Consider the following 47,979-nt stretch of genomic DNA (forward strand, 5'->3'; position numbering starts at 1 on the left):
GATCATGGTGTAATGTTTGGAGTGATTGATTTTTACCGTGCGGCAAAAGCAGTGGGGATTAAGCCAATTCTGGGATGTGAAGTTTATGTGGCACCAGGTTCACGCTTTGACAAAGAAGCCGCAGGAAGCGGGGAAGAACGATATTATCATCTGGTCTTGCTGGCGGAGAATGACTTAGGATATCATAATCTGATGAAGATTGTATCGAGGGGATTTACAGAAGGATATTATTACAAACCCCGTGTAGACCTGGAAGTACTGAAAGAATTTCATGAGGGAATCATTGCTCTGAGTGCATGCCTTGCGGGGGAAGTTCAGAGAAATATTCTGCGTGGAATGTACAGCGAGGGTAAAGAAGCAGCACTTCGGTATCAGAAGATATTTGGGGAGGGAAACTTCTTCCTGGAATTACAAGACCACGGTATGCAAGAACAGAAGATGGTGAATCAGTCGTTGCTTCGAATGTCGCAGGAGACGGGAATTGAACTGGTGGCGACTAACGATATTCATTATACCTATGCAGAAGATGAGAAGCCACATGATATGCTGCTTTGTATCCAGACTGGAAAGAAACTTTCGGATGAAAACCGTATGCGCTATGAGGGAGGACAGTATTATATCAAATCCGAAGAAGAGATGCGCACATTATTCCCTTATGCACTTCAGGCTTTGGAAAATACACAGAAGATTGCAGACCGTTGTAATGTAGAGATTGAGTTTGGGGTGACAAAACTTCCAAAATATGATGTTCCAGAGGAATACACCTCTTGGGAGTATTTGCAGCATTTGTGCTGTCAGGGACTCAAGAAGCGATATCCATCTGGTGATGAATCTTTAAAGAATCGGTTGGAATATGAATTGTCTGTCATTAAGTCCATGGGCTATGTGGATTATTTCCTGATTGTGTGGGATTTTATCAAGTATGCCAAGGATCATGGTATTATGGTGGGGCCGGGACGTGGTTCGGCAGCCGGAAGTATTGTGGCATATTGCCTGGAGATTACCAGCATTGATCCGATTAAGTATCAGTTGCTGTTTGAACGTTTTCTGAATCCGGAACGTGTATCCATGCCTGATATAGACGTGGATTTCTGTTTCGAACGGCGCCAGGAAGTGATTGATTATGTGGTGGAAAAATACGGTTCAGACCGGGTGGTTCAGATTGTTACGTTCGGTACGATGGCAGCGAAGGGAGTCATTCGTGATGTGGGACGCGTCATGGATCTGCCTTATGCGTTCGTGGATTCTATCGCCAAGATGATACCAAAAGAACTGAATATAACATTGGATCGTGCATTGAGCATGAATCCGGAGTTGAAGAAGTTGTATCAGGAAGATGATCGGGTCCATGAATTGATTGACATGTCCAAGAGACTGGAAGGTCTTCCAAGACATACATCTATGCATGCGGCAGGAGTCGTAATCAGTCAGAAATCTGTAGATGAGTATGTACCATTGTCACTTGGATCTGACGGATCTGTAGTTGCGCAGTTTACAATGACGACATTGGAGGAACTGGGCCTTTTAAAGATGGATTTTCTGGGGCTTCGTACTCTTACGGTAATTCAGGATGCGGCGCGTCTGGCAAGTGAAAGCGCAGGAGAAAGGATAGATATTAATCAGATTGATTATGATGATAAACGTGTCCTGGAGTCGATTGGAACAGGAAAGACTGACGGAATCTTCCAGTTAGAAAGTGGCGGAATGAAGAGTTTCATGAAGGAGCTGAAGCCGCAGAATCTGGAGGATATTATTGCCGGAATCTCTTTATACCGACCGGGACCGATGGATTTTATTCCACAATATATCAAAGGAAAGAACCATCCAGAAACGATTACGTATGACTGTCCGCAGCTGGAGCCGATCCTTGCACCGACCTATGGATGTATTGTGTATCAGGAACAGGTTATGCAGATTGTACGAGATCTGGCCGGTTATACATTGGGACGAAGTGATCTCTTGCGCCGTGCGATGTCTAAGAAAAAGGGCGAAGTAATGGAGCGTGAGCGGAAGAACTTTGTGTACGGCAATCCGGAAGAAGGGGTGCCGGGCTGTATCGCCAACGGAATTGATGAGGAGACGGCCAATAAGATTTATGATGAGATGATTGATTTCGCAAAATATGCATTTAACAAATCTCATGCAGCTGCGTATGCGGTGGTATCTTATCAGACAGCCTGGTTAAAATATTATTATCCGGTAGAGTTTATGGCAGCGCTTATGACCTCTGTCATTGATAATCCGGGAAAAGTATCAGAGTATATCTACACATGCCGACAGCTTGGCATTGAGATTCTTCCTCCGGATATAAATAAAGGCGAAGGAAGTTTCTCTGTAGATAATGGAAATATCCGCTATGGACTTGCTGCAATCAAAAGTATTGGCAGACCGGTCATAGATGCAATAATTGCTGAGAGGAACGCCAGAGGTGAATTCAAGAATCTGAAAGATTTTATTGAACGATTATCAGGAAAAGAAGTAAATAAACGAACCATAGAAAGTTTCATCAAATCAGGGGCTTTTGATAGTTTGGGTGGAACCCGCAAGCAGTTCATGGTTATCTATGTGAAGATCCTGGATCAGGTGAATCAGGAGCGTAAATACTCTATGACAGGACAATTGTCTTTGTTCGATATGGTTGATGATGACCAGAAAGCTGAATTCGACATTCCGCTTCCTCCTGTAGGTGAGTATGAGAAGGAGACAAAACTTGCGTTTGAAAAAGAGGTACTGGGCATCTATCTCAGTGGTCACCCAATGGAAGAATACGAAGAAAAGTGGAAGAAGAATATTTCCAGAACAACCTTAGATTTTCAATTGGATGAAGAGACTGGAAGAACGAAGGTTCACGATGGCGCCAGAGAGATCGTGGGTGGAATCATAACCTCGAAGACTATCAAATATACGAAGAATAATCAGACGATGGCATTTATTACGCTGGAAGACTTGGCAGGTTCTGTGGAAGTTGTAATCTTCCCAAAAGTCTATGAGAAGAATCAGCAATATTTGAACGAAGAGGGCAAAGTCTTTGTAAAAGGAAGAGTGTCAGAAGAAGATGAGGCGGCAAGTAAGCTGATCTGTGAGTCGATTGTTCCATTTGAACAGACAAAACGAGAATTGTGGTTGCAATATGCGGATAAAGAGGCGTATTTATCAAAAGAGAAGGAACTTTTGGAATTGTTGAAAGACTCCGATGGATCCGATTCTGTGGTCATATATTGTAAAAAAGAGAAGGCAATCAAACGTCTTCCGGCAAACAGAAATGTAAGTGCAGACAAAGTTTTATTGAGCAAATTGACGAATTATTTGGGAGAATCTTGTGTAAAAGTAATCGAAAAACCCATTGAAAACCTTTGATAATTAATGTACAATGTTGCACGAGAGAGATAGATTTCCATAGGGATTAAATTAAGAATACGATGGAGGGATAATTCATGGCAGACAAAGTAATACGTACGATAGGTGTATTGACAAGTGGCGGTGACGCACCTGGAATGAATGCAGCAATCCGTGCGGTAGTTAGAACAGCATTAGGAAAAGGCCTGAAGGTCAGAGGTATCAGAAAAGGATATCAGGGACTTTTGGATGAAGAGATTATTGATCTGTCCGCCAGAGACGTGTCTGATACAATCCAGCGCGGAGGAACAATTCTTCAGACGGCGCGTTGTGAAGAGATGCGTACAGAAGAAGGACAACAGAAAGCTGCAGCAATTTGTAAGAAATATGGAATTGACGGATTAGTAGTCATCGGTGGAGATGGTTCCTTTGCCGGAGCTCAGAAGTTAGCAAACCTTGGAATTAATACAATTGGAATTCCGGGAACTATTGATTTGGATATCGCATGTACAGAATATACAATCGGATTTGATACAGCAGTAAATACAGCAATGGAAGCAATCGATAAAGTTCGTGATACATCAACTTCTCATGAAAGATGCTCTATCATCGAGGTTATGGGAAGAGATGCCGGATATCTTGCTTTGTGGTGTGGTATTGCCAATGGTGCAGAGCGTATTCTGATGCCAGAAGAGCACGACTACAACGAAGAAGCAATCGTAGCAGACATTCAGGAATGCAGAAAACGTGGTAAGAAGAATTACATCATCATCAACGCAGAAGGCGTCGGTGACTCACTGAACATGGCGAAGAGAATCGAAGAAGCAACCGGAATGGAGACCAGAGCAACCATTATCGGACACATGCAGCGTGGTGGAAGCCCGACATGTAAAGACCGTGTATATGCATCCATCATGGGAGCAATGGCAGTGGATCTTCTGATCGCAGGAAAGAGCAATCGTGTAGTAGGCTACAGACACGGAGAATACGTTGATTTCGATATCAACGAAGCATTGAAGATGCAAAAAGGAATTCCAGATTACCAGTACGAAATCGCAAAAGAACTCGCATTGTAAGATTGAAAGATAGAGAAAAAAGAGGCAAAAATGCCTCTTTTTTTTCATTTGGGTACAGGGCATTTTTTAATTGGGGACGTAGTAAAGTTAAAAAAGTCTACGTCCTCTACTTGAAATCGTGAGGGGCAAACGGTACAATGGGTAGTACGAATGTATGATAAAGGAGATTATTATCGTGGAGATGAATTCTAAAAATACAGCCCCTGTTGGTGTCTTTGACTCTGGTGTGGGCGGTTTGACGGTTGCCAGAGAGATTATGCGCCAGCTTCCGAATGAGAATCTTGTGTATTTTGGGGATACGGCCAGAGTGCCTTATGGAAGCAAGTCTAAGAATAATATTATCCGATTTTCGCGGCAGATTATCCGTTTTCTTCAGACGAAGAACGTGAAGGCGATTGTAATTGCCTGTAACACAGCCAGTGCGCTGGCACTTGAGACTGTGGAGAAGGAGATAGATATTCCGATTATTGGAGTGATCGTGCCGGGTGCGAGAGCAGCTGTGCAGGAGACGAAGAATGGAATGATTGGTGTGGCAGGAACGGAAGCGACGATTCGAAGTGAGACTTATACGAAGGTCATTAAGAGCATGAATCCGGATGCGGTCGTTATTGGAAAGCCTTGTCCGTTATTTGTACCGTTAGTGGAAGAAGGCTTTGCGAAGCACAAGATCACAGAGGAAGTAATCGATATCTATCTGTCGGATATGAAGAAGACGGATATTGATACCATGATTTTGGGATGTACGCATTATCCTTTGTTGAGATCCAGAATTATTGAGTATTTTGGGGAGAAGGTACATATTGTAAATCCGGCTTATGAGACAGCGATGGATCTGAAATCCATATTGGAAAAGAAAGGAATTGCAAATCAATCGGGAAAACCGGCAGTCTATGATTTTTATGTCAGTGATGCGGCTGAGAAGTTTACGCAATTTGCGAATACGATCCTTCCATATGATGTCGCTGCGACAAAGCAGATTAATATAGAAGAATATTAGGTGATGGTATGACGAAAGAAGTATTATTGACTATATCTGGTCTGCATTATGAGACGACTGGATTAGTGGATGAGGATGAAAATGAGAACGAACCAATTGAAGTCATCACGCCGGCAACATATTATCTGAAGAATGGGAAGCATTATGTTGTCTATGATGAAGTGGTAGAAGGAATGCCGGGGTCTATCAAGAATAAGATTCGCGTTGATGAAGAGGGCAAGCTTGAGATTATGAAAAGTGGCATTTCAAATACACATATGGTTTTTGAAAAAGATAAGATTAACATGACTCAGTATAATACTCCGTATGGGGAATTAATGGTTGGAACACATACAAAAGAGATGAAGGTGGATGTGACCGAGGAGAATATCGATATCCATGTAAATTATGCGTTGGATATCAATAGTGAGATGGTCGCTGACTGTAATATAGCGATTAATATAAAAGCATTGGACCGTTAGGATCCAATGCTTTTATTTGTTGTTGCGCTTGTCTTTATTTGCCACGTAATCTTGCGAAGAAACCTTTCTTCTTCTGTGGTGTCTCTAATGGTCCTCTTAAGCCCTTGACTGCGGTAATGTAGATGCCGCTTACAGTAGCTTTTACTTCCTTTTTCACAGGAATCAGAGGATAGATCTGTGCATCGCACATTAAGGTCATAATCTTCGGACCAACTTTTGCTTTTACAACCGGCACTTTGGAACGGCGAAGATATTTTGGTGTGTTCTCCAGAACGATGGCTGGGAGTCCTGCATCTTTCATCCGCATCTTGCCTTTATCGATAATAAGCATAGATACAGTCTGCGCTACAGCATCCAACTGTTCCTGCTGTTCAGCCTGTCTCTTTTCTGCCTTTTTTCCTAAGAAATACAACACAACACATGCAACAATTAAAACGATTAAAATAACAAGCAATACGATGGTAAACGTACTCACGGCGAACCTCCTAAAATCTATTTTTCACGAACTACATTGTAACATTCTTTGAGCACAAGTGCAAGAGATTTGAGGTTTTAGGGTTACTTTTCCGGTGAGAAAAGGTATAATAATTATAAGTAAGAGAGTGTTGGGGAGGATTATCATGCTTCAGATAGCAGGAGATGGAATCGGAATTGCATATGAATGGATTCTGGATCATTTTTTCTTGATAAATATCGTGTTTTCACTGCTGATCATATTTTTTCAGCGCCGCAATCCCACGACTGTGTGGGCATGGCTTCTGCTGTTGTATTTTATCCCCATTCTGGGGTTTGTACTATATCTGATCCTGGGTCAGAATTTCCATAAAAACCGAATGTTTAAGATGAAGGAAATCGAAGGAGAGATTAAGTATGCCGTTCGCAGACAGGAGGAATCCATCTATAGGAAGAAATTGCGGTTGCGCGATCCTGAGCTGGAAAGATTCAAAGGATTGATCTTATATAATCTGAATGAAGTAGAGTCTGTGTTGACAGATAATAATGATATTCGCATATATACGGATGGAAAGGAGAAGTTTCAGGCGTTGCTTGCAGAGATGGAGCATGCCAGAAATTATATCCATGTGCAATATTACATTATCCGCAATGATGAACTGTGGCAGGAGATTGAAAAGGTATTGATACGAAAAGCAAGACAGGGAGTGGAAGTGCGGGTCTTGTTCGACAGTATGGGATGCAGAGGAATGCATAATTCCGACTGGGTTCGCTTAGAGAAAGCAGGCATTGAAGTGGCAGAATTCTTCCCGGCAGTTCTGGGGAAATTACAACTTCGCGTAAACTATCGAAATCACAGAAAGATTGTAGTTATCGATGGGAGAATTGGATTTGTCGGAGGCTTTAATATCGGACGGGAATATCTTGGAAAGGATAAAAAGTTTGGCTATTGGAGAGATACACATATTTGCATTGAAGGATCGGCGGTTACTTCGTTGGCGGTACGATTTGTGTTAGATTGGAATTATGCGGCCAAGGAGAATCTATTCTTAGAAGATCGACTCTTTGAGATTCCCAATTATGTGCGTAACGGACGTGATCCGGTACAGATTATTTCCAGTGGCCCGGATTCCAGCAGTCAGGAAATTCGTAATAATTATCTCCGTCTGATTCATATGGCGAAGAAGAGTATCTATATACAGACTCCATACTTTATCCCGGATGATAATATACGGGATGCATTGATGATAGCTGCGAAGTCTGGTATTGACGTACGGATCATGATTCCGTGCAAGCCAGATCATCCGTTTGTATATTGGGCGACCTATTCTTATCTAGGGGAAATGATTGAGGCTGGTGCAAGGTGTTATACTTATGATCATGGATTCCTTCATGCGAAATGTATGTGTGTAGATGGGCTTGTGACCTGCATGGGGACGGCCAATATGGATATTCGCAGCTTTAGTCTGAATTTTGAAGTCAATGCTGTGATCTACAGTGCGCGGACAACCGAGAAGTTAGTTGAGGCATTTGAGAATGACATTACAAAGAGTACTCTGGTGACTCGCAAGAAGTATGAACAGAGAAATTATATCGTACGAATCAAAGAACAATTTTGCAGATTGTTATCTCCTGTTTTATGATATAAGATCAGAAAAGAATGAAATAAATGTGAAAAACCTTTGAAAGTCTAGCCAAATGTGCTATAACATAATAGTGCGTAATTTTGTTGATAAGAATAATATAGAGCATGAGGTGTAGTATGAAAAAGAAAATTATAATGTTATTAACAGGTGTATTTGCTGCTTCTATGATATTGACTGGTTGTGAAGGAAGCAAAGGACTGGAGACGGATGCATTGACGATTTCCAAATATAAAGGTGTAGAAGTTGATGAGGTAGAAAAAGCTAAGGAGATTACCGATGAAGATGTGGAAAATACGATTAATTCTACTTTGCAAACCAATGCAACAACGAATGAGATCACAGACCGTCCGGTACAAGAAGGAGATACAGCAACGATTGACTTTGTAGGAAAAATAGATGGAGTAGAATTTGAAGGTGGCTCTTCTACCGATTATCCGCTTACGATCGGATCAGGAACATTTATCGATGGATTTGAAGATAGTGTGATTGGACATAATGTTGGAGATACTTATGACTGGGAAGGACAATTCCCAGATGATTATGGCAATACAGATTATGCCGGAAAGCCGGTCGTATTTACCATTACAGTCAAAGGAATCAGTGAACAGGTCGTTCCTGAGCTGGACGATGAATTTGTAAAATCTGTATCTGAGGAATCAAAGACTGTTAAGGAATATAAGGAAGAAGTCAGAAAACAGTTAGAAGAAGATGCCAAGACCAACTATGAAGACAGTCTCAGTCAGGAAGTATGGCAGGCAGTTCTGGATAATTCCGAAGTAAAGAAGTATCCAGAAGAAGATGTACAGGAGATATCGGATTCCTTGATTGAACAATACAAGTCAGCAGCAGAATACTATGGACAGGATTATGAGACTTTCATTGAGGAACAGATGCAGACCACAGTGGAAGATTTTGAAAGCCAGGTTGAGGAGGCTGCAAAATCAAGTGTTAAGCAGACGATGGTGACAGAGGCAATCGCAGACAAAGAGAAGATTAAGCTGACAGATGATGTTTATGAGGAACAATTAAAACAGATGGCTGAAGATTACGGCTATGAAGATGTAGATGCGTTAAAAGAAGCAGCGTCAGAAGAGGACTTGAAAGAAATCGCATTGAATAATCTGGTCAAAGAATGGCTGGTAGAACATTGTGTTCAGGTCGCTTCTGAATAGGGAAGAGCAGTAGGGATGATAAGGCTTATTCGGATGTCGGGGAAAAGACATTTTGAATAAGCCTCTTTTGTTGAAAATACGATAGTTGATGGAGAAAATGAGATGGGTAAGACAGTTGAGAAGGGAAGAGATGAGTTCCGCACAAAAATGGGATTTGTTATTGCGTGTATTGGTTCTGCGGTAGGAATGGCTAATATCTGGATGTTTCCATACAGAACCGGTAAGTTTGGCGGAGCAGCATTTTTAATTCCGTATTTTATATTTGTGGTGCTGCTTGGATTTTCCGGTGTTATCGGCGAGATGGCATTCGGACGGAGCATGAAGACAGGACCGCTTGGTTCTTTTGGAAAAGCGATGGAGATGCGGTTCGGAGAAAAAGGGCGACCAGTCGGCAGAGCAATTGGGATGATTCCGGTGATAGGTTCTCTTGGAATTGCAATCGGCTATTCTGTGGTTGTCGGATGGGTCATGAAGTATCTGTGGAGTTCTCTGACAGGGAATCTTACAAAAGTAGAGGATATGGGAAGCTTTTTTGGAAAGATTGCGGTACCATTCGGAAATATCAGCTGGCATATGCTGGGGTTAGCTGTGACGTTTGTTATCATGGCATTTGGTATCACCAAGGGAATCGAGAAGGTCAATAAGGTCATGATGCCAGTCTTTTTCCTGTTCTTTCTGATTCTGATGGTACGTGTTGCTATTCTTCCGGGAGCAATGGAAGGTTACAAGTATCTCTTTGTACCGAAGTGGGAAGAATTACTGGATATCAATACCTGGGTGTATGCATTGGGACAGGCATTTTTCTCATTGTCACTGGCAGGTTCTGGAACCATTGTGTATGGAAGTTATCTGAAGAAAGACATTGATATTGTGAGCTGTGCGAAGAATGTTGCGTTCTTTGATACCTGTGCGGCACTGCTGGCAGGAGTCGTAGTGATTCCGGCAGTATTCGCGTTCGGTCTTGATGTGGCAAGCGGTCCGCCGCTGATGTTTATCACATTGCCGGCAGTATTCCAACAGCTTCCGTTTGGCGGTTTATTTGCAATTATCTTTTTTGCTGCGGTGTTATCGGCAGCGATCACGTCCCTTATGAATCTGTTCGAGACGCCGGTCGAGGCGCTTCAAGAACAGTTCGGACTGTCAAGAAAAATGGCAGTGGCAGTGATTGCCGTGATCGGGGCAGCCGTCAGTATCTTCATCGAGAGCGGCGATTCCGTAGGCGCATGGATGGATGTCATCTCCATCTATATCATTCCTCTTGGAGCATTGCTGGCAGGAATCATGTTCTTCTGGGTATGTCCGAAAGGATATGCAAGAAGTCAGGCTGAGACGGGACGGACGAAGCCGTTGGGCCAATGGTTCGAGCCGCTGACAAAATATGTGTTCGTAGGCATCACACTGGTTGTGTATGTCCTTGGAATCTTCTTCGGTGGAATCGGTTAAAAATGTGGGGAGATCTCTTTCCATTCTCCCGGCTTAAGATCCGGGTCTAAGGAAATAGAATCAATGGCTGTACGTTTTAATTCTATAACACAGCAACCCACGATCTTTAACATTCGGCGTATCTGGCGCTTTCGGCCCTCTGTGATCACGATGGTTCCCTGGACAACAGGATGATCCATCCGGTTATGACGGGTTTTCTCCTGAATCTCAGGGTGAAGCGTTGGAAGAATATCGGCAAGAATTGTCGTATGTGTAACAGAAATCTTGGCAGGAGCAGTTGGAATGTCAGAGCCTTTCAAAAGGACCCCATATTCCAGCTGCTTTTGCTTCTCTTCTGTTAGGGCCCCAAGGGCGGTAAATTCATAAGTCTTTTCTTTGTGACGGGCAGGATGAGTCATTTCCTGATTCCACTGCCCGTCATCTGTAATCAAAAGCAGCCCTTCTGTCTCGCGGTCCAGCCTGCCGACGGGAGAGAGGGCATCATTGTGTAATTCCTGAAAATAATCCATCACAGTGGGGTAGCGGTCATCGCGTCTTGCAGTGACACAGCCGAAGGGTTTGTTAAACATATAGTAATGATACATCGTGATTCCTCCTGGTACATTTATCATATTTATCCCTGTTAGAAAAGTCAAGATATCCTCCGCAGTTGTTTTCAGATAGCGGAGGACACCTTTTTCTTTTGTATTGACACTTAATGGTGAAAATAGTAAAAAATTACAGTGGTACTGAAATTGTTTTATAAGTATAAAACATAGAGTGAGGAATATGACGAAAATATGGAATACATAAGCAAAAAAATCAGGAAAATACGCAGAAAAAATATTACATTAAAAGAATTGAGTGAGAAGACAGAATTATCAGTCAGTTTCTCGCCTCAATTCGAACGTGGAATTTCATCCATTACCCTGGTATCCCTGAAGAAGATTGCAGAGGCGCTGAACATCACAATGAAGGAATTGTTCGAAGACGAATCGGATGTACAGGGACAATTCGTTCATAAGAAAGACAGTGGTTCAGGATTATTGGGGCTTAAGAAGAAGTATGCAAGTTATGAGAGGTTAAGCGGTAAGTTCGAAGGACGTAAGTTAGAGAGTCTTTTGCTTCGGATGGAGCTGCTGCGTGAGGATTTTGAAGCGTGTACGCATGAAGGAGAGGAACAGAAAGGGTGCAAAGACTGCACTGATTACGACAAAGGGATTCCGCTGGAACGTGACCCGGAACTGGTAGCATGGGATGTAAAGAACGAATATATATCTGTTCGCCAGGACGGAGTTGCCATGAGTGATTTCTCCGGTGCATGCTGCCCGACAGATGGAAAGGTGTCCATGGGCTATGCAATATTTCCACCAGGAACCGTGGTACCGCCTGCGTCTCATACCGGCGATGAATATTCTTACATCATCTCCGGAAAAGTAAAATGTGAGTGCAATGGCAAGAGCAATGAATTATGTGCCGGAGAAGCATCATTTATTCCGGCCGGAGAAGTCCATAGCAGCATGAACGACTCGGACGAAGACGCTACACTGGTATGGATGCTGATTGAAAAAGAATAGAGAAAAGAAAATCTGGCGGCGGGGTAATACCTGCCGCCATTTTTATAAGTTTCAGTCTTTTCAAATGCGGAAATAGGTTGTATTATCGAACTTAGAAAAGAGATTGTAATGAACCGTTGGTTTTATGATTAAAGGAGGAGACACTATGTTAGAAGTGGGAACCAAGGCACCGGCATTTTCACTGCCGGATCAGAATGGACAAGTGCATTCGCTTGAGGAGTACAGAGGTAAAAAGGTAATCTTATATTTTTATCCGAGGGATAATACTCCGGGGTGTACGAAACAGGCATGTGGTTATTCACAGCTGTATCCACAGTTTCAGGAAAAAGGGGCAGTTGTCATCGGAATCAGTAAGGATACGGTAGCTTCGCATAAGAGATTTGAAGAAAAGCAGGGCCTGACTTTTACGATATTGTCAGACCCGGAATTGAAAGTAATTCAGGCTTATGATGTGTGGAAGGAAAAGAAGAATTATGGAAAAGTGTCGATGGGCGTTGTGCGGACAACGTACCTGATTGACGAAGATGGTGTGATCATCAAAGCAAATGATAAGGTAAAAGCAGCCGATGATCCGGCGAAGATGTTAGAAGAGGTGTAATATGGGAACAGAACTTAGAATGGAAAAGCGGAAGATGCAGATGGCTTTATTGGGGAAAGAGTCATGTGTGCCGGATCTGTCCGGGGAAAGTATCTTACAGAATCAGCTGCGATTTCAGCTGCCGGAGGATTCTGAATTGTACGATGGATATGGGAGGGTGAAAAGTGCCTATCCGTATCGCCAGAGAAATGGATATTGCAGAGAACTCAAAGAGCGTAAAGTACAGACGGCTGTTCTGGAAAATCAATATCTGAAAGCCGTATTTTTGCCAGAATATGGTGGAAGATTGTGGGAACTGTGGGATAAGGAGCAAGATCAGAATCTTCTGTATACGAATGATGTTCTTCGATTCAGTAACCTGGCGACTAGAAATGCATGGTTCAGTGGAGGCGTAGAATGGAATATTGGTATTATCGGGCATACTCCATTTACGACAGAACAGATGTATGTTGCCCAGACGGAAGACGAAGCGGGCAATCCGGTTCTTCGAATGTACGAATATGAAAGAATCCGTGATGTCACATACCAGATGGATTTTTGGCTGGAAGAAGATTCCCGTTTCCTAAATTGCAGGATGCGGATTGTGAATGAAAATGATGAGGTAGTGCCGATGTACTGGTGGAGTAACATGGCAGTGCCGGAATTCGACGGCGGAAGAATCATTGTTCCGGCCAGAGCCGCATATACGACGGTAGATAAAGAGGTTCGAAAAGTAGAGATTCCGATGGTTCGGGGCGTGGATGTCACCGATTATAAGAAGATTCCGAAGTCTGTGGATTATTTCTTTGAGATAGAAGAGGATATGCCGAAGTATATTGCAAATGTTAATGCAGAGGGATACGGCCTTCTTCAGATGTCAACGGACAGAATGAAAAGCCGGAAGTTATTCTCCTGGGGCAGTCAGGCAGCTTCTGACCACTGGCAGGAATTCCTGACGGAGAATGCAGGAAGATATATTGAGATTCAGGCCGGCCTTGCAAAGACACAGTATGGCTGTATTCCTATGGCACCACACACTGCATGGGAATGGATGGAGCAATATGGGGCAATTCAGATCGATGCACAGAAGCTTCAGGAATCTCATGAAGAGCGAAGTGCAGAAGTCACAGAGATGCTCCTAAAAAGAGAAAGTCACAGGCATCTGAAAGAAAAGCTGAAAGCATCCAAGCCAATGGCTTTAAAGAAAGCGGATCTTGTGCAGGCGGGAAGCGGCTATGGAATCCTTGGAGTTCATGGCAAGTGGACGGATCATCTGGAATTTGTAGATGAAGAAGGGGATTATGCCCGCTGGAAAGCATTCATAGAAGGCGGCAGATTGCATTGTCCGAAGCCTGAGAAAAGACCGGATGTATTCTTGAATGATGAAGAAAGCTTTACCAGATTAAAGGAAGCTGTCAAAGAACAGGAAAAACATAATTGGTACGCGCACTACCAGTTGGGAGTTCGTTATTATATGGATGGAAAATTCAAGAAAGCAGAGCAGGAATTTCAGACATCCAGAACACTGGAGGAAAATGCATGGGCACTTCACGCGCTTGCCTGTCTGACTTTGCGGAAAGGAAAGAATAAGAAAGCAGCCCGGTATATGTTAAAAGGAATGAAGCTTCAGAAGAAGGAATGCTCATATCAAAAAGAAGGATTCAAGATATTGATTAGTTGTGAAGCTTATACGGAACTGTGTGCATCTTATAAAAAGCTGAGCAAAAAACTTCAGGCTGACAGCAGATTGCGGTTCTATTATATCCAGGCATTAGGCGAGAGTGGAAAAGAAGAAAAGGCTTATGAACTGATGGAAGAAGATGGAGGATTGGTGCTTGATGATCTCCGGGAAGGAGAGGATACTCTGGGACAATTATGGAAGAAACTGCACGATGCTGTCTCAGAAGAAGAGGAAGAAGTACCTTACAGGTATCAGTTCATGGCATTTGAGTAATGTGGAGGATTTTATGAAAGAAATCATCTATATCATTTTGTCCTGGATCAGTTCAAAATCCATCAAGGCACGCCGTGTATAGTCATATTTAGACATTTATTGCAAACACATTTGAAAAGAGTTGAATTTGGTTTGCACGTAGTGATATGCTGGTTCTCAAGAAAACATGGTTGGGAGAAAAATTATGAGAAAAGAATCCGATATAATGAACATGAAAGTCTATGAATCCATGTGTTATAGCCTGGCGAAAGCATACACTACAGGAGTACGTTTGTATCAAGACGGCACTCCTTTATATTATTTTTCGCCTTACTGTATTGAGCCAGATCCGTTAGGTCCCTTTTTATCTCAAATCATAGATTCTGGACATGATGTAGGCATAATCACGACATCTTTATATCAGTTTTATGCTTTTCTTACATTAAAGCCAGGTCTTCGACTAATTCTTGGACCAACGTGTGCTTTAAAAGGCAGCGGACAAGAAATGGAAGAATTGCTGGCAATCCTGAGGATTGAAGAAGAGAAAAAGAATGCTTACGTTCGATGGTTATGCAGCACGCCTGTCATTAACATTCAGCGGCTTGCATGGTTGTTAGTATCTCTAGAAACAATGTTGCGAAAGCGGGCATTTGCGATTGAGGAAGTATGGATGGAAAGACCGCCGGAAAGCATCCAGAATTCTGTACAAATAGAGTATACCGGGAATCGAATGAATAATATAGAAGATATGGGATTATCTCAGGCAGTTGAGCAAAGCTTTAGTTGGGAACAACTGGTATGTTCTTATGTTGAGAATGGACAGGCAGACCAGCTGAAAGAACTATTCAGTGCTCCGCCGAAAGTATACACAGGGAGTATCGTATATGATGAATTGCGGCAAATAAAAAACAGAGGGATTGCCATGGCAGACAGCGTATCGAAGGCTGCGATTCGGGGAGGACTGGATGTTCAGCAGGCATTTCTTGCGATGGAACTATATATTCAGAAGCTAGAACTGATGCAGGATTGTCCTGCGGTAGAACGGCTTTTTCAGGAAATGGTGATTGATTTTGCAGAGCAGGTAGAAAAATTACGATGTCCTGCAGATGATAAAAGGCACTTTTGCAGAATGTGTATTCAATATATTTCACGGAATGTTTTCGCACCGATTCGAACAGAAAGTATGGCAAAAGAATTAGGCTATAGCAGATCCTACTTATGTAGCCGATTCAAACAGGAGATGGGACTTTCTATTACCCAGTACATTCAACAGGAGAAGACAGAAGAGGCAAAACGCTTACTTCGTTTCAGCAATTACAATTTAAGCGAAGTAGCAAGTCTGCTTAATTTTTCCTCTCAGAGTCATTTTCAGACGGTGTTTAAAAGAATCACAGGCGAGACCCCGTTGGCATATCGAAAGAAAGTAAAAGTAATAAAATAATTCAATGTATAGAAAATGTAAATAAATACAAAAATATATTACAAAAATCAATAGATATATCCGGAAGAAATAAAACAAATATAAAATAAAACTAACATATATGAAATACTGGAAAATCCGTGGATGGTAGAATACAGATATCCGGGTATCGGAACATTACTTAATAGTATTGAAATATATCAATTCATTCAGAGGATATATTTGCAGAAGCCAGTAGAAGAGTAATGGAAGATATGAATAGACGAAAAGGGAGGAAATATGATAGGAAGCTTCTGGACATATCATATAAAAACTATGAAGAAGAAACTAATCAGTGTATTGTTGATTGCCGCTATGACGCTTACCATGCTTGCGGGCTGTGGCGGAAGCAAAGAGAGCAGTGAAAGCAGTGAGGATGCAGCTGAGGAATCATCAGGAGAAAAAATTACATTTATGGTACCTGACTGGGGTGTACCAACAGATGATCAGCTTGCTGCATTTACAGAGGAAACAGGAATTGAAGTTGAGATTGCTGAAGTTGGATGGGATGATATCCGTGAGAAATTAGCAACAGCTGCTTCTGCCGGAGAATGTGCAGCAGATGTTGTGGAAGTTGACTGGTCATGGGTCGGAGAATTTGATGCGGCAGATTGGTTAGAGCCATTGGAAGTATCAGATGAAGATAAGGAAGATATGCCGACACTCGAAACATTTACAAAGGATGGAAAGGTTCTGGCAATTCCATATGCGAACGACTACCGTTTGTCATATTATAACACAAAGCAGTTTGAAGCGGCTGGTATTACAGAGGAACCACAGACTTGGGATGATGTTCTGGAAGATTGCAGAACACTTAAATCTACAGGGACTGTAGACTATCCATTTGCAATTGCATTAAATGCAGAAGAAAAGACATCTACATGTTTAATGTGGCTGGCATATACCATGAATGGCGTGGTATGGAACGATGACGGAACTTTCAATAAAGATTCTGTATTAGAAGCATTGAAGTATATAGAAACATTGGTAAATGAAGAGTTAGTAGCTCCAGAAGATAAGACATCTTCAGGTATGGATGCTTATATGCGTATCTGTGGTGGTACAGCAAGCTTCCTTACAGGTCCTACCTCTTTCATATCCAGAAGCCAGAACGAAGAAATCTGCAGCGTTGTTGGAGAAATCGAATCCATCCTTGTCCCGGGTAAAGATGGAAAAGCAACTCAGACAATGGCACTTCCAGAAGCTATTGGTGTTACAAAAGCTTCCGAGAACAAAGAAGCTGCTAAGAAATTCGTAGAATGGTATACATCTGCTGATATGCAGAAACAGTTAAATGAAACAAACAGTGCAATTCCTACACGTAATTCTGTTCTGGAAGAGCTGATCAATGACGGAACGATCGAGAATGCAGGAGCAATGTTAGAAGAAGCAAACTTAATCTCTTCTCCATTCCCGAACGGAGTACCTTCTTATTATGCGGAGATGAGCAGTGCAATGTACAATGCAATCAATAAGATGGCACTTGGCGAATGCACAGCAGAAGAAGCATTTGATGAGATGGAAACAGCTTTAGAGAAATTAATCAACGAATAATTTAAGGAATAAATGATGAAAAAAAAGATATTACCTTATCTTTTACTAACACCCATGATTCTTATCATGGGTGTATTAGTATTTTATCCGATCATTGCTACATTTTCATACAGTTTAAAGAAATGGAAGCTGACAGCTCCTGGAGATATTCACTATATAGGAATTAAGAATTACATTGATATTATTCAGTCAGATTCTTTTTGGTACAGCCTGCAGAATACAATCTTTATCCTTGTATTTGTTGTTGTGTTTACAACGATATTTGGATATCTGGTGGCAGCTTTTCTTAATGTTGATGTGAAATGGTCTGGTTTGTTATTGGCATTAGCGATTCTTCCGTGGGCATTGCCGCCTTTTGTAAATGGTATCTTATGGAAGTTTGTATTTTTCTCTGGATATGGATTTTTGAATAAACTTTTGATTGGCATTGGAATTATCAGTAAACCAATTGAGTTCTTAAGCTCAAGATGGACACTTCTGCTGGTGATTTCCATTGTTGTTGTCTGGAGAAGCATCCCTTTTATGGCGCTCGTTTGTCTGGCCGGACGTCAATCGATTCCTGACAGTCTGTTTGAAGCAGCAAAAATAGACGGAGGTACATCAAGGACTATTTTCTGTCATATTATGATGCCGCTTATGAAACCTTTCCTTGCAGTAGGAATTACTTCAACATCGGTAACAGCAATCAATGTGTTTGATGAAATTGTGGCTCTTTCGGGATACAGTGATCTAGGAAAGAATATCTTAATGGAAAGTTATCTGACCACATTTACATTCCTGAATTTTGGAAAAGGAAGTGCCATGACATACATTGTAATGTTCTTCGCATTGATCCTTGGAATATTCTACTTGCGAAGCCTAAATAAGGAGGTGGAATATTGATGAAATATGCGAAAAAATTCGGATATGTTCTGGCTACGATTTTGTTCCTGATTTTTACGGTAGGGCCTTTTGTCTGGACCTTTATTATATCCATTACACCTGATTACGCAATTTTTGCGCCGACGAGCAAGCTACTGCCAGATGATATGATATTTTCCAATTATGTGGAGATGTTTTCCGGAAGCCGGAGAGGAAATACTTTTTTTACTGGAATGTTTAATTCTTTAAGGGCAGTCTGTATTACGCTTTGCATCGGGATTCCGATTGCGATGATGAGTGCCTATGCATTAAGTAGAATGGAATTTAAAGGAAGGAAGGTTATTAAGAATCTTCTTTTGGTAACAATGGTTATTCCTGTAATGGCAACGATTATTCCGCTGTATCGTATGTTTGCAATGGCAAAATTGTTGAATAATATTGTCTGGCTCAGTATGGTGTATGTGAGTTCCTACCTTCCAATGGCAACCTGGCTGATTTCCAATTATTTTGCAACGATTCCAAAGGAGCTGGAAGAGGCAGCTATGATTGACGGATGCGGAAAAGCGGCTTCGTTTTTCCGAATCATATTGCCGCTTTCCTATCCAATTATATTATCAGTCACGCTGATTATGTTTTTAAATACCTGGAGCCAATTCCAGATTCCACTGATTCTGGCATCTTCTATGGAAACAAAGCCAATGGCAATTGTTGTATCAGAATTTATGACCAAAGATTCCATACAGTATGGTCTGATTGCAGCTGCAGGAATGATTGCGTTGATTCCACCGGCGGTGACGGCACTGTTCTTCCGGAAATATCTGATTTCTGGTATGATGAGAGGCTCTGTAAAAGGGTAATAAGTTGTAAAAATATATATTCATTCGAGCATCCCGCAATACATGCCTTCGGCTGGCGGGCTCTGCTCGATAATGTATTTTATATACCAGCTTTGGAGGATTCCAGAGCATTGATCACGCGATCACACCAGGCATCAAATTCTGGATCAGGTATCTGGCATTCTTCAGGGTGGGATAATACATAATCAAGGGCAATTCGTACGCCCTGGTCGAGGCGGACCGTAGTTCTCATATCAGGCACAACTCTTTTTAGTTTCGTGTTGTCAAATACGACAGAGACAGATTTGTCACCAGTCAGTTTTCCTTCGAAATCATATCCATATTTATCACCAACTGCAGAGAGATAGTCTGAAGCTACATGGTAAGGGTGAAGTGTCACGCCCAAAGCATCTGCGATCGTCTGATAGATCTGATTCCATGTAAGAGTTTCATCTCCGGTAATCTGGAATGCTTCTCCGATTGCATGACGATTGCCCATAAGACCGGTATAACCAATTGCAAAATCTGTATTAAATGTCATAGTCCATAGAGAAGAGCCATCTCCGTGAATAATGACAGGTTTTTCTTCGATCATTCGCTGAACGACCTGCCAGGAACCATTCTTCCCATGGACACCCAATGGAATACGACGCTCGTCATAGGTATGGCTTGGACGGACAATTGTTACCGGAAAGCCTTCTTTTCGATACTTATCCATCAGGAATTCCTCACAGGCAATTTTGTCCCGGGAATATTGCCAGTGTGGATTCGCAAGAGTAGTTCCCTCTGTGATCAGATAATTGGCAGCAGGTTTGTGGTAGGCAGAAGCAGTACTGGTAAAGATATACTGCTTAGTTTTTCCTTGGAACAGGCGGTAATCGCGTTTTACATCTTCGACATGATACCCGATGAATTCACAGACAGTGTCAAAAGTCATATCCTTGATTGCTTCTGCAACAGCTGCTTCATCATGAATATCAGCAATAATCTGATGAACGCCTTCTGGTACAGCCTGTGTCCGGCTGCCACGGTTGAGAGTCCATACTTCCCAGTTCAATTCTTGTATAAGCCTTTTTACGATAGCGGTACTGATTGTACCCGTTCCCCCAATAAATAATGCTTTCATAGTATAATCCCTTCTTTCTTCAGAATCCTTTCCCTCAATTTTTTGTATATTCTATCGTGTGATTGGTTTGAAGATCAATTAGATGATATCAACAGGTTACTAGTTTATTTTATCATATTTTTAGTATATACTATATCAGTAGGAGTAGATTTTTGCAAAAGATGCGAAAAAGGAGGAGTTCGAATGAAACTGGCGGATGTATCAAACGGACCAGATTGGATCGTATGGGTAGTGTTTGTAATCTTTGTAGTCATCTCCATCGTTCTGCTCTCCGGACATGGGAGCTGGTTTATTGCCGGTTACAATACAGCCTCAAAAGAAGAAAAGAAAAAATATGATGAGAAGAAGTTATGTAGGACGATGGGGATTGGAATGGCAGTGATCTCCATCCTGATTCTTATCATGGAAGTGTTTGAAGATGTATTGCCGGTTAGCTTTGTATATATATCGGTGGGAATTATACTGATTGATTGTCTGGTGATTATTATCGTAAGTAATACGATCTGTAAAAAGTAGATGCGGCTGCTTCATCGGCAATAAATTGGTGTGAATAGAATAAAAGTTGTATGGATAATGAAGGAGAAATCGGCATTAGCCGATTTCCCCTTTTCTTTTGGAATTTTCCCGGTGGATTCTTGATTTTATTCCATTCCCAGATATGTGTTGTAGATATCTTTCGAGATATTTGCTTTGATATCTTCATACACATTCTGGGAATTTTCTCGGATTTCATCTCTTACTTCATCAGAGAGGGTAATGATCTCTGTGCCGCTGTCTTCAATTGTAGTAATTCGTTCAGCAATTCTCTCATCAGACTGTTTTCGGGCATATTCTGTTGCGGTCTTTGCGGCCTGAGTCATGATGTCCTGTTCTTCCTTAGTGAGATTCTGGAAAAATGCATCATTTACGATCAGGGAGATCAGATGTGGCAGGTGGTTGGTCTCCACCACATAATCCTGCTGCTCATATAGCTTATTAGATACGATGACTTCATATGGATTCTCCTGCGCATCAATTGTGTGCTGCTGAAGTCCAATGTATACTTCACTGAAGCTCATCGGTGTCGGGTTGGCATGTAAGCTTTTCCAGAATGCCAGGTGGTAGCTGTTTTCCATGGTCCGAATCTTCTGGCCCTTAAAATCTGCAAATTCATATATTGGCGTGTTGGTACTCATGACACGGAACCCCTGATCAGCCATCCCCAGAAGATGGTAACCGCCTTCCGTGTACACATTACTGATCAAGTCGAAAAATTCTGGGTCATCTAAGGTCTCTCTGCAATCGTCCAGTGAATCGAATACACATGGCAGGTCAAAAACTGCGAGATCAGGCATGAAGGTTACCTGAGGAGCAGTGTTCTGTACAATGAATGGGATATCGCCGTCTGCGCAGGTCTCCAGAAGATCACGGTCACCTCCGAGCGTAGAGTTGGGATAGACCTGAATCTTCATCTTCCCGTCACTGAGACGTGAGACTTCTTCCGCAAATTTTTCGGAAAAGATCTGAGTAACGGTGTCTTCTGGACTTGCAGTGGCAAGCGGCCATGCGTAACGCTGTACATCCTCTTCTTCACTGGAATTACCACAGCCGGTAAGGAACAAAGAAGAAGCTATTATAAGGACAAGGCCGGTAGATATTAAACGCGATTTTATCTTACGAAATTTCATTTCATGCCTCCTATAACAATGCCAGAGAAAGTGCCGAGATGAATGTAATCAAAAGTAATGCAGCTAAAAAGTATATAATCATGGGCATAGCTTTCTTCGCAATTGTCATGACCGGAACATCTGTTAATGAGCTGGCAACAAAAAGATTTACTCCGATTGGAGGAGTTACAAATCCAATGGCAAGGTTCACTACCATGATTACACCGAACTGAACAGGATCCATACCAAGATTCGTAACGATTGGCAGAAGGATTGGTGTCAGAATCAGGATAGCAGGTGTCGTATCCATTACCATACCTACAATTAATAGGAACAGATTAATCACGAAAAGGATCAGCACAGGGCTATGGAAGTTGTTGCTGATAAATTCACTGACTGTCTGAGGAACCTGCATTAATGTCAGTACCCTTGAAAAAGCAGTAGAAGTCGCCAGAATGAAAAGAATGGGGGTAAATGTTCGGATTGCTTCTTGTAAGATACCCCAGATGTCCTTGATTCGAATACTTCTATATACAACCAGACTGATAAACAGAGCATAAAACACGGAGATAACAGCAGCCTCTGTCGGAGATGCAATTCCGCTGTAGATGCATCCAAGAATGATAACAGGACTTAAAATTGCAAAAAAGCTTTCTTTGATTACTTTGAATAACCCTTTGTCGTGTAATCTTTTTACTTCCGCATGAATCTTTTCTTTGTCTTCTCCATTACGTTTACAATAGAAGATAGCATAGAACATGAGAAGTCCGCCAATCATGAGACCGGGAATGATACCTGCCAGGAACAGATTGCTTACGGATGCTCCAGAAGCCATTCCGTACATGATGAATGGAATGCTTGGTGGAATAATGACACCTAAGCCGCCGGCAACAGCAACAATCGCGGTAGTAAAGGTAAGATCATAACCGAGACTTGTCAGAATCGGAATGGTCATACTTCCAACTGCGGCAACAGTAGCAGGTGCAGAACCAGAGATTGCTCCATAGAAAAGACATGTCACAATTACGGCACAAGGCATGCCTGCTGTCAGATTACCAAGAAAGTATGCAAAGATGTCGAATAACTTTCTGGAGATACCACCCTTGGCCATGATGATTCCGGACAGAACGAACATCGGAACTGCCAATAATGGGAAAGAATCCAGACCGCCAAACATCGCCCGAATCAAATATTTTGCACCTACTGTGAAAGACGGGTCACATATGGATGGAAGGACGGATGTGATTCCAAGTGTAATAGATACAGGAATCGCAATGATCAGTCCGACCACGAAGATGATAAATAATAAAGCGACTGGCATATTACGAAACCTCCTTACTTGAGTCTTTTATATTATGGGTGAGGTTGTCAATTTCGGATTTGGTGTCAGCATTTGCCTGAATAAATGATTCCGGAGTGTTTCGTTCCGGGTGTGCCGGGTCAAAGACATTCTCACCTCTGGCAATACGGAATTCAATGATCCATCTCTGCAGGATTCGGAATGCAACCAGAATAAAAGAAACAAAAGGTGCTGCCTGAACGTAATACATTGGAATGGAGCAGGCAGGGGATACCTGACCGCTTTCTACGGCAGACATCATATAAGAATATGCAAAAGGAATCATGTAGATAAAGAATATCAGCTCGAAGGTATGGTTGATAACCTTGATGACTGCTTTTCCGCGCCGTGGAAATATTGCGACAAACTGTTCAATCTTAATAGATAAGCATTTTTTGCTGCAGTAACTAACGCTAAGAAAGCCGCACCATATAAACAGATAGCGTGTTAATTCTTCTGACCAGGACAGAGACATTCCCAGTGCATAGCGGCAAAAGACCTGTATGCCCATGATGAGTGTCATTCCGATCAGGAGAATGATCAGAAGAAATTCTTCAAGATTTTCATCCAGCCAGTGAATTGCTTTTTTCATTTTTACCTCCTTGCAAGATATCTGATAACCTGACTATTGCCCGAAGCCCGTTATGGACTCCAGGCAATAGTCAAGGTTTTTGTGATTTTTATAATGCGTTATGAAGTAGTTCAAGAACAGTGCTTAAATCATTCACGCCCATCTGTCCTGGAGCAGAAGCTTTCTTTGCAGCACCAAAAGTCAGTGCAGAACCAAATACTTCACCGCAGAGACGGCTGATTACACCGGTACCTGCCATAGACATGGTAATGATCGGTCTGTCGGCATATTCGGATGCCATTTCCTCTGTTGCGGCAAGAAGTGTAAGTACATCCTTTTTATTCTGAGGCATTACAGCAATCTTCGGAATATCAGCGCCCAGATCCTGCATTTTTCTAAGACGGCCTACGATATCATCCTTATCAGGAGTCTTGAAGAAATCATGGTTGGATGCCACAACCTTTACACCTGCAGCATGAGCACCTTCAATAATCTCTTTTACGATCTCGTCACCGGTGAATACTTCAACATCGATCAGATCAACATATCCTGACTGGGCAGCTTTGATGTTTAACTGTGCATAAGCTACATCCTCAATTGCCTTTTCGCCACCTTCCTTGGAAGTACGGAATGTCATCAGGATAGGTGTATTTCCCAGAGCATCTCTTAAGTCTTTCAATACATCGAGTACCTGATCAAAGTCAAATACACCTTCGAACCAGTCAACACGCCATTCCACAACATCGACCGGGATAGCGTCAAATGTCTTTGCTTCAGCAATAATCTCTTCTTTTGTTACTCCAACGATCGGTACACAGATTTTGGGGATACCGGCACCGATTTCAATATCTCTGACACGAACTGTATTCATATTTTATCCTTCCTTTTCTATCATAGTTTGCCAATTATTTTGATTATAATGAAATTATTCAGCAGATGCAAGCTCCACCATTTTTGCATAGCGCAGGTTTACAAATACTCCAAGAAGTACGCCGATTGCGGTAAGAATGATGTTCATCGTCATAACGCCAGACGGACTCATCTTTGAAGCTGCTGTTAAGATTGTATAGTTACAGAGTGAAGATGCGATCATAACTAATGCAGTTACCGTACCTTTAATCTTCGGGAAGAGCATATTACATACAGAAGTTGCAATCTGAAGAAGTCCGCCTGCTCCAGCCCACCCGATTACGAATGCACCAACAATGCAAAGTGTCTGTGACTTGCCCATGAGTACCAAGATCATGGTCGCAAGACAGATTGCTGGATAGACCATAATGAAGCGGACATCTTTAATCTTACGTGTCAAAATTGCAGTTACGATCAGTGCGAGCATAGTTCCCATGGAGTAGTAGGTCTGCATGATAGAAGGATCAGCCCAGCCTACCACTTCTTTGGCAAAATTCTGTGCACAGTTCAGCCATAACTGGAAGGTACCAGTGCAGGTGAATCCAATCAGGATCATAGCAACGGATTCGATGGAGAAATGTGTTTTCTTCATGCTTTCCAGTAAGCCTTCTTTCTTCTCTTTCTTCGCATCGGCATCCGGAAGAGGTGCAAAGAGAATCAAGATTACTAATATAATGTAGCAGATACCACAACCAATGAATAATGGGTTGTAAGATACAAGACCGGAAGCAGATGTTGTTACGGCAATACCGAGCACGAATGGAAGCAGCATCTGAGAGATAGCGATAAAGAACTTGATTCCCATCGTTGCAACACCAGGTGCAGAGTAGAATACTTCAGCAACAGCCGGGTAGATACCAGTATCAAGGAATGAATTGGCAATACCGCCGAGGATCGCGCAGATGTAAGCAATCTGGTAACCGCCATTTGCTCCTGCATTAAAAGCAAGTGCAAGACCAATTAAGTAGATTGCGTAGGAGGCACCTCCGATTACACAGGAAATGCGGCGCCCTAACTTGTCAGAGAGAGGACCGGCGAATGGAAGAGCAATCAGTCGTCCAAGACCTAATGCGGCAGAGATTGCTGTGATTGCCATTGCTTCTACGCCCCAGCTTGCTGCCAGAGCATCTTTGATGACAGCCTGTCCCAGAATAGAACAGCCGACACCATGGATAAAATAGTTCAGGTACAGAATCAGTGCACTTGGTAAATACTTTTTGTTCATTGGTAATGTTCTCCTTTTTGTGTTTTGTTTTCTTAGTATTCTGTCACAAACATAAGAAATGCAGCACCATATCGTTAAAAAACTAACGATTTGTTGTTTATATTTTATCAATCGGCGAATAGAATTTCCAATACCAATATATGTGAAAATTGATGCGTTCAGGCTATTGAAATGTTAGAATTATAAAGATAGAGATTATAAATCCATAGGTTTTATAGAAACAATCTATATAAGGAGGTGCGTATGACACTCAATCAGATATATTATTTTCAGACGGTTGCCAGATATGAAAATTATCGAAAGGCAGCAGAGGAACTTTATATCTCCCAGCCATCCTTGAGCCGTTCCATTGCGTCTTTAGAAAGCGAGCTTGGTGTCTTGCTTTTTGAAAAAAATGGAAGAGGGGTCAATCTGACAAAAGGTGGAAAACTTTTTTTGGAATATGCGGACCGGATTATTGATGAATGTGAGATTGCGAAGAATAAGATGAAGGAAATGGCAAGTGACGGAGGAAAGATTGATATTGGTTATGTATTCCCGCTTGCAAGTCACTACATTCCTCATAACGTAAGAGATTTTCTTAATAAAAAAGAAAATAAGAATGTTACATTTAACTTTTTTCAGAATCATACGAGTGCAATTGCAAAAAAAGTCAGATCTGGTGAGCTGGATGTCGGCTTCGGCGGATATATAGATAAAGAGGAATTTGAGTTCTTTCCTGTATTATCAGAAGAAATGGTACTGATTACACCAAAAGGGCATGAATTAGAATCTCATAAAAAAGTCTCTATCCAGGAACTACGGAATTATCCGGTGATCGGATATGACCGGGAATCCTGGCTTGGAAATTACACAAAGCAATTATATCGAAGGCTGGCATTTCAGCCCAATATTGTGGTGGAGTGCCCGGATGAACATTCCATTGTGGCTTTGGTGAGTGAAGATTTTGGAATTGCACTTGTTCCGGCAATTGAGGAGATCAATGAGAATCGTGTTAATATTCATAGATTTGATGATATTGAATTAATGCATCACACTTTCATGTTCTGGATGCGGGATCGTTATCAGCTGCCGGCCGTAGAAAGATTTATCGAATATATGAAGCAGAAAGCGCCATCATTGGAATGATAGCTTTAATGTATTAATAATTGACATAAAATGTATTTTACGTTATTGGTTCGCGGGATTATAATGAAGTCGTCACAAACAGAAGAGATGCCTTTCACAAATAATGATAAGGAGAGGGATTCATGAAAACAAATTATCCTAAGATATTTGAACCTTTAACAGTAAAAAGAATGACGATCCGTAATCGTATCGCTATGACTCCGATGGGAACTAATTATGGGGAGACAAGCGGTGAGATGAGTAACCGTCATATGAATTATTATTCCTTGCGTGCAAAAGGCGGAGTTGGCCTGATCATCTTAGAGAATGCCAATGTAGAATATCCTGTTGGTTCCAATGGAACAAGTCAGATTCGTATTGATCATGACAGTTTTATGCCACGTTACTACCAGCTGGTTGAGAACCTTCATAAGAATGGTGCGACAGTTGCGATTCAGATTAACCATGCAGGTGCATCTGCTTCTTCTGCAAGAACCGGAATGGAGACGGTATCCTCTTCCAATATTCCAACAAAAGTTGGCGGAGAGATTCCTCGTCCAATGAAAAAAGAAGAGATTCTTACAACTGTAAAGAAATATGGGGAAGCTGCAAAGAGAGTGCAGGCAATCGGGTTTGATGCTGTAGAGATTCACTGCGGACATTCATATCTGATGAGTCAGTTTATTTCCCCATATTATAATAAGAGAACCGATGAATTCGGAGGATCTGTAGAGAACCGCCTGCGTTTTCCACGCATGGTCTTAGAAGAAGTACGTAAGCAGGTCGGACCCTGGTTCCCGATTATTGTACGTATCTCAGCAGAAGAGCGTGTACCTGAAGGAAATACGTTAGAGGATACTCTGGAATATCTTCAGTATCTGGATGAATTTGTGGATATGTATGATGTATCCTGTGGCCTGAATCCATCTCTTCAGTATCAGATTGATTCGAACTACTTGCCGGATGGATGGCGTTCTTATCAGGCAAGAGCTGTCAAAGAAAAGTTTGGCAAACCTGTCATCAATGCCGGAAACTACCGTGACCCAGAGGTTGTAGAGAAAGTCCTCGAAAGCGGAGATGTAGATCTCGTCGGTATGGGACGTGGATTGATCGCGGATCCGGACTGGGTGGTAAAAGTCCAGAAAGGTGAAGATGATATGATACGAAAATGCATCTCCTGTAACGTCGGATGTGCCGGAAACCGTATCGGTGTGAATCGTCCGATTCGCTGTACAGTCAATCCTGCAGTTCCGGAAGGAGATATCTATAAGAAATTAAGAGTTAAGAAAAACTGTAATGTAGTTGTAGTCGGCGCAGGTACTGCAGGTCTTGAAGCTGCATGTACAGCAGCAGAAGTCGGATGTAATGTATTCGTACTGGAGAAGAAAGATCATGTTGGAGGATTATCTACATTTATTTCCGACCTTCCAAGCAAGACGCGTATGAAAGACTTCCCAAGATATCTGGAAAAACGTGCTGAGAAACTGCCGAACTTATACATGTTCTTAAATACAGAAGCTACCATTGATAAGATTAAGAACTTTAAGCCGGATATCGTTGTAAACGCGACAGGTTCTGTACCATTGGTTCCACCAATCCCAGGCCTGAGAGAGAATATTGCAGCCGGCAATGTAGCGACCATCTTTGATATGATCAATAACCTGAATGCAGGGAAGTACCCAGATGACTTCTGCAAAGGTAAGAAAGTTGTTGTTATGGGCGGAGGATCTGTAGGACTTGATGTGATTGAATACTTTGCACCACGGGGAGCAGAATGTGCTATCGTTGATATGCTTCCGCAGATTGGTATGATGGCAGATCCGATTACAAAGTGTTCGATGCGTGAGACCCATGACAAATACGGTGTAAAAGAGTACGTGAATACAGCACTCCAGGAAGTAAAAGAAAATGCATTTGTTGTAAAGACTCCGGAAGGCGAGATTAAAGAACTGGAATTTGACCTTGGATTTAACTGCCTGGGAATGAGAGCAAACAATCCACTCCTTGCAGAATTAGAAGAAGCATTTGCCGATACAGATACTTATGTATACCCAATCGGAGATTCTGTTCGTGCCCGCCGCATTATGGAAGGAACCATGGACGGCCGTGCTATCTTGAATGTACTCGAGTTCAAAGGATTATTAGACCTGGATGAGATAAAGTAGAATCTTTGAAATAGAAATAAAAAATAGATAAAAAAGTAAATTCAATAAAAGTAAACAGAGAGAAAAGAGGTAATAATCATGCCAAATATAACAGGACATACAGAACTAGTTGGATTGATGGCTTATCCGATTCGTCACACACAGTCACCTACGACACACAATCTTGCATATGACAAGAATGGCGACGATGTGATTCAGCTTGCTTTTGAAGTAGATAACGATTCTCTGGAGGCAGCAGTAAACAGTATCCGCGCGTTAAAGATGCTTGGATCTAACATCTCCATGCCAAATAAAACAGTCGTTCACAAATACCTGGAAGAAGTTGACGAGGCAGCACAGCTCTGTGGAGCCATCAATACCGTTGTAAATATGCGTGATGAGAATGGGCAGGTTACGGGAAGATTAAAAGGATATAACACTGACGGTATGGGATATTGGCAGGGAATCAAAGAAGAAGGAATTGACTTTAAGGGAATGAAGATGGTTCTGATCGGAACGGGAGGAGCTGCTACAGCCATTGCTGTTCGGGGAGCATTGGATGGAATTGCAGAACTTCACATCTTCAATATTAAGGATAAATTCTACGCTCGTGGAGAAGAGATTGTTGAAAAGATCAATAACAACACAGAATGTAAAGCAACCATGAATGATCTTGCAGATCTTGATCTTCTGAAAGAAAAAATGCAGGAAGCAGATATTTTCTGCGATGCGACAGGAGTAGGAATGCATCCGTTGGAAGACCTCTCAAATATTCCGGATACATCCTTCTTCCGCCCGGATCTGATCGTAACCGATACGGTATATGCTCCACGCGAGACAGTTATGATGAAGCAGGCAAAAGAAGCTGGCTGTACAAGAGTATATAACGGAATGAGTATGATGCTCTTCCAGGCATTGATTGCCATTGAGCTCTACACCGGGAAATCCACTGATGTAGAATACATGAAAGAGCAATTAGGAATCTAATCATAAGAATATCCCTCCATAAAAATAACATCAGGGTAAGCCTGATGTTATTTTTTAATTCCAGTGAAAGTTTTCTTTACCTGCCCCGATCAATATAGCATCTGCACACTCCAGTTTCTATTTTAAGATAGAAGGAATGCAGCTTCCTGAAGCGTCTGCCACATTAGAAGCAGAATACCGGAAAGCGGCAAACATTGAATAAATCTGAAAGTATTATGCTTAGATTGAATTGTATATAGGTAGATGTTATACTTTGTTTAAACAGGTGGTTGTATATGTGTTGGGAGATTTATCAAATTAAAAGAATTCACATAAAAGTATAAAGTAAGCGAGGAACGTCAGCAACAATTGCCTGTAAGCATAATAAAAGAGGAGAACAAAAATGGCAAAAGAAAAGAATGCAGCAAATGTCAGTAATATTTACCGATTAGGGGGACGGGTCCCTGTTGCGAAGGCAATTCCATTCGGTTTCCAACATGTATTAGCAATGTTTGTAGCAAATGTAACTCCGCTAATTATTATTGCGGGTGTTGCAGTATATAATGGACAGGCATTTACGCAGATAGAGACGGCGCAATTGATTCAGAATTGTATGCTTGTGGCAGGTATTGGTACATTGATACAGCTATATCCTATCTGGAAAATAGGCTCCGGACTTCCGATCGTTATGGGTTTAAGTTTTACTTTTTTAGCTGCATGTCTTGCGTCGGCTTCTCAGGATTACGGATACATGATAGGTGGTATCATCGTTGGCGGGTGTATTGAAGGTGTCTTAGGTCTTACAGCAAAATTCTGGAGGAAGCTAATCCAGCCTATCGTTGCCGGCTGTGTAGTTACGTCCATTGGTCTTAGTATTTTGAATGTAGGCGTTTCATCTTATGCCAGTTCTGCAAAATATGAAATCGGGGCATGGCAAAATCTTCTGGTCGGTACCATTACATTGGTTGCCTGTCTGACATTTCATGTGTTTGCCAAAGGCGTACTGAAGCAGCTGAATGTATTATTTGGTCTGATCGTTGGATATATTGTGGCCATTTGTTTTGGAATGGTAGATTTCTCGGCAATGGGCACCACGATTTCACAACTGGGGGTATTTTCATTTCCTTCATTATTTGCTTACGCACCTAAATTTAACATCGGTATTATTATTTCATTTGTTATTGTTTTTTTAGTTTCTGCGGTGGAAACGATCGGAGATACTACAGCCGCATGTACAGGTGCTCTTGGAAGAGATATCACAGATGAGGAAATCAGTGGATCTCTGGCTGTGGACGGATTTATGTCAGCGATTGCCGGAGGTGTTTTTGGAGTATCCCCAATTACGTCATTTAGCCAAAATATCGGTCTTTTGAAAATGACAAAAGTAGTCAATCGCTTTACAATCATGTTTGGTGCATTGCTGTTGATTCTTGGAGGCTTGTTTCCTCCGATCGGTGCATTTTTATCGACCTTGCCGGATTGCGTTCTTGGCGGATGCACCGTCATTATGTTTGGATCTATCGTTGTTGCCGGATTCGAGATGATTGCAAAAGTAGGATTTGATCATAGAAATATGATTATCGTTGCCACCTCTTTGTGTGTAGGGGTAGGCGTAACACAGGTGGAAGGCTTCTTCTCAGGATTGCCATCAATCTTCGGGGATATTTTCGGCTCCAATATGGTTGCCGGTGTTTTCATAATTTCACTTGTTTTGAGTTGGGTGCTGCCAAAAGACATGGAAATAGAAAGTGAGTAATACGGCAGACATTTTTATACCGCATATTGCTACCTACCCCTGCATACATTGTAAAAACAATAAATGTAGGGGTTTGGTATGAAAGATTATATTGAGGAACGGGCAGTAGAGATCGCATATTATATCATTGAACATAAGGCGACAGTGAGGCAGACTGCAAAAAAATTCGGAGTAAGCAAAAGTACCATACATAAAGATGTAACAGAAAGATTGCTCCAGATTAATCCTGCGCTTGCAGCGGAAGCAAGGAAGGTTCTCGACATCAACAAATCCGAGCGCCATATTCGTGGCGGACTAGCTACCAGAGAGAAATATTTACATATGGAACATCGATAAAAAAGTGGTGGGGAATATCATATCCTCCCAACCATTTTCAGTTTTCATTGTAAAAGCGGCAAGTGAAACAGCTTGCTGCTTTTTATTTATCTTCCCATGTAGTATAATTATTTCATACTTTGAAATGGAGAGAAATCTATGAGTTTGATCAATAAGATTCCAAAGGAGTTTTATAAACTTTTTGCGAGCAAATACAGGGAGTATTATCAACGGTTCCTGATATCGATCTATGAGGAATCCGGCAGGTCTTATTCGCTTCTGGGGCTTACGGAACGGGAATGCTGTGCGATTATGAATGAGTGGATTGCGGCGGAGACTTTGGACTGGAGTGAAGAGCAGTTTGACGAGGAAGGAGAACTGCTGACCAGGTCGAATATGACGTTTGTCTGTCTGAGGCATCTGGAGGAATGGGGATGGCTTCGGAAGGATTATGACGAATCGTTGAACAGTTATGTGGTGTCATTTCCAGAATACAGTCAGCTCTTTGTGGAGCTGTTCCAGCGTCTGTATAGTGAAGACAGTACCAAGGAACGGGAGAGCGTGCTGGCAGTCTACAGTTATCTGTATACTTACAGTGCGGATAAGGAGAAAAATAACGAGATTCTGAAGAGTGCCCTTCAGACCTCCCAGTCGTTGCTCCGGATGCTTTCGAATATGCAGGAGGGTATGAGAGGATATTTTGATGAGCTGTCCAGACAGAGAAGCTTCCTGGGAATTCAGGAAGTACTGGTCAATGAGATCAATAACAGTGACAGTAAGAAGTATGCGATTCTTACCACTACGGACAGTTTCTATCGATATAAGGAAGCGGTAAAGGAATTAATTGACCAGAACCTGAGTGAAAATGAAGTGCGAAGGCAGCAGTTTCTGGACCAGCAGGTGCAGCTTAAAATGCAGATGGAATCGGCAGAAAGTGTTCCTGTAGAATATACACCAAAGTATCGGAGGCTGGAGCGTGCGGTTGGTCTGTGCGAGGAGGCGATGGATATCATATACCGTATTGAACGGGAATTTGATGCCATCGAGCGCAGATATAATAAATTAATTGAGCAGAAGACGGTATTTGCAAGTCGGGCAGCAGCAAGAATCCGCTATATTCTGATGGAAGGAGCGGCTGAAGAGGATCAGACAGTGACACTTGTGAATCTTCTGAACCGAAGTAGTTGTCAGGAAGAGATCCTTACAAAACTGGCGGATCGAATGCACCTGACGGAGCGTTTCCATGTGATAACGGAACGAAGCCTGTTCAGAAAACGCGATTCTGAGAGGGGCTCTTTCGAGCCGCAGGCGGTTGTTCGGGAAGAAGAGCAGAGAGAGGATCTGGATTCTTTTGTATTAAAGCCGCTTTATACAGGCAAGGAGATCGCGGAATTCCGAAGAAAGAATATAAAGGACGGCAGATTTACAGTCACCAGAGATACCGTGCAGTCTATTGAGGATCTGGAGAAACTGTTCTTTGTATGGCAGGAGGCAACGGAGATTGCGGAGAATGATCAGGAGATTTCTATCGGAGAAGAATTGGAGAATGAAGAAGGGTTCCGCTTCTCAGAACTTACGATTAAAGAGTAACCGTAATAGGATTGAAAAATAGTTCGTAAGGAATATTTGGTGAGGGATACATAGAAGAAAAAACAGGAAGGGATAACGAGATGGCTTCATATATAGAAGAATTATCCGTGACAGAGGCGGAGAATCTAAAGAAAACGATATCAAAATTATTTCGTCAGACCTGTATCTTACAGATGCGGTATGACCCGGTGACACTGACTCCCAGAGATAATCTGGATTATGAGATCTGTGTCAGACACAGAGGCTTTATAGAAGAATATCTGGCGGTCCTGGGCTGCGAGCTGATCCATGACCCACAGGAGCATATTTTCCGGCTGGTAGGAGATGGTGTAGAGACGGAGAAAATGAGTCTGACGACTACCATTATTGTTTTGCTGGTGAAAATGATCTACAGGGACAAGATTCTTGGAGAAGGTTTAAATGCTACAGTGACCACACTGGAGGAGATTAGAGAGTATGGAAAGAATACCAATCTGCTGAACCGGAAGCTTACACTGGCGGAGTGGAGAGAAGCACTGTATCTGATGAGTAAGCATCAGATGATCGAGCTGCCTGGAGCGGTCAGGGATGTGGAAGATCATACGCCGATTTATTTATACAGTACGATTAATCTATACGTCAGTGCGGCGGATATTAATGCACTGGTAGAAGAGTACAGAGAGGAGGCCGCAGAAAATGAGACAATCGAAGAAGATATTTTCCCGGGTGCTGATTAACAACTGGGGCGGTATCAGCCATAAGGTGATGGAATTCCATGAATATGTGAATCTGTTCAGTGGCAAAAGCGGTTCTGGAAAGTCTACGGTGATGGATGCGATCCAGGTGGTACTGTATGGAAGCGTGGCTTCGACATTTTTGAATAAAGCCGCAGACGATGCCAAGAATAAGCGAAGTGTCTTAAGTTATCTCCGTGGAGCACAGAAGGACGGAACTTCTAATCGAGAAAATGTAGACTTCTGTTCTCAGATTGTACTGGAGATTGCAGATACCGGAAGTAAGCTGACGACTTGTATTGGGGTGGCTTTTGAAGTAGGAAGAAATGATCTGGATCTGAAGAAGTATTGCTTCTTCAGCCATTCTGGGAAGATGCCGGAAGATGAATATCTGACGGAGAGGGGGACCCCCTATACAATAGAACAGTTGAAACGACTGCTGAATCAGCGGAGCAAGTCCGAGGAAAATCGGGGACGAGTGGATGTGAACCGCATTTACCCATCCAAAGAGGCTTATCTGAACACAGTGTATGATTCCATCTTTGGCGGAATTGACCCGGGACGCCTGATGACGATGGAAAAAAGTGCCATTGCTCTTCGGATGACCAACGGGACAGGACAGTTCATCAAGGATTATATGTTCCCGAGAAGTAAGGAAGATACGGTTTCGACCATCAGTGAGCAGTTGGGTGCATACCGGGAGATCAAGGAACGGGTAGAGGATCTGGAACACCGGATTGAGATTCTGGATGAGATCCACAAGTATGATCTGGAACTGGTGCAGGCGAAAGCAGACAAGGTACGTACGGAGAGCGTTCTTCGAATCGTGGAGATAGAGAATTGTAAGACTCGTCTGGAGGCAAAAGAGGAAGACTTAAGAGGAATTCTTGTAAGAATCACGGAACTGGAAGAGAAGAAGACGGATCTGGAAGCGGTGAAGAAGGAGAAGACGGAGAAACTTATCGAAGTAAAGGCAGAGCTTCATGCCAGTGATTACGGCCTGAAGAAGAAAGAACTGGATGATATGGAGACGGCTCTTCAGCTGCTTTCTGGAAATGCCAGACAGTGGCGCGAGATTCTCAATGGACTGAAAGCCTGGGACGAGGATGAGGAGATCAGCAGCTATGTAAGTAATCCAACCTTGCAGGCTCTGGATGATGTGGTCAATGGAGAAGTGTCCATTCAAGCTATTGAAAAGTTGAAAAAAGGAATTCAGAATACGCTGGAGATGATCGGAGAAGAACTGGATGACTTAAATGACACGATCCGTTCGACTACAAAGGAACTGAATGAGAAGAGAGAGATGGTGGAGGACCTGAAAAATGACCGGAAGCCATATCGAAAAGAACTAAAGAGTGCCCGGGCAGAACTGCAGAATGAATTAAGCAGCCGATACGGACATACCATTCATGTGGAAATCCTTGCGGATCTGTTTGATATTACCGAGGAAAAGTGGAAGAATGCCATTGAAGGCAGACTGGGACGGATCAAGCACAGCCTTGTGACGGAGCCACAGTATGCCCTGGAAGCGGCAAAGATATTTCGTAAGATGAAGAAAAAAGAATACGAGGATGTAGAACTGATCAATACATCTGCTATCAAAAGAGACCAGCCACAGGCAGAGACAGGGACATTATATGAAGCTGTTGCAGCAGAGGAGCCTTATGTGGATCTGTGTCTGAGGCGATACTTGGGGCGTATTTATAAATGCGATACAGTGGAAGAACTTCATGAGGTGCGCGATGGCGTAACGCCGGATTGTTATTCTTACAGCAATTATATCTTCCGGCATCTGAGAGAAGCGGACTATGACCGCTATGCCTGCATTGGCACGAAGGTATCTAAGAAGAAGTTAAAGGAGCTGGAGGATGAGGTCTATGAATTAGAGAAGAATCAGCTTGCGGATATGCAGATGCGAGATACATTAAAGCAGGCACAGACTTTTGAACAATTGAACCAGAATCCAGAGCAGTTATTGCAATTGGCAGGGGCCGCAGATGAGCTGGAGAAGTATCTGAAGAAGCAAGATCAGCTTAAAAAAGAACTGAAAGAATTGGAAGATGGTACCTTGACGGCGCAGCTAAAGGCGCAAAAAGAAGAACTCGAACAGGTGATCGAGGAACTGGATGACAGACTTGAGCAGATTGGTGAAGAACGTATTGGGCGTAAGAAGGACCAGGGGTTTGCAGAACGAGATCTGGCCGGATTCCAGGAAAAACTGGCATTCCTTCAGGAGGGCTTTGTCGTTAATGAAGAATTGCTGGAAGAGGTGCAAAAGACGTTGGAAACACAGTCTGAGGTGTCCTACCGTAGGAAACAAAACGACCGTCTGGCAGAATTAACGGAGCAGGAAGAAAGGGCGGAGAAAGCCAGAGCCCTTGCACGAGGCCGGTTTAACCGGGAATATCCGGCGTATGGATTTACCGGAATCGAGCACGGCAATGAAGTGTATGATAAGGTATTGGAGCAGCTGCGCAAGGACTTTGAGCCCAAATATAAAGAAGACTTCGAGAAGCAGTATCGTCTGGTCTACCATTCCCTGCGTGAAAATGTCATTGCCACGATTCACGGTGAGATAAAGGCAGCTTATCGGCATAAGCGAGAGATCAACCGGATGTTATCCAGAATCCGGTTCTCAGACAGTACTTATCAGATTGATATTCTTCCGGCCCAGAATGAGAACGGGCAGTTCTATGAGATGCTGATGGCACCGGAGCTTGACAGCAAAGTGCTGGATAACGATGGATTCGATGGACAGCTGAGTCTGGGAGAAGACGACTTTTACCAGAAATTCGAATCTCAGATTCAGAGATTGACGGAGAAGTTCATGCCACCGCGAGAGGAAGACGGGCAGAATCGGACTCTCCACAAACAGGAGATGGAGAAGTATGCAGATTACCGTAACTATCTGACCTTCAGCATGTATGAGCGTGTAGAAGATGAGCAGGGGAATGTGAAGAAAAATGCGGTAGATGAGATGGCCGGGCGAGATTCCGGCGGAGAGGGACAGAATCCAAAATATGTGGCACTTCTGGCTGGATTTGCTATGTTATATATGCAGCAGAGTAACCGTGAGTCCAAGATACGGCTGGTGCTTTTGGACGAGGCATTTTCTAAGATGGACAAAGAGCGAAGTGAAGTGTGCCTGCGTTATGCGAGAGAGCTGGAATTGCAGCTGATCGTCTGTGTGCCGGACGAGCGCCTTCAGTCGTTGATTCGGAACGTGGACAGTGTCTACGGATTCCGCAGACATCAGAATCAGATCTCGATGATGCATATTGATAAAGGAAATTATCTGGAGCTGATCGAGGGACAGACAGAGGAGCTTCAGAATCTTGATGCCTAAGGAGAGAAGAAGTGGCAAAGAAAGAGAAGAAGGATGGAACAAAAGAAACAATAACACTGATGCGTTGGCTGATCAGTCAGATTGATGGGGAAGCCTATCGGAGAGGAACGCTCTCTGGAGAGAGGCATCCCATGGTGGACCAGAAGCTGATCCGCCTCCTTGGAGGTCAGAAGAATCTCTTGTCACAGGCTAGAGAGCTGGAACGTGATATTGTGCTTGGACAATCCGGGAAGATCCGATTCGAATGGCGCGATATGAATATGGATATAAAAAAGATTCATTATTCCATAGATATTATGCCGGAACTCTGCAGAAGAGAAGGAATGGAAGACCCGAGATGCAGACAGCTACGGTATATTTCCCAGATGAAGAAATGGAAAGAGAAGGCAGAAGGTACTTGGCTTGCCGGTTATTATGCAGAAGAGATCTGTAAATTGGAAAGAGGACTCTGCTCTCTGGCATTTCAAAAAGATATGGAAGATGAGAAGCTATATCAATGTCTGGATGAAATGATTCATTTACAAGAGCCGGTAGAAAAACGGATATTCAGCGCCCGAGTATTCCGTAATGTGAAGATACCAGAAGAACGACTGACGCCATCGAAGATATTTGAACAGAAGTATGAAAGTAAAGTAATCACTATTTTGAGGCATTCGCCGGAATATGCCGATGGAATGAGTGATGATGAACTATTGAAAGTTCATGGTATCTTATCTTATGCGCAGACATTAGAGTGGAAAGGACCGCTGGTATATCTTTTGGATGGAACGGTGGCTATTGATACTTCTCTGAATCGATATGGAACAATCCTTGGGGCTCAGGCTCTGGAGCATGCTATGCCAAAGTCCCTTGCAGGTGTAAAGAAGATCATCGTTATAGAGAATAAGGCTAATTATGAGAAGATGCAGTATCAAGAGGATGTATTGTATATTTTCTGTCATGGATTTTTCTCACCGAAAGAAGTACGATTTTTAAAGACACTGAAGGATGTAGTTGACGCAGGAACTGAATATTGGCACTGGGGAGACTTGGATTATGGAGGAATCCGGATCTTTCAGTTCAACAAAGAAAACGTAATTCCAGAATTACGACCGTACAAGATGAGTAAGGAAGATTATATCCAGGCAATGGAACTTGGGGCCGGCGTAGAGATAGAAGCCGGGAAGAAAGAGCGGCTTGCTGCCATGAATGCCGGCGAACTGGAAGAATTAAAGAAATGTATACTGGAATTTGGTCAGGAAATTGAGCAGGAATTACTGGTGTGATGAACAGAAGAATTCACAATGACAAAAGCTCCCAGGAGAAGGATCTTTTGTTATTAAAAAATATAATTAGGTACCTTGATAAATGGAAAGAAATATTATATTATTTAGGTACCGAGATAAAAAGGAGGAATAATCATGACATCAGAAAATAAAGAAGTATGCACACAGTGCCCGAATCACTGCCCGATATCGGATTTGAAATGTGGAAGAGGAAGAAGAGCTATGCTTGGTGAAGGGCAAGAGCATGGAGAGATGCACGAGCGTGGAGAAGGAAGAGGACATGGAGAAGGAAGAGGACGTGGAGAAGGAAGAGAACGCAGAGGACATGGCAGACATCACGGACATGGAGAACACGGCAGCCATGATGAGCAGTCAGACCATCATGGAGAACATAGAGGAATGCACGAAGAAGACAGTCTGGCAGGACTGATGCATGCGACTGGACATTTCCTTCATCGTAGAGGTCGTCAGGGCGGCGGACAGGAAGGGATTCTTGCAATACTTGCTGAGAAGGGACAGATGAGTCAAAAAGAACTACAGGACATTCTTAGAATTCAGCCGGGCTCTATAAGTGAAATATTGTCAAAACTGGAGATGAAAGGTCTTATTATTCGTCAGAAAGACGAAGATGACAGAAGGAAAAGCATTGTGCAGTTGACGGATGAAGGCAGATCTGTGTTAGAGAAAGGCAATCCAAGGATGGACGAGTCCGCTTTATTCGAAGTGTTGAATGCTGAAGAACAGGCGGAATTAAAGCTACTGTTAAAAAAGCTCCTGGATTTCTGGAAAAATTAATTTATTGATATTGATTGCTTATTGATGATCGAATTGCTGCTTTTCTTATTTACTTGTCTTTACAGGAATCCCGGCGTAAAGCAATCACTGCAAGCATATCACCAAGTGCCGTAAAGCTGGCAGCCATGATGGAAAGTTCATCATCAGAGAGACATTCGGACAATTTGCAGGCGATTGTGGAAAGGAAACATAAAAAATGATCGAATAAATGAGCAGATAGCTCGATAAATGAAAAAAGTGGAAGAATTTTCTTGTTCAACTTGTACATTTTTTTTAAAAAGAAATTGTGCTAGTATTTTTTTAACAAAAAAAAGGAGAGATTGTAATGAGCAAGAAAACTGTAGTATTTCAGAACTTGGATGAAATCGTCAGATTTGTCCATAAGACAGAAAAATATCCATTTGATATGGATATGAAACGCGGTAAATTTATTGTAGACGCAAAATCTCTATTAGGAATTGTAAATATGGGTTTTAACAAAGAGATTGAATTGAAAGTCTACATGGACGATTGTCAAGATTTTTGGAAAGATATAGAAGAATTTGTTGCAGCGTAAGTTAGAAAACTTGTGCAGAAAAACTCCTTGGCGTATAATAGGTGCGGTGAGGAGTTTTTTATATTATGAGAGAAATAAGAAAAATAGACCGAAGTAATTATTTGTTTAGCAATAAGATGTTGCTGTCATTGATTGTCCCTCTTGTCATTGAGCAGCTGTTGTCTGTGCTTGTCGGAATGGCGGATTCTATCATGATTGCAAGCGTGGGAGAAGCGGCTGTGTCTGGGGTCTCGCTGGTGGATCAGATTATGGTTCTGCTCATTAATATGTTCGCGGCACTGGCGACCGGAGGTGTGGTCGTGGCGGGCCAGTATCTCGGACAGAAAAAGCAAGAGCAGGCATGCCGTTCCGCTACACAGCTGGTGTGGTTCATCACCATTTGCGCAATCGTTATCACCTTGATGGTATACGCAGGAAAATACGTAATCCTGCATGGAATCTTTGGAAAGATCAAACCAGATGTCATGCACCATGCGAACATCTATCTTCTGATCGTAACGGCTTCCATTCCATTTATGGCTTTATATAATGGAGGAGCAGCCATCTTCCGTGCTATGGGGAATTCCAGAATACCTATGCAGGTATCCATTATAATGAATATTATCAACATCGGCGGAAATGCAATTTTGATCTATGGATTTCACAGAGGAACAGAAGGTGTGGCAATACCGACGCTGGTATCCCGTATGGCAGCAGCTGTCATTATCATTACGCTGCTTTGCAATCAAGAACTGACCCTGCATATAGAGAAGACCTTCCGATATCGTGTTGACTGGAATCTTGTCAAGAAAATCCTGAGTATCGGAGTACCGAATGGACTGGAAAACAGTATGTTCCAATTGGGGAAAATACTGGTGTTAAGCCTGATCTCGACTTTTGGAACTTATGCGATTGCGGCTAACGCAGTAAGTAACGCCATCGCCCTGTTCCAGATTCTGCCCGGTATGGCAATCTCATTTGCAGTCACTACCGTCATCTCAAGATGTGTCGGTGCCGGTGATTACGAACAGGTAAAATATTACAACAAAAAGTTACTGATCATTACTTATGTAAGCATGGCGGCAACAGTAGGCTTTATCTTCCTGATCCTGCCATTCATCCTAAGAGCATACAATCTGTCAGATCTGACAGCAGAAACAACCAGACAGATCATACATTTCCACGGAATCAGCGCCGTCCTCATATGGCCGCTCGCATTCACACTTCCAGGAACATTCCGGGCTTCCGGCGATGCCAAGACCTGCATGATCATCTCTATCACATCCATGTGGATCTTCCGGATCGCATTCAGCTACATCCTTGGAAAATATCTCGGCATGGGCGTGTTCGGTGTGTGGGTAGCCATGGTCATCGACTGGGTATTCCGCACCATCTGCTTCATCATCCGCTACTTCAGAGGGAATTGGAAAAAAGATGCAATCGTATAATTGGGGACGGGGGTTTTTTCATTTTCCTCCGTCCCAGATTCGATTTGCCGTGTCCCTTTTTGAAAAATCGGTGTCCCCCTATTGTAAATATTTCGCCGCTATTTTATAATATAATTTACCGGCAAATGAAAATGCCGTTTTGATAGGAGAGAAAATATCAGGGAGGAACACAGGTGAAAAGAGAGTTAGTAATTGTCATTGATTTTGGCGGCCAGTACAATCAGCTGGTAGCGAGACGTGTCAGAGAATGTAACGTATACTGTGAAATCTACTCTTATAAGACAGACCTTGAGAAGATTAAAGAGATGAATCCGAAGGGAATCATTCTCACAGGAGGACCAAACAGTTGCTATGAGGCAGATTCTCCGACTTACCAGAAAGAGTTGTTCGAACTTGGCATTCCGGTTCTGGGATTGTGTTATGGAGCTCAGCTTATGATGCATGTGCTCGGCGGCAAGGTGGAAAGAGCCGATGTCAGAGAGTATGGAAAAACAGAGGTACTTATTGATAAAACAGATTCTGCGGTATTCCAGGGAGTATCACCGAAGACTGTCTGCTGGATGAGTCATTTTGATTATATCTCCAAAGCAGCTCCGGGATTCGAGATTACTGCGCACACGGCAGACTGCCCGACAGCAGCTCTGGAAAATGCGGAAGCAGGCTTGTATGCGATTCAGTTTCATCCAGAGGTTCTGCATACAGTAGAAGGAACCAAGATGTTGTCAAATTTTGTGCTTGGCGTCTGTGGCTGTGCCGGAGACTGGAGAATGGATTCTTTTGTAGAAGAATCTATCAAGCAGATTCGTGAAAAAGTTGGAAATGGAAAAGTGCTTTGTGCATTATCCGGTGGCGTGGATTCTTCTGTGGCAGCAGTATTGTTGTCCAAAGCAGTCGGTGATCAGCTGACATGTGTATTCGTGGATCATGGACTTCTTCGTAAAAATGAGGGAGATGAAGTGGAAGCAGTCTTCGGACCAGATGGAAATTATGACCTGAACTTTATCCGTGTCAATGCACAGCAGAGATTCTATGACAAGCTGGCCGGGGTAGAAGAGCCGGAGAGAAAACGTAAGATTATCGGAGAAGAATTTATCCGTGTCTTTGAAGAAGAAGCAAAGAAGATTGGCGCAGTAGACTTTCTTGTTCAGGGAACCATCTACCCAGATGTTGTAGAAAGTGGTCTTGGCGGTGAATCAGCTGTCATCAAGTCCCACCACAATGTTGGAGGATTGCCGGACTATGTTGATTTTAAAGAAATTATCGAGCCGCTTCGTGATCTTTTTAAAGATGAAGTAAGAAAAGCAGGACTGGAGCTTGGTATTCCAGAAAAACTTGTATATCGCCAGCCGTTCCCGGGTCCTGGCCTTGGAATCCGTATCATCGGCGAAGTTACCGCTGAGAAAGTAAAAATCGTGCAGGATGCAGATGCCATTTATCGTGAAGAGATGGACGCGGCAGGCATGAACAAGACCGTAGGCCAGTATTTCGCAGCGCTTACCAATATGCGAAGCGTTGGGGTTATGGGAGATGAAAGAACTTATGACTATGCGGTGGCATTGAGGGCTGTGAATACAATTGACTTTATGACAGCTGAAGCAGCTGAAGTTCCATATGCAGTACTGCAGAAAGTTATGAGCAGGATTATCAATGAAGTAAAAGGCGTGAATAGGGTAATGTATGACCTGACCAGTAAACCGCCAGGCACAATAGAGTTTGAATAATGAAAAAATTCTGGAAACCCTTATAAACAGGGCATTTCCGGGCACAAGAAGTTCTATTTGATAACAAAATGATAACACCGGATATTTAGGTAGTATTTATCAGCAATCCGGTGGTTGTCAGGTAATATGTGTGAAACCAACAAAAAAGGTCTTACTGAATTGAGTGAAATCAATTTGGTAAGGCCTTTTTTCGTTGGTTTTTATGTTGTTTTTTTCGGGTAATTGTACCGCCACTGGTCATATTCTTCTTTGGTGATCTCCCCGGATTTTAGTTTTTCTGCCTGTTCCTGCCATGCGTAGAACATATCAAACATAGAAAGGTAGGTGGTTCCTTTGGACTTATCCAGCCGGAGACAGAGTTCTCCGTCAATTTCTCCAATATGAAGTCCGTAAAGGTCTTCTAATGTAAATAAGGTGTGCATCAGCCCAACATAACTGTCAATGTCCGGTACAGCGAGTGCATGAGGGGAGACCTCAAAAATGTCAGCCAGTGCATTCAGATAGTTTTCCTTTGGACTGCGAGAGCCTTTTTCGTACTGTGCAATGCGGACATCAGCCTGTGATTCGCTGAATCCCAGCTGTTGACCTAAATATTTCTGCGTGAATCCACGCAGAAGTCGAAAATGATGAATTCTTTCTCCTATTGCCATGCTCATATCTCCTGTCTTTTACTTGATAAATTGAGTATAGCATATATGTATAGTACAGACAAGGAGAAACCATACAAAAAAGTATAGAATTTTTGTTTTGAAACACTTGACCAATACAAAAAAGTATAGTATCATACGGACTATACAGAAATGTATAGTGAGAAACGAAGGAGGGATTTTACAATGAGTAAAATGTTTATGAATGTAAAAGAGGTCATGGAAGTTCTGGAAGTATCGGAATCCTACGCTTATAAGCTGATGAAAAGGCTGAACAGGGAATTACAGGCGATGGGATGCCAGACAATTGCAGGAAAAGTTGACCGGAAGTATTTTTACGAACAGTTCTACGGAACGAGATCAAACGATGGGAGGAATTAAGAATGGCAATTTACAAGACTGAAAGCAATAACACATGGTACGTTATGGTACGGTATCAGGACTGGACCGGCGAACGTAAGCAGAAATGCAAAAGAGGATTTGCAACAAAAAGAGAAGCTGCACAGTGGGAGCAGCAGTTCATACTCCAGAAGAAAGCCAGTATGGATATGGAACTGGAGAGCTTCTGCAAATTATATGAGGAAGATGTGAGACCAAGGCTGAAAAAGAGTACCTGGCTTACAAAGGAAAATATTATCAAGTCCAAGATTTTACCCTATCTGGGAAAAAGAAAGGTGTCAGAAATCACCGCAAAGGATGTTTTGGACTGGCATAATGAGCTTCGCAAATTGACAAGCAGGAAAGGAAAACCTTTATCCCCTACTTATCTGAAAACAATCCATGGACAGTTGAGTACGATTTTCAACCATGCGATCAAGTTTTATGATCTTAGCATGAATCCGGCAAGGAAAGCTGGCACAATCGGCTCAGAAGAAAGCAAGGAAATGCTCTTCTGGACAAAGGCAGAGTATAAACAGTTTTCAGAAGAAATGATGGATAAACCACTTTCCTACTATGCGTTCCAGTTATTGTACTGGTGCGGAATCAGATCCGGGGAGCTTTTGGCTTTAACTCCTGCGGATTTCGATTTCCAGAAGAGAACGTTGCGGATCAACAAATCCTATCAGCGTTTAAAGGGAGAAGATGTGATCAGCACTCCGAAAACAAAGAACAGTGTCCGTACTGTAACTATGCCAAAGTTCTTATGTGACGAAATGCAGGATTGTTTGAAGTTATATTACAGCCTGCAGCCGGATGACCGTATTTTCCCTGTAACTAAGTATTATCTGAACCATGAAATGGAAAGAGGATGCAAAGCAAGCGGTGTGAAAAAAATCCGGGTGCATGATCTCAGACACAGCCATGTCTCTTTGCTGATTAACATGGGCTATACAGCACTGGCAATCGGAAAAAGGGTTGGTCATTCAGCAGAAAAGATCACTTACCGATATGCGCATCTGTTCCCGTCCGTACAGCAGGATATGGCAGACCAGTTGGATGCAGAAAACATGAATGAAGAACCAAATGATAGGGAAGGAGGACTTGCGTATGTCAGCTAAATGTTTGGATAGACAGGGGCGTTGGAGAAATAAAACGGTAGCTTTTCGGGTATCACCGGAGGAGGATGAACTTCTGGAAACAGCGGTTAAATTGTCCGGTCTGACTAAACAGGATTATATTATCCGAAGATTGCAGGAAAAAGAGGTTGTAGTGACAGGAAATCCGAGAGTGTATAAGGCGTTGAAAAATGAACTGGCAAAGGTTCTGAATGAACTGAAACGTTTGAAAAAGGGTGATGATGTGCCGGAGGATTTACTGGAAGTAATCCGGCTGATCACAGTGACGATGGATGGCATGAAGGAAGAATAGAAAATGCCTTTAAGTGTCGGCAAACACCTAAAGGCAGAGATTTGGTAGAATACTCACCAAAAACTTTCTACGAGTATTCTATCAAAATCTCCACTTCCTTTCAACGGGAAAATAAGGAGGAACGATGGAAACGAACAGAGTAGAGACAAAGAAAACAGAAATAAAAAGGACGGAGTCGGATCTGAAGCTGATAAATATGGAATCAGTGGAAGTAGAGCAGATTGAATGGCTGTTCTATCCGTTTATTCCTTTTGGAAAAGTAACGATTATTCAGGGAGATCCGGGAGAAGGAAAGACTACGATGGTACTTCAGATTATTGCGAAGTTGACCAAAGGCGAAAAAATTCTTCCAGAGCAACAACAGGCAACAGACGAGAAGGATAGAGCAGAAAAGAACGTTGACTCTGATGCGAATCCAGTGGAAAGCCCGATAGAACCTGTGAATGTTATTTATCAGACTGCAGAAGATGGATTGGGCGATACTATCAAGCCTCGACTTCTTGCAGCTGGTGCAGATTGTTCCAGAGTGATGGTAATTGATGATAACGATCGGGCATTGACCATGATGGATGCCAGATTGGAAGAAGCTATCATACAGACAAAAGCCCGTCTGGTAGTTTTAGATCCAATACAGGGATTTCTTGGAGCAGAGGTGGATATGCACCGGGCAAATGAAATCCGTCCGTTAATGAAGCGTGTGGCAGTGCTTGCAGAGAAATACCACTGTGCAATCATTCTGATCGGGCATATGAACAAAAACAGTAACGGAAAATCTTCTTACCGTGGATTGGGTTCGATTGATTTTCAGGCGGCAGCCAGAAGTGTGCTGATTGTTGGGCGGATTAAAGATGAACCGGAAATCCGTGTGGTATGCCATGTGAAAAGTTCCCTTGCACCGGAAGGGAAATCAATTGCATTCCGATTAGATAAGGATACTGGATTCGAGTGGATCGGGGAATACGACATTAGTGCGGATGATCTGCTCAGTGGTGACAGCAGAGGTCAGAAAAGCCGGAAGGCAAAGGAGTTTCTGTTGGAAATATTGGCTGATGGTGGCATGGCACAGAAAAAGATTGAAGAAGAAGCGGAAAAACGAGGAATTAAGAAGAAAACCCTACGGAACGCAAAACTGGAACTGGAGATTGATTCGGTGAAACGTGGAAATCAATGGTTCTGGATGCTTCCAGAATAAAAGGAAGATGGCAAGATGACTATTTCTTAAGAACAGGGCATCTTGCCACCTTGAAAGGAGACAACATGGAAATAAAAAATGTACAGATACCATTTGCCTTGTTTAGACAGCTGGTTTCCTATCATTTGATGGAAGATCAAAGCTGTTCGGAGGAAATTTGCAAAGGGCTTATGGAGAAAGTGGAGCGTATGGCAAACCGGCAGTTATATACACAGTCGAAAACTGCTCCGACAGAGGAAGAACGGGAAAAGTCCCGTCAGGAATATCTGGACAGGCGGGGAATACCGGAAAGCTTTCGATGGTAACAGTTCTTGTTGTCTGTCCTATGACAGGAGCGTGTCACGCACCTGTAGATAGCAGACAAGGAGAAAGCTGGTAAGATGCAAGACGGAAGGTTGTGGATAAAACGACAGTGCGTTGGTGGTTTGATGGCTGTGAAGGATGCCCTGAAACG

Annotated in this window: 42 protein-coding genes and 1 pseudogene (1 of these 43 cut by a window edge); 33 read left to right on the forward strand and 10 right to left on the reverse strand. The window is 42.6% G+C overall.

Going from position 1 to position 47,979, the window contains the following annotated elements:
- The 4 genes from ACQRD1_RS03805 to ACQRD1_RS03820 all read left to right on the forward strand — a co-directional run.
- Positions 1-3,357 carry the 3' portion of a DNA polymerase III subunit alpha gene (locus tag ACQRD1_RS03805; RefSeq protein WP_235232378.1) on the forward strand. It extends 117 nt beyond the left edge of the window, so the window shows 3,357 of its 3,474 coding nt (coding positions 118-3,474); the start codon falls outside the window, past its left edge; it ends in the stop codon at positions 3,355-3,357.
- Positions 3,358-3,434: 77 nt separating this feature from the next.
- Positions 3,435-4,412, forward strand: coding sequence for a 6-phosphofructokinase (gene pfkA / locus ACQRD1_RS03810; RefSeq protein WP_235232377.1), 978 nt, complete (start codon positions 3,435-3,437; stop codon positions 4,410-4,412).
- Between the two features lie 154 nt (positions 4,413-4,566).
- Positions 4,567-5,409 carry a glutamate racemase gene (murI, locus tag ACQRD1_RS03815; protein WP_268826444.1) on the forward strand — a complete coding sequence of 281 codons (843 nt, stop codon included), beginning with the start codon at positions 4,567-4,569 and terminating at the stop codon, positions 5,407-5,409.
- An 8-nt stretch (positions 5,410-5,417) separates the two neighbouring features.
- On the forward strand, positions 5,418-5,870 hold the full coding sequence (locus ACQRD1_RS03820; RefSeq protein ID WP_235232376.1) for a DUF1934 domain-containing protein: 453 nt from the start codon (positions 5,418-5,420) through the stop codon (positions 5,868-5,870).
- 34 nt (positions 5,871-5,904) lie between these two features.
- Here the strand turns inward: ACQRD1_RS03820 and ACQRD1_RS03825 are convergent, their stop codons facing one another.
- Positions 5,905-6,345 carry a hypothetical protein gene (locus ACQRD1_RS03825; protein WP_235232375.1) on the reverse strand — a complete coding sequence of 147 codons (441 nt, stop codon included), beginning with the start codon at positions 6,343-6,345 and terminating at the stop codon, positions 5,905-5,907.
- 145 nt (positions 6,346-6,490) lie between these two features.
- On the opposite strand from ACQRD1_RS03825, the gene cls reads away from it, so the two are divergent.
- From cls to ACQRD1_RS03840, 3 genes are all read left to right on the forward strand, one after another.
- Complete coding sequence (cls, locus tag ACQRD1_RS03830) at positions 6,491-7,966, forward strand: cardiolipin synthase (protein ID WP_235232374.1); 1,476 nt, start codon at positions 6,491-6,493, stop codon at positions 7,964-7,966.
- Between the two features lie 119 nt (positions 7,967-8,085).
- Positions 8,086-9,141 carry a trigger factor gene (tig, locus tag ACQRD1_RS03835; protein WP_235232373.1) on the forward strand — a complete coding sequence of 352 codons (1,056 nt, stop codon included), beginning with the start codon at positions 8,086-8,088 and terminating at the stop codon, positions 9,139-9,141.
- Between the two features lie 102 nt (positions 9,142-9,243).
- On the forward strand, positions 9,244-10,584 hold the full coding sequence (locus ACQRD1_RS03840) for a sodium-dependent transporter (RefSeq protein ID WP_235232372.1): 1,341 nt from the start codon (positions 9,244-9,246) through the stop codon (positions 10,582-10,584).
- On the opposite strand, the gene ACQRD1_RS03845 is transcribed toward ACQRD1_RS03840, so the two are convergent.
- On the reverse strand, positions 10,581-11,168 hold the full coding sequence (locus ACQRD1_RS03845) for a pseudouridine synthase (protein ID WP_235232371.1): 588 nt from the start codon (positions 11,166-11,168) through the stop codon (positions 10,581-10,583). The two genes, ACQRD1_RS03840 and ACQRD1_RS03845, sit on opposite strands and share 4 nt — an antisense overlap.
- A 195-nt stretch (positions 11,169-11,363) precedes the next feature.
- On the opposite strand from ACQRD1_RS03845, the gene ACQRD1_RS03850 reads away from it, so the two are divergent.
- From ACQRD1_RS03850 to ACQRD1_RS03880, 7 genes are all read left to right on the forward strand, one after another.
- On the forward strand, positions 11,364-12,140 hold the full coding sequence (locus ACQRD1_RS03850) for a helix-turn-helix domain-containing protein (protein WP_235232370.1): 777 nt from the start codon (positions 11,364-11,366) through the stop codon (positions 12,138-12,140).
- 145 nt (positions 12,141-12,285) lie between these two features.
- Positions 12,286-12,738, forward strand: coding sequence for a thioredoxin-dependent thiol peroxidase (gene bcp / locus ACQRD1_RS03855; protein ID WP_235232369.1), 453 nt, complete (start codon positions 12,286-12,288; stop codon positions 12,736-12,738).
- A gap of 1 nt (position 12,739) precedes the next feature.
- Positions 12,740-14,671 (forward strand): DUF5107 domain-containing protein, encoded by a 1,932-nt coding sequence (locus ACQRD1_RS03860; RefSeq protein WP_235232368.1) that lies wholly within the window; start codon positions 12,740-12,742, stop codon positions 14,669-14,671.
- 184 nt (positions 14,672-14,855) lie between these two features.
- Positions 14,856-16,091, forward strand: coding sequence for a helix-turn-helix domain-containing protein (locus ACQRD1_RS03865; RefSeq protein WP_235232367.1), 1,236 nt, complete (start codon positions 14,856-14,858; stop codon positions 16,089-16,091).
- Between the two features lie 258 nt (positions 16,092-16,349).
- A complete protein-coding gene (locus tag ACQRD1_RS03870; RefSeq protein WP_235232366.1) occupies positions 16,350-17,663 on the forward strand; it encodes a sugar ABC transporter substrate-binding protein in 1,314 nt (437 codons plus the stop codon).
- A gap of 15 nt (positions 17,664-17,678) precedes the next feature.
- Positions 17,679-18,545 carry a carbohydrate ABC transporter permease gene (locus ACQRD1_RS03875; RefSeq protein WP_235232365.1) on the forward strand — a complete coding sequence of 289 codons (867 nt, stop codon included), beginning with the start codon at positions 17,679-17,681 and terminating at the stop codon, positions 18,543-18,545.
- Positions 18,545-19,381 (forward strand): carbohydrate ABC transporter permease, encoded by an 837-nt coding sequence (locus ACQRD1_RS03880; protein ID WP_235232364.1) that lies wholly within the window; start codon positions 18,545-18,547, stop codon positions 19,379-19,381. Before ACQRD1_RS03875 ends, ACQRD1_RS03880 begins: the two co-directional genes overlap by 1 nt.
- Before the next feature lie 79 nt (positions 19,382-19,460).
- Here ACQRD1_RS03880 and ACQRD1_RS03885 read toward each other — a convergent pair whose 3' ends face one another.
- Positions 19,461-20,486, reverse strand: a complete 1,026-nt coding sequence (locus tag ACQRD1_RS03885) for an NAD-dependent epimerase/dehydratase family protein (RefSeq protein ID WP_235232363.1) — start codon at positions 20,484-20,486, stop codon at positions 19,461-19,463.
- 183 nt (positions 20,487-20,669) lie between these two features.
- Between ACQRD1_RS03885 and ACQRD1_RS03890 the strand changes: the two genes are divergently transcribed.
- Positions 20,670-21,002 (forward strand): DUF3784 domain-containing protein, encoded by a 333-nt coding sequence (locus ACQRD1_RS03890; RefSeq protein WP_235232362.1) that lies wholly within the window; start codon positions 20,670-20,672, stop codon positions 21,000-21,002.
- A gap of 125 nt (positions 21,003-21,127) precedes the next feature.
- On the opposite strand, the gene ACQRD1_RS03895 is transcribed toward ACQRD1_RS03890, so the two are convergent.
- The 5 genes from ACQRD1_RS03895 to ACQRD1_RS03915 form a co-directional block, all read right to left on the reverse strand.
- Positions 21,128-22,153: a TRAP transporter substrate-binding protein gene (locus tag ACQRD1_RS03895; protein ID WP_235232361.1), complete on the reverse strand. Its 1,026-nt coding sequence runs from the start codon at positions 22,151-22,153 to the stop codon at positions 21,128-21,130.
- Between the two features lie 10 nt (positions 22,154-22,163).
- A complete protein-coding gene (locus ACQRD1_RS03900; protein WP_235232360.1) occupies positions 22,164-23,453 on the reverse strand; it encodes a TRAP transporter large permease in 1,290 nt (429 codons plus the stop codon).
- A gap of 1 nt (position 23,454) precedes the next feature.
- Positions 23,455-24,063: a TRAP transporter small permease gene (locus tag ACQRD1_RS03905; protein ID WP_235232359.1), complete on the reverse strand. Its 609-nt coding sequence runs from the start codon at positions 24,061-24,063 to the stop codon at positions 23,455-23,457.
- 88 nt (positions 24,064-24,151) lie between these two features.
- Positions 24,152-24,913 carry a type I 3-dehydroquinate dehydratase gene (gene aroD, locus ACQRD1_RS03910; RefSeq protein ID WP_235232358.1) on the reverse strand — a complete coding sequence of 254 codons (762 nt, stop codon included), beginning with the start codon at positions 24,911-24,913 and terminating at the stop codon, positions 24,152-24,154.
- A gap of 54 nt (positions 24,914-24,967) precedes the next feature.
- Complete coding sequence (locus ACQRD1_RS03915; RefSeq protein ID WP_235232357.1) at positions 24,968-26,176, reverse strand: MFS transporter; 1,209 nt, start codon at positions 26,174-26,176, stop codon at positions 24,968-24,970.
- A 243-nt stretch (positions 26,177-26,419) separates the two neighbouring features.
- On the opposite strand from ACQRD1_RS03915, the gene ACQRD1_RS03920 reads away from it, so the two are divergent.
- From ACQRD1_RS03920 to ACQRD1_RS03965, 10 genes are all read left to right on the forward strand, one after another.
- Positions 26,420-27,304, forward strand: a complete 885-nt coding sequence (locus ACQRD1_RS03920) for a LysR family transcriptional regulator (protein ID WP_235232356.1) — start codon at positions 26,420-26,422, stop codon at positions 27,302-27,304.
- A gap of 122 nt (positions 27,305-27,426) precedes the next feature.
- Complete coding sequence (locus ACQRD1_RS03925) at positions 27,427-29,448, forward strand: FAD-dependent oxidoreductase (protein WP_235232355.1); 2,022 nt, start codon at positions 27,427-27,429, stop codon at positions 29,446-29,448.
- Positions 29,449-29,523: 75 nt separating this feature from the next.
- Complete coding sequence (locus ACQRD1_RS03930; RefSeq protein ID WP_334302611.1) at positions 29,524-30,414, forward strand: quinate/shikimate dehydrogenase; 891 nt, start codon at positions 29,524-29,526, stop codon at positions 30,412-30,414.
- 382 nt (positions 30,415-30,796) lie between these two features.
- Positions 30,797-32,149, forward strand: coding sequence for a uracil-xanthine permease family protein (locus tag ACQRD1_RS03935; RefSeq protein WP_235232353.1), 1,353 nt, complete (start codon positions 30,797-30,799; stop codon positions 32,147-32,149).
- 78 nt (positions 32,150-32,227) lie between these two features.
- Entirely contained in the window at positions 32,228-32,485 is a 258-nt protein-coding gene (gene spoIIID, locus ACQRD1_RS03940) for a sporulation transcriptional regulator SpoIIID (RefSeq protein ID WP_235232352.1), read from the forward strand.
- Between the two features lie 138 nt (positions 32,486-32,623).
- A complete protein-coding gene (locus ACQRD1_RS03945; protein WP_235232351.1) occupies positions 32,624-34,054 on the forward strand; it encodes a Wadjet anti-phage system protein JetA family protein in 1,431 nt (476 codons plus the stop codon).
- A gap of 80 nt (positions 34,055-34,134) precedes the next feature.
- On the forward strand, positions 34,135-34,770 hold the full coding sequence (locus ACQRD1_RS03950; protein WP_235232350.1) for a DUF4194 domain-containing protein: 636 nt from the start codon (positions 34,135-34,137) through the stop codon (positions 34,768-34,770).
- Entirely contained in the window at positions 34,730-38,113 is a 3,384-nt protein-coding gene (locus ACQRD1_RS03955; RefSeq protein ID WP_235232349.1) for an SbcC/MukB-like Walker B domain-containing protein, read from the forward strand. The genes ACQRD1_RS03950 and ACQRD1_RS03955 overlap by 41 nt, the downstream gene beginning before the upstream one ends.
- An 11-nt stretch (positions 38,114-38,124) precedes the next feature.
- A complete protein-coding gene (locus tag ACQRD1_RS03960) occupies positions 38,125-39,378 on the forward strand; it encodes a Wadjet anti-phage system protein JetD domain-containing protein (protein WP_235232348.1) in 1,254 nt (417 codons plus the stop codon).
- A gap of 135 nt (positions 39,379-39,513) precedes the next feature.
- On the forward strand, positions 39,514-40,173 hold the full coding sequence (locus ACQRD1_RS03965) for a MarR family winged helix-turn-helix transcriptional regulator (RefSeq protein ID WP_235232347.1): 660 nt from the start codon (positions 39,514-39,516) through the stop codon (positions 40,171-40,173).
- A gap of 49 nt (positions 40,174-40,222) precedes the next feature.
- Here the strand turns inward: ACQRD1_RS03965 and ACQRD1_RS03970 are convergent, their stop codons facing one another.
- Positions 40,223-40,441 (reverse strand): DUF6774 domain-containing protein, encoded by a 219-nt coding sequence (locus ACQRD1_RS03970; protein WP_420370568.1) that lies wholly within the window; start codon positions 40,439-40,441, stop codon positions 40,223-40,225.
- Between the two features lie 57 nt (positions 40,442-40,498).
- On the opposite strand from ACQRD1_RS03970, the gene ACQRD1_RS03975 reads away from it, so the two are divergent.
- The 3 genes from ACQRD1_RS03975 to guaA all read left to right on the forward strand — a co-directional run bounded on the left by ACQRD1_RS03975 (position 40,499) and on the right by guaA (position 43,877).
- On the forward strand, positions 40,499-40,729 hold the full coding sequence (locus tag ACQRD1_RS03975) for an HPr family phosphocarrier protein (protein WP_235232346.1): 231 nt from the start codon (positions 40,499-40,501) through the stop codon (positions 40,727-40,729).
- A 65-nt stretch (positions 40,730-40,794) separates the two neighbouring features.
- The gene (locus tag ACQRD1_RS03980) at positions 40,795-42,156 is read left to right on the forward strand and encodes an MATE family efflux transporter (RefSeq protein WP_235232345.1); all 1,362 of its coding nucleotides are present in this window, start codon (positions 40,795-40,797) and stop codon (positions 42,154-42,156) included.
- A gap of 173 nt (positions 42,157-42,329) precedes the next feature.
- Entirely contained in the window at positions 42,330-43,877 is a 1,548-nt protein-coding gene (gene guaA / locus ACQRD1_RS03985) for a glutamine-hydrolyzing GMP synthase (protein ID WP_235232344.1), read from the forward strand.
- Between the two features lie 203 nt (positions 43,878-44,080).
- On the opposite strand, the pseudogene ACQRD1_RS03990 reads toward guaA, so the two are convergent.
- Positions 44,081-44,527: pseudogene (locus ACQRD1_RS03990) on the reverse strand (helix-turn-helix domain-containing protein); the annotation flags it as partial.
- Between the two features lie 183 nt (positions 44,528-44,710).
- Here ACQRD1_RS03990 and ACQRD1_RS03995 point away from each other — a divergent pair.
- The 5 genes from ACQRD1_RS03995 (at position 44,711) to ACQRD1_RS04015 (ending at position 47,830) form a co-directional block, all read left to right on the forward strand.
- Complete coding sequence (locus ACQRD1_RS03995; protein WP_005611072.1) at positions 44,711-44,905, forward strand: hypothetical protein; 195 nt, start codon at positions 44,711-44,713, stop codon at positions 44,903-44,905.
- Positions 44,906-44,907: 2 nt separating this feature from the next.
- Complete coding sequence (locus tag ACQRD1_RS04000) at positions 44,908-46,023, forward strand: site-specific integrase (protein ID WP_055261453.1); 1,116 nt, start codon at positions 44,908-44,910, stop codon at positions 46,021-46,023.
- Positions 46,013-46,333 carry a plasmid mobilization protein gene (locus ACQRD1_RS04005; RefSeq protein ID WP_022092899.1) on the forward strand — a complete coding sequence of 107 codons (321 nt, stop codon included), beginning with the start codon at positions 46,013-46,015 and terminating at the stop codon, positions 46,331-46,333. The genes ACQRD1_RS04000 and ACQRD1_RS04005 overlap by 11 nt, the downstream gene beginning before the upstream one ends.
- A 124-nt stretch (positions 46,334-46,457) precedes the next feature.
- Positions 46,458-47,525, forward strand: a complete 1,068-nt coding sequence (locus tag ACQRD1_RS04010) for an AAA family ATPase (protein ID WP_022092900.1) — start codon at positions 46,458-46,460, stop codon at positions 47,523-47,525.
- Between the two features lie 71 nt (positions 47,526-47,596).
- On the forward strand, positions 47,597-47,830 hold the full coding sequence (locus ACQRD1_RS04015) for a complexin-2 (RefSeq protein WP_427786934.1): 234 nt from the start codon (positions 47,597-47,599) through the stop codon (positions 47,828-47,830).
- The last annotated feature ends 149 nt before the right edge of the window (positions 47,831-47,979 follow it).

It is taken from the genome of Bariatricus sp. SGI.019, from assembly GCF_050315235.1.
Classification (GTDB): domain Bacteria; phylum Bacillota; class Clostridia; order Lachnospirales; family Lachnospiraceae; genus JAFBIX01.

Excerpts from the sequence above, each read along its gene's own strand:
- ACQRD1_RS03965 (WP_235232347.1), top strand. The coding sequence starts at position 39,514 with ATGACATCAGAAAATAAAGAAGTATGCACACAGTGCCCGAATCACTGC.
- ACQRD1_RS04000 (WP_055261453.1), top strand. The coding sequence starts at position 44,908 with ATGGCAATTTACAAGACTGAAAGCAATAACACATGGTACGTTATGGTA.
- ACQRD1_RS03915 (WP_235232357.1), bottom strand. The coding sequence starts at position 26,176 with ATGAACAAAAAGTATTTACCAAGTGCACTGATTCTGTACCTGAACTAT.
- ACQRD1_RS03950 (WP_235232350.1), top strand. The coding sequence starts at position 34,135 with ATGGCTTCATATATAGAAGAATTATCCGTGACAGAGGCGGAGAATCTA.
- ACQRD1_RS03905 (WP_235232359.1), bottom strand. The coding sequence starts at position 24,063 with ATGAAAAAAGCAATTCACTGGCTGGATGAAAATCTTGAAGAATTTCTT.
- ACQRD1_RS03875 (WP_235232365.1), top strand. The coding sequence starts at position 17,679 with ATGAAAAAAAAGATATTACCTTATCTTTTACTAACACCCATGATTCTT.
- murI (WP_268826444.1), top strand. The coding sequence starts at position 4,567 with ATGATAAAGGAGATTATTATCGTGGAGATGAATTCTAAAAATACAGCC.
- ACQRD1_RS03900 (WP_235232360.1), bottom strand. The coding sequence starts at position 23,453 with ATGCCAGTCGCTTTATTATTTATCATCTTCGTGGTCGGACTGATCATT.
- ACQRD1_RS03865 (WP_235232367.1), top strand. The coding sequence starts at position 14,856 with ATGAGAAAAGAATCCGATATAATGAACATGAAAGTCTATGAATCCATG.
- ACQRD1_RS03890 (WP_235232362.1), top strand. The coding sequence starts at position 20,670 with ATGAAACTGGCGGATGTATCAAACGGACCAGATTGGATCGTATGGGTA.
- ACQRD1_RS03845 (WP_235232371.1), bottom strand. The coding sequence starts at position 11,168 with ATGTATCATTACTATATGTTTAACAAACCCTTCGGCTGTGTCACTGCA.
- ACQRD1_RS03945 (WP_235232351.1), top strand. The coding sequence starts at position 32,624 with ATGAGTTTGATCAATAAGATTCCAAAGGAGTTTTATAAACTTTTTGCG.
- ACQRD1_RS03970 (WP_420370568.1), bottom strand. The coding sequence starts at position 40,441 with ATGTACAAGTTGAACAAGAAAATTCTTCCACTTTTTTCATTTATCGAG.
- ACQRD1_RS04010 (WP_022092900.1), top strand. The coding sequence starts at position 46,458 with ATGGAAACGAACAGAGTAGAGACAAAGAAAACAGAAATAAAAAGGACG.
- ACQRD1_RS03895 (WP_235232361.1), bottom strand. The coding sequence starts at position 22,153 with ATGAAATTTCGTAAGATAAAATCGCGTTTAATATCTACCGGCCTTGTC.
- ACQRD1_RS03980 (WP_235232345.1), top strand. The coding sequence starts at position 40,795 with ATGAGAGAAATAAGAAAAATAGACCGAAGTAATTATTTGTTTAGCAAT.
- ACQRD1_RS04005 (WP_022092899.1), top strand. The coding sequence starts at position 46,013 with ATGTCAGCTAAATGTTTGGATAGACAGGGGCGTTGGAGAAATAAAACG.
- ACQRD1_RS03885 (WP_235232363.1), bottom strand. The coding sequence starts at position 20,486 with ATGAAAGCATTATTTATTGGGGGAACGGGTACAATCAGTACCGCTATC.
- cls (WP_235232374.1), top strand. The coding sequence starts at position 6,491 with ATGCTTCAGATAGCAGGAGATGGAATCGGAATTGCATATGAATGGATT.
- ACQRD1_RS03995 (WP_005611072.1), top strand. The coding sequence starts at position 44,711 with ATGAGTAAAATGTTTATGAATGTAAAAGAGGTCATGGAAGTTCTGGAA.
- ACQRD1_RS03935 (WP_235232353.1), top strand. The coding sequence starts at position 30,797 with ATGGCAAAAGAAAAGAATGCAGCAAATGTCAGTAATATTTACCGATTA.
- ACQRD1_RS03955 (WP_235232349.1), top strand. The coding sequence starts at position 34,730 with ATGAGACAATCGAAGAAGATATTTTCCCGGGTGCTGATTAACAACTGG.
- pfkA (WP_235232377.1), top strand. The coding sequence starts at position 3,435 with ATGGCAGACAAAGTAATACGTACGATAGGTGTATTGACAAGTGGCGGT.
- ACQRD1_RS03860 (WP_235232368.1), top strand. The coding sequence starts at position 12,740 with ATGGGAACAGAACTTAGAATGGAAAAGCGGAAGATGCAGATGGCTTTA.
- ACQRD1_RS03870 (WP_235232366.1), top strand. The coding sequence starts at position 16,350 with ATGATAGGAAGCTTCTGGACATATCATATAAAAACTATGAAGAAGAAA.
- ACQRD1_RS03925 (WP_235232355.1), top strand. The coding sequence starts at position 27,427 with ATGAAAACAAATTATCCTAAGATATTTGAACCTTTAACAGTAAAAAGA.
- tig (WP_235232373.1), top strand. The coding sequence starts at position 8,086 with ATGAAAAAGAAAATTATAATGTTATTAACAGGTGTATTTGCTGCTTCT.
- bcp (WP_235232369.1), top strand. The coding sequence starts at position 12,286 with ATGTTAGAAGTGGGAACCAAGGCACCGGCATTTTCACTGCCGGATCAG.
- ACQRD1_RS03880 (WP_235232364.1), top strand. The coding sequence starts at position 18,545 with ATGAAATATGCGAAAAAATTCGGATATGTTCTGGCTACGATTTTGTTC.
- ACQRD1_RS03975 (WP_235232346.1), top strand. The coding sequence starts at position 40,499 with ATGAGCAAGAAAACTGTAGTATTTCAGAACTTGGATGAAATCGTCAGA.
- ACQRD1_RS03850 (WP_235232370.1), top strand. The coding sequence starts at position 11,364 with ATGGAATACATAAGCAAAAAAATCAGGAAAATACGCAGAAAAAATATT.
- aroD (WP_235232358.1), bottom strand. The coding sequence starts at position 24,913 with ATGAATACAGTTCGTGTCAGAGATATTGAAATCGGTGCCGGTATCCCC.
- ACQRD1_RS03840 (WP_235232372.1), top strand. The coding sequence starts at position 9,244 with ATGGGTAAGACAGTTGAGAAGGGAAGAGATGAGTTCCGCACAAAAATG.
- spoIIID (WP_235232352.1), top strand. The coding sequence starts at position 32,228 with ATGAAAGATTATATTGAGGAACGGGCAGTAGAGATCGCATATTATATC.
- ACQRD1_RS03920 (WP_235232356.1), top strand. The coding sequence starts at position 26,420 with ATGACACTCAATCAGATATATTATTTTCAGACGGTTGCCAGATATGAA.
- ACQRD1_RS03820 (WP_235232376.1), top strand. The coding sequence starts at position 5,418 with ATGACGAAAGAAGTATTATTGACTATATCTGGTCTGCATTATGAGACG.